The sequence below is a fragment of the Microcoleus sp. T2B6 genome, from assembly GCF_036700475.1.
Classification (GTDB): domain Bacteria; phylum Cyanobacteriota; class Cyanobacteriia; order Cyanobacteriales; family Microcoleaceae; genus Microcoleus.
Genome location: NZ_JAUBOZ010000019.1, coordinates 1 through 57,671 on the forward strand (window position 1 = coordinate 1; position 57,671 = coordinate 57,671).

The 57,671-nt window shown below is 46.0% G+C and carries 47 protein-coding genes, 1 tRNA gene and 3 pseudogenes (1 of these 51 running past the window's edge); 35 read left to right on the forward strand and 16 right to left on the reverse strand.

All coding sequences use genetic code 11. From position 1 onward, the window contains the following. The first annotated feature begins 768 nt into the window (after window positions 1–768). The 13 genes from QUA00_RS11030 (at window position 769) to QUA00_RS36810 (ending at window position 16,518) form a co-directional block, all read left to right on the forward strand. Complete coding sequence (locus QUA00_RS11030) at window positions 769–4,488, forward strand: response regulator (protein WP_333409623.1); 3,720 nt, start codon at window positions 769–771, stop codon at window positions 4,486–4,488. After that, the gene (locus tag QUA00_RS11035; RefSeq protein WP_333143834.1) at window positions 4,481–4,855 is read left to right on the forward strand and encodes a response regulator; all 375 of its coding nucleotides are present in this window, start codon (window positions 4,481–4,483) and stop codon (window positions 4,853–4,855) included. Before QUA00_RS11030 ends, QUA00_RS11035 begins: the two co-directional genes overlap by 8 nt. Then, window positions 4,852–5,910: an adenylate/guanylate cyclase domain-containing protein gene (locus QUA00_RS11040; RefSeq protein WP_333409624.1), complete on the forward strand. Its 1,059-nt coding sequence runs from the start codon at window positions 4,852–4,854 to the stop codon at window positions 5,908–5,910. Before QUA00_RS11035 ends, QUA00_RS11040 begins: the two co-directional genes overlap by 4 nt. An 84-nt stretch (window positions 5,911–5,994) precedes the next feature. Beyond that, window positions 5,995–6,513 carry a Ycf51 family protein gene (locus QUA00_RS11045; protein WP_333143832.1) on the forward strand — a complete coding sequence of 173 codons (519 nt, stop codon included), beginning with the start codon at window positions 5,995–5,997 and terminating at the stop codon, window positions 6,511–6,513. Between the two features lie 104 nt (window positions 6,514–6,617). After that, window positions 6,618–7,964 carry an ATP-binding protein gene (locus tag QUA00_RS11050; RefSeq protein WP_333409625.1) on the forward strand — a complete coding sequence of 449 codons (1,347 nt, stop codon included), beginning with the start codon at window positions 6,618–6,620 and terminating at the stop codon, window positions 7,962–7,964. Further along, window positions 7,961–9,676, forward strand: coding sequence for a tetratricopeptide repeat protein (locus QUA00_RS11055; protein WP_333143830.1), 1,716 nt, complete (start codon window positions 7,961–7,963; stop codon window positions 9,674–9,676). The genes QUA00_RS11050 and QUA00_RS11055 overlap by 4 nt, the downstream gene beginning before the upstream one ends. Then, window positions 9,655–9,768 (forward strand): TPR end-of-group domain-containing protein, encoded by a 114-nt coding sequence (locus QUA00_RS36795; protein WP_445252040.1) that lies wholly within the window; start codon window positions 9,655–9,657, stop codon window positions 9,766–9,768. Before QUA00_RS11055 ends, QUA00_RS36795 begins: the two co-directional genes overlap by 22 nt. Before the next feature lie 207 nt (window positions 9,769–9,975). Then, a complete protein-coding gene (locus tag QUA00_RS11060; RefSeq protein ID WP_333409626.1) occupies window positions 9,976–10,740 on the forward strand; it encodes a Uma2 family endonuclease in 765 nt (254 codons plus the stop codon). A gap of 422 nt (window positions 10,741–11,162) precedes the next feature. Next, the gene (locus QUA00_RS11065) at window positions 11,163–12,365 is read left to right on the forward strand and encodes a tetratricopeptide repeat protein (protein WP_333409627.1); all 1,203 of its coding nucleotides are present in this window, start codon (window positions 11,163–11,165) and stop codon (window positions 12,363–12,365) included. A gap of 79 nt (window positions 12,366–12,444) precedes the next feature. After that, the gene (locus QUA00_RS11070; protein ID WP_333143827.1) at window positions 12,445–13,968 is read left to right on the forward strand and encodes a carboxypeptidase M32; all 1,524 of its coding nucleotides are present in this window, start codon (window positions 12,445–12,447) and stop codon (window positions 13,966–13,968) included. Between the two features lie 128 nt (window positions 13,969–14,096). Then, a complete protein-coding gene (locus tag QUA00_RS36800; protein WP_445305734.1) occupies window positions 14,097–14,414 on the forward strand; it encodes a hypothetical protein in 318 nt (105 codons plus the stop codon). Window positions 14,415–14,423: 9 nt separating this feature from the next. Next, window positions 14,424–15,839, forward strand: coding sequence for a hypothetical protein (locus QUA00_RS36805; protein ID WP_445305737.1), 1,416 nt, complete (start codon window positions 14,424–14,426; stop codon window positions 15,837–15,839). Next, on the forward strand, window positions 15,817–16,518 hold the full coding sequence (locus tag QUA00_RS36810; RefSeq protein WP_445305735.1) for a glycosyltransferase: 702 nt from the start codon (window positions 15,817–15,819) through the stop codon (window positions 16,516–16,518). Before QUA00_RS36805 ends, QUA00_RS36810 begins: the two co-directional genes overlap by 23 nt. A 47-nt stretch (window positions 16,519–16,565) precedes the next feature. Here the strand turns inward: QUA00_RS36810 and QUA00_RS11080 are convergent, their stop codons facing one another. Next, window positions 16,566–16,706: a hypothetical protein gene (locus QUA00_RS11080; protein ID WP_333409628.1), complete on the reverse strand. Its 141-nt coding sequence runs from the start codon at window positions 16,704–16,706 to the stop codon at window positions 16,566–16,568. 626 nt (window positions 16,707–17,332) lie between these two features. Here QUA00_RS11080 and QUA00_RS11085 point away from each other — a divergent pair. From QUA00_RS11085 to QUA00_RS11100, 4 genes are all read left to right on the forward strand, one after another. Then, the gene (locus tag QUA00_RS11085) at window positions 17,333–18,043 is read left to right on the forward strand and encodes a peptidoglycan-binding protein (protein WP_333409629.1); all 711 of its coding nucleotides are present in this window, start codon (window positions 17,333–17,335) and stop codon (window positions 18,041–18,043) included. A 308-nt stretch (window positions 18,044–18,351) separates the two neighbouring features. Next, window positions 18,352–18,433: transfer RNA gene (locus tag QUA00_RS11090), tRNA-Leu, on the forward strand. A 224-nt stretch (window positions 18,434–18,657) separates the two neighbouring features. After that, window positions 18,658–19,020, forward strand: coding sequence for a DUF433 domain-containing protein (locus QUA00_RS11095; RefSeq protein WP_445305736.1), 363 nt, complete (start codon window positions 18,658–18,660; stop codon window positions 19,018–19,020). A gap of 3 nt (window positions 19,021–19,023) precedes the next feature. Next, window positions 19,024–19,386, forward strand: coding sequence for a DUF5615 family PIN-like protein (locus QUA00_RS11100; protein WP_333409630.1), 363 nt, complete (start codon window positions 19,024–19,026; stop codon window positions 19,384–19,386). Window positions 19,387–19,667: 281 nt separating this feature from the next. Here QUA00_RS11100 and QUA00_RS11105 read toward each other — a convergent pair whose 3' ends face one another. The 3 genes from QUA00_RS11105 to hetZ form a co-directional block, all read right to left on the reverse strand. After that, window positions 19,668–22,031, reverse strand: a complete 2,364-nt coding sequence (locus QUA00_RS11105; protein ID WP_333409631.1) for a transglutaminaseTgpA domain-containing protein — start codon at window positions 22,029–22,031, stop codon at window positions 19,668–19,670. 342 nt (window positions 22,032–22,373) lie between these two features. Then, complete coding sequence (locus QUA00_RS11110; protein WP_333143823.1) at window positions 22,374–23,444, reverse strand: hypothetical protein; 1,071 nt, start codon at window positions 23,442–23,444, stop codon at window positions 22,374–22,376. Beyond that, entirely contained in the window at window positions 23,437–24,618 is a 1,182-nt protein-coding gene (gene hetZ / locus QUA00_RS11115; RefSeq protein WP_333143822.1) for a heterocyst differentiation protein HetZ, read from the reverse strand. The genes QUA00_RS11110 and hetZ overlap by 8 nt, the downstream gene beginning before the upstream one ends. A 757-nt stretch (window positions 24,619–25,375) precedes the next feature. Between hetZ and QUA00_RS11120 the strand changes: the two genes are divergently transcribed. Then, window positions 25,376–25,915 (forward strand): Dps family protein, encoded by a 540-nt coding sequence (locus tag QUA00_RS11120; RefSeq protein WP_333108980.1) that lies wholly within the window; start codon window positions 25,376–25,378, stop codon window positions 25,913–25,915. 289 nt (window positions 25,916–26,204) lie between these two features. Here the strand turns inward: QUA00_RS11120 and QUA00_RS11125 are convergent. Then, window positions 26,205–27,125, reverse strand: a pseudogene (locus QUA00_RS11125) (glycosyltransferase family 2 protein); the annotation flags it as partial. A gap of 722 nt (window positions 27,126–27,847) precedes the next feature. Here QUA00_RS11125 and QUA00_RS11130 point away from each other — a divergent pair. Continuing rightward, complete coding sequence (locus tag QUA00_RS11130) at window positions 27,848–28,879, forward strand: glycosyltransferase family A protein (RefSeq protein ID WP_333143821.1); 1,032 nt, start codon at window positions 27,848–27,850, stop codon at window positions 28,877–28,879. Between the two features lie 105 nt (window positions 28,880–28,984). On the opposite strand, the gene QUA00_RS11135 is transcribed toward QUA00_RS11130, so the two are convergent. Further along, window positions 28,985–29,134, reverse strand: coding sequence for a CopG family transcriptional regulator (locus QUA00_RS11135; protein WP_333143820.1), 150 nt, complete (start codon window positions 29,132–29,134; stop codon window positions 28,985–28,987). A gap of 29 nt (window positions 29,135–29,163) precedes the next feature. On the opposite strand from QUA00_RS11135, the gene QUA00_RS11140 reads away from it, so the two are divergent. From QUA00_RS11140 to QUA00_RS11160, 5 genes are all read left to right on the forward strand, one after another. Beyond that, the gene (locus tag QUA00_RS11140) at window positions 29,164–30,408 is read left to right on the forward strand and encodes an RNA-guided endonuclease TnpB family protein (protein ID WP_333409632.1); all 1,245 of its coding nucleotides are present in this window, start codon (window positions 29,164–29,166) and stop codon (window positions 30,406–30,408) included. A 59-nt stretch (window positions 30,409–30,467) separates the two neighbouring features. Further along, window positions 30,468–31,919 (forward strand): NAD(P)/FAD-dependent oxidoreductase, encoded by a 1,452-nt coding sequence (locus QUA00_RS11145; RefSeq protein WP_333409633.1) that lies wholly within the window; start codon window positions 30,468–30,470, stop codon window positions 31,917–31,919. 24 nt (window positions 31,920–31,943) lie between these two features. After that, window positions 31,944–32,615: a nicotinamide riboside transporter PnuC gene (gene pnuC / locus QUA00_RS11150; RefSeq protein WP_333143817.1), complete on the forward strand. Its 672-nt coding sequence runs from the start codon at window positions 31,944–31,946 to the stop codon at window positions 32,613–32,615. Then, a complete protein-coding gene (locus QUA00_RS11155) occupies window positions 32,612–33,601 on the forward strand; it encodes an AAA family ATPase (protein ID WP_333143816.1) in 990 nt (329 codons plus the stop codon). Before pnuC ends, QUA00_RS11155 begins: the two co-directional genes overlap by 4 nt. Window positions 33,602–33,730: 129 nt before the next feature. Continuing rightward, window positions 33,731–34,219 carry a hypothetical protein gene (locus tag QUA00_RS11160; RefSeq protein ID WP_333306031.1) on the forward strand — a complete coding sequence of 163 codons (489 nt, stop codon included), beginning with the start codon at window positions 33,731–33,733 and terminating at the stop codon, window positions 34,217–34,219. A gap of 142 nt (window positions 34,220–34,361) precedes the next feature. On the opposite strand, the gene QUA00_RS11165 is transcribed toward QUA00_RS11160, so the two are convergent. From QUA00_RS11165 to QUA00_RS11180, 4 genes are read right to left on the reverse strand one after another with little or no spacing between them, the layout of a single operon-like run. After that, window positions 34,362–34,718: a HepT-like ribonuclease domain-containing protein gene (locus QUA00_RS11165; RefSeq protein ID WP_333306033.1), complete on the reverse strand. Its 357-nt coding sequence runs from the start codon at window positions 34,716–34,718 to the stop codon at window positions 34,362–34,364. Beyond that, window positions 34,696–35,043: a nucleotidyltransferase domain-containing protein gene (locus QUA00_RS11170; RefSeq protein WP_333306036.1), complete on the reverse strand. Its 348-nt coding sequence runs from the start codon at window positions 35,041–35,043 to the stop codon at window positions 34,696–34,698. The genes QUA00_RS11165 and QUA00_RS11170 overlap by 23 nt, the downstream gene beginning before the upstream one ends. 39 nt (window positions 35,044–35,082) lie before the next feature. Then, a complete protein-coding gene (locus tag QUA00_RS11175) occupies window positions 35,083–35,595 on the reverse strand; it encodes a GNAT family N-acetyltransferase (protein WP_333409634.1) in 513 nt (170 codons plus the stop codon). Then, on the reverse strand, window positions 35,586–35,882 hold the full coding sequence (locus QUA00_RS11180; RefSeq protein WP_333409635.1) for a DUF1778 domain-containing protein: 297 nt from the start codon (window positions 35,880–35,882) through the stop codon (window positions 35,586–35,588). The genes QUA00_RS11175 and QUA00_RS11180 overlap by 10 nt, the downstream gene beginning before the upstream one ends. A gap of 295 nt (window positions 35,883–36,177) precedes the next feature. Between QUA00_RS11180 and QUA00_RS11185 the strand changes: the two genes are divergently transcribed. The 3 genes and pseudogenes from QUA00_RS11185 to QUA00_RS11195 form a co-directional block, all read left to right on the forward strand. Then, window positions 36,178–37,572: a branched-chain amino acid ABC transporter substrate-binding protein gene (locus QUA00_RS11185; RefSeq protein ID WP_333409636.1), complete on the forward strand. Its 1,395-nt coding sequence runs from the start codon at window positions 36,178–36,180 to the stop codon at window positions 37,570–37,572. A 259-nt stretch (window positions 37,573–37,831) separates the two neighbouring features. Next, window positions 37,832–38,908, forward strand: coding sequence for a branched-chain amino acid ABC transporter permease (locus tag QUA00_RS11190; protein ID WP_333409637.1), 1,077 nt, complete (start codon window positions 37,832–37,834; stop codon window positions 38,906–38,908). A gap of 310 nt (window positions 38,909–39,218) precedes the next feature. Further along, window positions 39,219–39,365: pseudogene (locus QUA00_RS11195) on the forward strand (IS701 family transposase); the annotation flags it as partial. A 327-nt stretch (window positions 39,366–39,692) separates the two neighbouring features. Here QUA00_RS11195 and QUA00_RS11200 read toward each other — a convergent pair. Then, window positions 39,693–41,315 carry a glycosyltransferase family 39 protein gene (locus QUA00_RS11200; protein ID WP_333409638.1) on the reverse strand — a complete coding sequence of 541 codons (1,623 nt, stop codon included), beginning with the start codon at window positions 41,313–41,315 and terminating at the stop codon, window positions 39,693–39,695. Window positions 41,316–42,109: 794 nt separating this feature from the next. Beyond that, complete coding sequence (locus QUA00_RS11205) at window positions 42,110–42,682, reverse strand: Uma2 family endonuclease (protein ID WP_333409639.1); 573 nt, start codon at window positions 42,680–42,682, stop codon at window positions 42,110–42,112. A 251-nt stretch (window positions 42,683–42,933) separates the two neighbouring features. Here QUA00_RS11205 and QUA00_RS11210 point away from each other — a divergent pair, with 251 nt between their 5' ends. From QUA00_RS11210 to QUA00_RS11240, 7 genes and pseudogenes are all read left to right on the forward strand, one after another. Then, on the forward strand, window positions 42,934–44,499 hold the full coding sequence (locus QUA00_RS11210; protein WP_333409640.1) for an ABC transporter permease subunit: 1,566 nt from the start codon (window positions 42,934–42,936) through the stop codon (window positions 44,497–44,499). A 272-nt stretch (window positions 44,500–44,771) separates the two neighbouring features. Beyond that, window positions 44,772–45,608 carry a class I SAM-dependent methyltransferase gene (locus tag QUA00_RS11215; RefSeq protein ID WP_333409641.1) on the forward strand — a complete coding sequence of 279 codons (837 nt, stop codon included), beginning with the start codon at window positions 44,772–44,774 and terminating at the stop codon, window positions 45,606–45,608. Window positions 45,609–45,808: 200 nt separating this feature from the next. After that, window positions 45,809–46,576, forward strand: a complete 768-nt coding sequence (locus QUA00_RS11220; protein ID WP_333409642.1) for a hypothetical protein — start codon at window positions 45,809–45,811, stop codon at window positions 46,574–46,576. An 11-nt stretch (window positions 46,577–46,587) separates the two neighbouring features. After that, entirely contained in the window at window positions 46,588–47,148 is a 561-nt protein-coding gene (locus QUA00_RS11225; protein ID WP_333409643.1) for a hypothetical protein, read from the forward strand. A gap of 96 nt (window positions 47,149–47,244) precedes the next feature. Next, window positions 47,245–48,024, forward strand: coding sequence for an ABC transporter ATP-binding protein (locus tag QUA00_RS11230; protein WP_333409644.1), 780 nt, complete (start codon window positions 47,245–47,247; stop codon window positions 48,022–48,024). A gap of 61 nt (window positions 48,025–48,085) precedes the next feature. Beyond that, entirely contained in the window at window positions 48,086–48,793 is a 708-nt protein-coding gene (locus QUA00_RS11235) for an ABC transporter ATP-binding protein (protein WP_006631855.1), read from the forward strand. 363 nt (window positions 48,794–49,156) lie between these two features. Then, window positions 49,157–50,338: pseudogene (locus QUA00_RS11240) on the forward strand (RNA-guided endonuclease InsQ/TnpB family protein). A 48-nt stretch (window positions 50,339–50,386) separates the two neighbouring features. Here QUA00_RS11240 and QUA00_RS11245 read toward each other — a convergent pair. From QUA00_RS11245 to QUA00_RS11260, 4 genes are all read right to left on the reverse strand, one after another. Further along, complete coding sequence (locus QUA00_RS11245; protein WP_333409645.1) at window positions 50,387–55,882, reverse strand: response regulator; 5,496 nt, start codon at window positions 55,880–55,882, stop codon at window positions 50,387–50,389. After that, a complete protein-coding gene (locus tag QUA00_RS11250) occupies window positions 55,882–56,136 on the reverse strand; it encodes a hypothetical protein (protein ID WP_333144999.1) in 255 nt (84 codons plus the stop codon). Before QUA00_RS11250 ends, QUA00_RS11245 begins: the two co-directional genes overlap by 1 nt. Window positions 56,137–56,430: 294 nt before the next feature. Then, window positions 56,431–57,315 carry a hypothetical protein gene (locus QUA00_RS11255; RefSeq protein ID WP_333145000.1) on the reverse strand — a complete coding sequence of 295 codons (885 nt, stop codon included), beginning with the start codon at window positions 57,313–57,315 and terminating at the stop codon, window positions 56,431–56,433. Between the two features lie 3 nt (window positions 57,316–57,318). Next, on the reverse strand, window positions 57,319–57,531 hold the full coding sequence (locus QUA00_RS11260) for a hypothetical protein (protein WP_333145001.1): 213 nt from the start codon (window positions 57,529–57,531) through the stop codon (window positions 57,319–57,321). A 126-nt stretch (window positions 57,532–57,657) separates the two neighbouring features. On the opposite strand from QUA00_RS11260, the gene QUA00_RS11265 reads away from it, so the two are divergent. Beyond that, a protein-coding gene (locus tag QUA00_RS11265; protein ID WP_333145002.1) for a hypothetical protein crosses the window boundary here: on the forward strand, window positions 57,658–57,671 show its 5' end (the start). 265 nt of this gene lie beyond the right edge of the window; the window shows 14 of its 279 coding nt (coding positions 1–14); the start codon lies at window positions 57,658–57,660; its stop codon lies beyond the right edge, outside the window.

Below are 57,671 nucleotides of genomic sequence, written 5' to 3' on the forward strand. Positions count from 1 at the left end.
CCTTCTGCCTCCTGCCTTCTGCCTCCTGCCTCAAAACTCCTATTTCTAGCGGAGGGCTGCAAAGGTGAGATGCTCCCTATTTTTTTTACCCCACCCCAACCCTCCCCGAACCCGCTCGATCGGGAGTAATAAATTCACAAATGATGTAGGATTGCTATAGAGGTAGAAGATTAGGGCGGGTTAGATAACCCTAATTAATTTATGAGTAAATACGAAAAGTCCTGAAATCGTTTCGGCTGGCATGGGAATAATAATTTTTCCTGTCCAGTACCCGCGTCCGCGATCGTTTTTTGGATCCCACCTAGTTTTTGAGGGTAAGTTCACTTGATTAATACTCCGAACAGTTTTTCTCTGGCCCAATGGCTGATTCTCGCTTGACTTTGCTCGACTGTGGATAATTAAATCAATGTCGGCTCCACGCCGGGATTGCATTTAATTCGACTTTTTTCTGCTCCTTGCCCCGCGTAAGCTTATAGTATCGTTACCCAAACTTTCCTGAGTATTGACTCGATCAGATGATATTATTATTTTTGAGCCGGCTGCCGACATTCAGAAGATTGGTTTGTACACAACCCTTAAAAGTTATGAAAATTAATATAATTAGCCGAGTTGGAAAGATTTTGGAGAGCCGAGATGATCCCTCGGCTTCTCAATAAAACCTGTTAGAGATTTCGATCGCGTACTTGTCCCCTAACCGTATACCTACGTATATATATTATTAATTAAAAAGATATACTGTAGAAAGTTGCCTACAAAGCGCCAGAAAATATGCACCCCCACCTCCAGCGCCAACTCGAACAGCTTGGTTTAGTCGGCGAGTCTCCCCCTCCCACTGCTGAGCAGTGGCAGCTTTTATTAGAGCAGGTAAGTTGTAGCTATGACGGAACTCTGAGTCAGCAAGAACTTCAGCAGCAGGATTGCTTGAACTCAGAGACTGTGCCGTTAAAGGATTTAACTGACTCGCCCCAGTCCCCTCAAGACTCTCCAACAGCTTCAGAATTCGATCGACTGCGGGCGAGTGTCAACAGTTTGGGGGCGGGATTGTGTATCCTTGACGCGAAGGGCTGTGTAATCTCGGTGAATCCAGAGGCCGAACGCTTGCTGGGGTGGCGAGAGTCGGAACTTGCAGGCGTTTCTCTGCTAGAGCGCATCGGGAAGCAAAAGGAAGGCCACAAATCCCAAGTTTTGACGGAGCCGAAACAGTCGCCCAGCAAGAGTGAAGATAGGCCGATCGCACCTACACTAGATTTACAACAGGCGATCGCTTCCCGTCAACCTTGCAACAACTGGGACGACGAGTTTTTGTGTCGCGACGGCAAGATTTTACCAGTTTCCTATTTTTTCCATCCCGCATTTGAGGGCAGCGAAATATCAGTCTTGGTGTTTTTTGACCTTTTTGACATTAGAGAACACAAGCAATCGCTCTCGATACTGCAAGCAGTTCTAAAATCTACAGATGCAGGAATTCTGGCCGTTGACATCAACGGCAATGTATGCAATTATAATCAGAAATTTCTAGAGCTGTGGGGTTTGTCCGCCAGCCAAGGAAAGTTGAGCCGATCGACCTTCGGCCCAGTCAAAAACACGATCGAAACAGGATTCCCATTCGACAGGGAACAATTAAAAGACCCGCAAGGATTTCTCCAAAACGTGCTCAAAGTGTCGGCAGATTCAGATACTCAAATCAGCGAATTATTAGAATTTAAAGACGGAAAAATTATTGAATTAAATTCGTTGCCATCAAAAGTAGGAGCGAAAACAGTCGGTAGAGTCTGGATCTTTCGAGACGTTACCGAACTCAAAAAAGTAGAACAATCTTTGCAGTATCGAATAGAATTCGCTCAGTTGATTGCCCGTTTGTCAACCGATTTCATCAGCCAGCCCTTATCAGAAATAGACAAAGGCATCGATCGAACCCTGGAAGCGATCGCCACATTGAGCGGGTTTAACCGCAGTTACATCTACCTGTTATCATTCGACAAAACCCGCGCCGACAAAACCTACGAGTGGTGCGGCGAAGGCATTCCGGCAGTCAAAAACAGCACCGACAAACCAATAGACACCGCACAAATCCCTTGGATTGCAGAAAAGCTCGATCGCGCCGAATGCCTTTATATTCCAGAAATCGGCGAACTCCCGCCCTCAGCAATCGCCGAAATTGCCTATTTTCTCGGTCAAAATCCAGCCCAATTCCAGACAGAATCCCCATCCCAAACAGTCAATCAAACAGCAACCGCCTCAATACCTTCGATTGGGACTTCCCTCAATAATTTAGAATCCCAAAAACCGCTAAAAAATAGCCACTCACTGATAATTATCCCCCTAATTTCGAGGAAAAACCTAGTAGGAATTCTCGGATTCGATGGCTTAAAGCAAACAGCAGGTCGAGCAACCGAAATATCCACACAGCTAAACATGGTAGGAGAAATGCTCGCCAATGCCCTAGAGCGCAAGCGAGCAGAAGCAGCCTTGAGACAATCCGAAACAAAATACCGCAGCATCTTTGAAAACGCAGTCGAAGGCATATTCCAGACCACCCCAGACGGGCGCTACCTCAGTGGCAATAGCGCACTAGCCCGAATTTACGGCTACGAATCCTGTACCCAAATGCTCGCCGAACTCACCGAGATCAACCGCCAACTTTACGTAGACCCCAATCGGCGCGCCGAGTTTATGGCCCTATTGGGCGCGCGCCGCCAAGTGTCAAAATTTGAATCCCAAATATACCGCCGAGACGGTAGCACGATCTGGATTTCTGAAAACGCGCGCAGCATCTGCGACGAAAACGGCAGGATTTTGTACTACGAAGGCACAGTCCAAGACATCACCGATCGCAAACAGGCAGAATCCGCCTTGCAGTCGGCCCTAGAAGCAGCAGAATCAGCCAACAGGGCAAAAAGCACATTTCTCGCCAACATGAGCCACGAACTTCGCACACCCCTCAATGCCATCATCGGCTACAGCGAAATGCTCCAAGAAGAAGCCGAAGAATTGGGCGATGAAGCTTTCGTCCCTGACCTCGAAAAAATCTGCAGCGCCGGCAAACACCTGCTGTCGATGATCGACGACATCCTAGATATCTCTAAAATTGAAGCAGGTCGAATGGATCTCTACTTAGAAACCTTCGACATCCATACCTTAATTGAAAGTGCAGTTGCCACGGCCAGGCCGCTGGTCGAGAAAAACGGTAATACCCTAGAAGTGTACTGTCCAGACAACCTCGACACCATGCACGCGGACATGACCAAAGTGCGGCAAGTGCTGCTTAACTTGCTCAGCAACGCTGCCAAGTTCACACAAAACGGGAGAATTTCGATCGGAGTGGAAAGAATTAAAAATGAACAATTAAAAATGAAAAATCAAGAGGAATCTTCCCAAATTTTAATTTCCAACTCCGAATTTTTAAGTTTCCGCGTCGCCGACACCGGCATCGGCATGACACAAGAGCAATTGGAGCGAGTTTTCCAACCTTTCACCCAAGCTGATGCCTCGACTACCCGCGAGTACGGTGGCACCGGTTTGGGACTAGCAATCAGCCAGCGCTTCTGTCAGATGATGGGCGGCAGCATTGAGGTCAGCAGCACCTCGGGCTCCGGCACTACTTTCACCGTGATCTTGCCCAGCGCCATCAAACAGCCGGAAATCCCCAACAACGTCCACGACAGCACTAGCCCTCCCGACGCCCCCGCTGTCGGCACGGTGCTGGTAGTGGACGACGACCCCATCTCGCGGGATTTAATCCAGCGCACCCTCAGTCGCCAAGGACTGCACGTAGAAGTCGCAGGCGGCGGCGAGCAAGCTCTCCGGCTCGCTAAGCAACTACGGCCAGACGCCATTACCCTGGATGTGATCATGCCAGGAATGGACGGCTGGGCGGTACTCTCAGCGCTGAAGGCAGATCCTGACCTTGCCGAAATTCCCGTAATCCTGCTATCCTTTGTGGGCAACAAAAGCCTCGGCTTTGCATTGGGTGCCTCGGACTACCTCACCAAACCAGTGGACGGCAAACGGCTGGCTGCCTTGTTGAACAAGTACCGACGCGACCAAGACGGCGTTGCAAGTAACAATTTGACCTGTGAAATTCTAATTGTGGAAGACGACGTTGCCACGCGCGAAATACTGCGATGCGTACTAGAAACACAAGGCTGGGCAGTAACGGAAGCTGACAGCGGACGCGCTGCTCTCGATCGGCTAAAAGTTGCTCGCCCGCACCTGATATTACTGGATTTGATGTTGCCAGAAATGGATGGTTTTGAGTTAATCGGGGAAATTCGCAAATCCCATTCGGGAGATCCTATACCGATTGTTGTGCTCACGGGGAAAAACTTGACACCGGCCGAAAGCCAGCAGCTAAACGGCTACGTCGAGCGGGTGCTACAAAAGGGAGTCTACAGTTGCGATACTTTGTTGCACGATGTTCGCTCTATAGTCAATGACAGGTTCGATCGCAGGTACGACTCGAAAGGCAAGGAGAACACCAATGGCTAAAATCCTGTTGGTCGAAGATAACGAAATGAACAGAGATATGCTTTCCCGGCGTCTGGCCCGGAAGGGACACGAGGTCTTTATTGCTGTTGACGGTGCTGAGGGGGTGTCGATGGCGCTCGCGAAAGTACCGGATTTGATTCTGATGGATATGAGTCTGCCAGTGCTCGACGGGTGGCAAGCAACGCAGCAAATTAAGGCGGCTTCTGAAACTAGCACGATTCCGGTGATTGCGCTGACGGCTCACGCAATGGCGGGCGATCGTGAAAAGTGTATTGCCGCCGGCTGCGACGACTACGACACCAAACCGGTCGAGTTTCCTCGACTTTTGGGTAAGATTGAACTGCTTCTAAAAAAGGCTATGACATGAAAGGTGACGAGGGCAGCGTGCTGGTTGTTGACGACAATGAGGTAAACCGCGATTTGCTGGCCCGCCGACTTCAGCGTCAAGGCCACGTGGTGACTGTTGCTGAAGATGGTCTCCAAGCTCTGGAAATGTTGCGAAGAGATCCTTTTGATTTAGTTCTCCTCGACATTATGATGCCGCAAATGAACGGCTATCAGGTGCTGGAAAATCTGAAGGCGGACGAGAAGTTGCGCCATATCCCGGTGATTATGATTTCGGCGGTGGACGATATCGACAGTATCGTCCGGTGTATAGAGTTGGGGGCGGAGGATTATCTTTCTAAACCGTTCAATCCGGTATTGCTCAAGGCTCGGATTAGCGCTTGTCTGGAAAAGAAGCGGCTGCGGGATAAGGAACAGGCCTATTTACATGAGTTGGCTCAGGAAAAGGAAAAGTCCGAGCGTTTGCTGTTAAATATTTTACCGAGGGCGATCGCACAGCGCCTCAAACACGGGGAAATTACGATCGCAGACAGTTTCGCTGAGGTAACAGTGATGTTTGCCGATTTGGTCGGTTTTACTAAGCTTTCGGCTCATTTATCGCCGGCCCAGTTGGTGGAGTTGCTCAACGAAATTTTTTCGGCTTTTGACGAGTTGGCCGAGCGCTACGGACTTGAGAAAATTAAGACGATCGGCGATGCTTATATGGTAGTTGGCGGTTTGCCGACGCCCAGCGACGACCACGCCGAGTCGATCGCCGAAATGGCGCTGGAAATTCAAGCAGCGATGACTAAGATACATACCAAGGGAGGTCAGCCGCTCAGCATTCGCATCGGCATCCACACAGGCCCGGTAGAAGCTGGGGTAATCGGTACTAAAAAATTTACTTACGATTTGTGGGGAGATACGGTAAATACAGCTTCCCGGATGGAATCTCAAGGCGTCCCCGGCAGCATTCAGGTGACAGTTGCTACCTACGAGCGCTTGCGGGGTAAGTACGTTTTTGAGGAGCGCGGCATCATTCCAGTGAAGGGGAAAGGCGATATGATGACTTATCTGCTTGTGGCCCGAAACGCTTAATTAATCATTGGGCATTGGGCATCGGGTATCGGTAACTAATATCCACAGTCAACAGTCAACAGTCAACAGTCAACAAATCATCAAATGAGCGTAAATTCTAATCTCTTAATGTACGCCCAATGGGCGGGAATTCTGACAGTAGCTTTGGCTATTTTAACAGTTATAGCATTTATCTTCAAATGGGGTTTTCGCTTCCGATTGGTAGGAGTGACAAGCTTTATGGGCGTGATTGCTGCGAGTATATTCGGTCTCGGTTTGGGACTGTTTTCCCGTACAGAAATTCCGGGTGCGGTGCGCTATTCTTTAGTTTACGATACTGGCGGCGCTCAAACAGTAGTTACTGTGCCACCTACGATCACGGAATCAGAATTAGAAGCAACGATGCAGCAAGCGGCTGCGGATTTGTACTCTCCAGGGCGCTCTGGGCGCGGTAGAGACTACATGACAATCCGGGTTCGTACAGTGGTACATCCTGAACCGGGGCTGTCGCAGCCGCTGTTTTTGGGCGAAGTGAGGCGATCGCTCGCGACTCGTTATGATGAGAAAATGGCGATCGAAATTTTCCCCGAAAAAGTTGCTATTCTGAAAAAATATCAAGCCTGATAAATCCTGTAGGGGCGGGTTTTACAAACAAAAATTGCCTCAAACCGACAATCTCAAAAACCCGCCCCCACCAACGACAAATCTACTATAAACAATATAAAATTATGACTCAAGAATCCGAAAAATTAATAACGAACCTCTACAATGCCTTTGACCCATTCTATCCTTTGCCCGCAAATGATCCGCAGTATGTTGACTGTCAGGAAGCGCGAGGAGATGGGAATATTATAGAAGATTTGGGCATAAAGATTCAGCGGCGATCGGAACGGATGACTTGTCAGTTATATACTGGACATCGCGGTGCGGGAAAATCAACAGAATTGCTGCGACTTCAACAATATTTACAAACAAAAGGCTGTTTTGTAGTCTATTTCGCCGCCGAAGAAGAAGATATCGATCCAGAAGATACTGAATATACCGATATTCTCCTCGCTTGTACCAAACATTTATTGAAAAAACTTAGCTCAAACTCTAAATCTCAAGCTTTATTAAATTGGGTAAAAAGTCGAGGAAATGAATTAAAAGATTTGGCCCAAATGGAAGTAAACCTTGATTCTATCAGTCTAGAATCTCAAATTACTTTGTTTACCAAACTCACGGCAAATATTAAAGCTGTACCAAGTTTGCGCCAAGAAATTCGCCGCAAAATAAACCCTCACACAACAACTTTAATTACTGCGCTAAATGAATACATTGCTGGCGCTAAACAAAATCTGCCTCAAGGCTATACTCAACTAGCAGTTATTGTGGATAATTTAGACAGAATCGTGATATTGAATGGCTCTGAAGGCAGCAACAATCATGATGACATTTTTATCAACCGCTGCGAACAACTTAAAGGATTAGATTGTCACGTTATCTATACTTTGCCAATTTCCATGATGTATTCCGATCGTGCCAATGAGTTAGCCTCCAATTACGATAACAATGAAATTTTGCCGATGATTATGGTGCGAACTCGTGATGGCAATATCTACGAACCAGGATTGAATAAAATGAAAGAGTTGATTTGTAAACGAGTCAGCCCTTTTTCTCCTAACTTGTCTCTGGAAACTGGACTGTTTGAAAACCTAGAAATACTCAATCAAATTTGCTTGATGAGTGGCGGTCATGTCCGAAATATGTTACAGTTAATGGAAGAAGCTATTCAGCGTACTGAAGAATTGCCGATTTCTCCAAAAGCCGTGCAAAGAGCTATTACAAAAGCACGAGATCCTTTTCGCAGAAATGTAAACGATGGAGAATGGAAAATTTTAGCTGAGGTTTCACGCTCAAAAGAAATCAAAAATGAGGATGAATGCCGCAAGTTATTGTTTAACCGCTGTATTTTGGAATACCGTTACTTTGATGAAGCAGGTGAAATCCAGTATTGGCATGACGTTCACCCGCTGATTAAAGGAATTAAGCAATTTCAAGATAGTCTTGCACAACTTCCAGAAATTGAGCCATGACTCCAGAAATAATTGATTGGGATGCCGATTTACCGCCAGCAACAGCAGAGGAAGAATATGAGTCTCTGCTACGCACTCTCAAACGGACGAATGGTTTCCGGTTGTTGTTTGTTGAGTGTGTGCCGGCGGAGGGGGAACGATTGATTACGCAAGTTCGAGAAGATTTATCCCAGAAAAAGATTCAGGTGTTACCGCTGGATAAGTCTGTTTATAATTTTTATAAGATAATTGAAGATTTGCCAAAGCGAGATGAAATTAATATTTTGTTTGTGACAGGCTTAGAATATTCACTTTATGAGTATGAACAAGAAAAAAGAGAACTGGGATGGAAAAGTGAGGAAATTTATTCCTATAGTTGGCGGGGTGTGCCACCTGTTTTGATCAATCTCAACCAGCAGCGGGAAAGATTTAGAGATAATTTTAATATTTGTTTTGTGTTTATCTTACCTCGTTTTGCAGTTAATTATTTGATTGAACGAGCACCGGATTTCTTTGATTGGCGATCGAGCTTATTTAAGTTGTCGATGGATAAAGAAAGCTTGCAAGCCGAATCAATGCAAGCTTGTTCGGAGAGACGGAAGCTAGAAGAATATCTAGCTTTGACTCCTGAAGCACGGAAACGCGAATTGGTCAGGCTTCAAGGTTTAATTGATGAGGATGGGCAAACACCTGAACAAAAAGCTGAATTGTTTGGTGAACAGGCTTTATTGTATCTCTCTGCTGAAGATTACGCAAAGGCGATTGCCTTTTACGACAAAGCCTTAGAATTCAAACCTGATAAACACGACGCCTGGTACAATCGGGGATCTGGACTGGATGATTTAGGCAGACTAGAAGAAGCGATCGCCTTCTACGACAAAGTCTTAGAATTCAAACCAAATTCACACGAAACCTGGTACCATCGTGGCTCTACACTGGTTAATTTAGGCAGGCTAGAAGAAGCGATCGCCTCCTATGACAAAGCCTTAGAAATCAAACCTGATAAACACGAAGCCTGGTACAATCGGGGCATTGCACTGGGTAACTTAGGAAGATTAGAAGAAGAGATCGCCTCCTATGACAAAGCCTTAGAAATTCAACCAGATGACCACGAAGCCTGGTACAATCGGGGCATTGCACTGGATAATTTAGGCAGATGGGAAGAAGCGATCGCCTCCTATGACAAAGCCTTAGAAATTCAACCAGATGACCACGCAGCCTGGTACAATCGGGGCATTGCACTGGATAATTTAGGCAGATGGGAAGAAGCGATCGCCTCCTACGACAAAGCCTTAGAATTTAAACCTGATAAACACGAAGTCTGGAATAATCGGGGTAATGCACTGGATGATTTAGGCAGGCTAGAAGAAGCGATATCCTCCTACGACAAAGCCTTAGAATTTAAACCAGATGACCACGCAGTCTGGTACAATCGGGGGATTACAATGGGTAAGTTAGGCAGGCTAGAAGAAGCGATCGCCTCCTACGACAAAGCCTTAGAATTCAAACCTGATAAACAGGACGCCTGGTACAATCGGGGCTATGCACTGGGTAATTTGGGCAGGCTAGAAGAAACCATCGCCTCCTTCGACAAAGCCTTAGAATTCAAACCTGATAAAGATAAAGCCTGGTACAATATCAAACATCTCAGATTTATCATCTGGCTTGCTTTCATGCGTTGCACAGTCAGATCGATCGAGCGATTCAAAATTTGCAGCAAGCCATCAATCTGAATCCTGACACATACCGAAAACTGGCAAAAACTGACTCAGTTTTTGACAGCTTTCGATCGCATACTCGGTTTCAAGCCTTGATTCAAGAATAGGGATTTGCCCTTGGGCGGGGCGGGTTTATGAGATTGTCGGTTTTAGGCAATTATTGTTGGTAAAACCCGCCCCTACAGCATCAAAAACACTCTTATTATTTCTTAGTCCGCGCAGGCGGACTTGGTTTGTATAGACGCGGTTTAAACCGCCGAATTATCTGAATAAATAGTACAATTAAACCTAGATACTTCTCGGAGACAACGACTATGCAAGTCACAACCCAAGAAATCATTTATCCTTCCAGCGACGGTCAACCAATGGCAGAAAGCACAATTCAATATGAATTAATTGTCAAAATCAAAGAAGGTTGCGAATCGCTGTTTAAAGATGACCCAAACGTTTTTGTAGCTGCCGATTTACTGTGGTATCCCGTTGAGGGGAAACCTGAAATTTCTCAAGCACCTGATACGATGGTGATATTTGGAAGGCCAAAGGGCGATCGCCCTTCCTACATACAACATCGAGAGGATAATATTGGCCCTCAAGTCGTTTTTGAGATTCGCTCCCACAACGACAGCAATACTAAAATGAATAAAAAACTTTCATTTTACCAGCGTCATGGGGTTGAGGAGTATTACCTTTACGATCCACAAATAAATGAACTGGAAGGTTGGCAAAGAATTGAGGGAAATTTAGAAGTTATTGAGCCGATGGAGGGATGGATTAGTCCGAGATTAGGTGTGCGATTTGAGTTGGGAGAAGATGGGTTAGAAATTTATCGACCTAATGGAGAAAAGTTTCTTTCCTATGCGGAATTAGAAGAAGAGAGATTATTAGATAGTCAGCGCCTACAACAAGAGTCTCAAAGAGCCGAACAAGCCAATCAAAGAGCTGAACAAGCCAATCAAAGAGCTGAACAAGCCAATCAAAGAGCAGAACAAGCAGATCAAAGGGCCGAAGAAGCAAATCAAATTGCTCAACGTTTAGCAGCTAAACTGCGCGAATTGAACATCGATCCAGATAGCATTTAACCCCGAATAAATGCTCAGAAGGCCGGTTTGTTTGAAAAATGTGGTTTGTGGCGATCGCGCTTATTTGTGCTTTTAACGTAATCCTGTCAGCCCGATCGCCCTTTCCTCTTTTCTACCCAGTCAATCGATTGCGCGATTTTAGATTTTAGATTTTAGATTTTAGAATTGAAGCATTGACCCCACGGATAAATTCGGGGGCTTGCATCCTGGATGGTTTCGGTCAGCTCAAAAAAATAGTATTAATCTATACCTACCAATCCCAGCTCTAGAAGTATAATAAAAAAAATTGAAAAAGTCCCAAAATTCCTGTAAAATTGCCATAAATAACCAAATAGGATCGATCAAAAGCACTCAAAGGCGAAAAAGATCGCATATAAAAAAGAAAAGAATCAATTAGACAGAAAATAATGAGGTGAAACCCCTTGCAAAAATTAGCCAGCATAGAAAAGCCGATCGACTCAGGGGAAAAATCCATAGCAGTCAATACCCAAAAGGCTCAAACCTTGTACGAACGCGGCAACGCCCTAGAAGCAATGGGACGATTCCAAGCTGCGATCGAATCTTGGGAAGAAGCGATCGAACTTGAACCAAAATTTTATGAAGCGTGGTACAACCAAGGCGTAGCCCTCAAAAAATTGGGCCAGCTAGAAGAAGCGATCGCAGCCTACAACAAATCCCTACAAATCAAACCAAACAATCCCGAAGCGTGGTATAATCGGGCCAACGTTTTGCGGAAGCTCAACAGACTCTCAGAAGCGATCGCATCCTACGAAAAGGCGATCCAACTCAATCCCAGCTACCCCGAAGCTTGGACGAACCGCGGCAACACCCTCGTCAGCTTAGAAAAATTATCAGAAGCGATCTCCTCCTACGAGAAAGCTATAGCCATCAAACCAGACTACTGCGAAGCTTGGTACAACAAAGCATTTGCCCTGAGAAAATCCGACCAAAATACAGCCGCGATCACTTCCTTCGACAAAGCGATCGAACTCAAACCAGACTTGCATCAAGCCTGGTACAACCGCGGCTTAGCCCTAGCCGATGAAAAACTATACCCGGAAGCCGTCGCCTCCTACGACAAAACCCTGCAACTGCGCCCGAATTCCGCCGAAGCCTGGAACAAACGCGGCAGGGCGATCGCACAAATGGGACAATTTGAAGAAGCGATCGCATCTTGGGACAAAGCCCTCGCACTCAAGCCCAACGACAGCGAAACCTTTTACAACCGCGGCTTAGCCTTCGCCAACTTACAACGCTTTGAAGAAGCAATAGCCTCTTGGGACAAAACCGTAGAGTTGCAGCCAGACAACACCGAAGCCTGGTACAACCGCGCCGTCGCCCTCAAAAAAATCCAACGATTTACAGAAGCGATCGCCTCCTACGATAAAATGATCGCACTCAAACCCGACGATCCCAACCTGTACTATCAAAAAGCTTGCCTTTACGCCCTGGAAAAAGAAGCAGGCGAGCTCACAAACAGCCCCGAACTTGTAGCTACCAGCATCCGGCTGGCGATCGAAAACTTGTCCAGGGCGATCGAACTCAATCCGCATAAATACCGGAAATTATGCAAAAATGACTCTAAATTGCGTACAATACGGGAAGAAGTGCGGTTTTTAGCTTGATTTCAGGGTAGCTATGATTGATGGATACGGATGCCGCACTGCAACCTTTGTAGGCAAAACAGCACCATAAACCCCAATCATGCAAACCCTAGATAAAACTCAAGCAAAATTCGCTCAACTGGCAGCCCACCTCAGAGAAGTTACGGACATCGAATCAGCCTCGTCGTTGCTGCATTGGGATCAATCAACTTATATGCCCGCCAAAGGTGCAACTGCCAGAGGCCGCCAGTTGGCTACTCTCAAACAAATATCCCACGAAAAATTTACAGATCCAAAAATAGGTGAACTCCTAGAAGACTTGCGTTTCTACGAACAAACCCTCCCCTACGACTCCACCGCAGCCAGCCTGATCCGCGTAGCCCGCAGAGACTACGATCGCGCCGCCAGAGTCCCCGCAACCTTCATGTCCGCACTCTGCCGCCACCAAGCCGACTGCTACGAAGCTTGGGCCGCGGCCAGGGCAGCCAACAACTTCGCAGCCGTCGAGCCGTATCTAGAAAAAACCCTAGAATTAAGCAGGCAATACGCCGACTTTTTCCCCGGCTACGAACACATCGCCGATCCGTTGATCGATCGTAGCGACTACGGCATGAAAGTATCCCTGCTGCGCCCGCTTTTCGCCCAACTGCGTCAAGAATTAGTGCCGATAGTCGAAGCCATCACCTCGCAACCTCCCGCCGACGACTCCTGCTTGCACCAAGACTTCCCCGAATTCCAACAACTAGAATTCACTCGCAAAGTTGTAGAACGCATGGGGTTCGACTTCCAACGGGGACGGCAAGACACCACCCTGCACCCGTTCATGACCAACTTCTCCATAGACGACGTGCGAATTACCACCCGCGTCTATGAAGACCACTTGGATCAAGCACTCTTCAGCAGCATCCACGAAGCCGGACACGCCCTCTATGAACTAGGAAATTCCCCGGAATTTGAGGGCACGCTTCTGGCTGGTGGCATTTCCTCCGGCGTGCACGAAAGTCAATCGCGACTTTGGGAAAATTTGGTCGGGCGCAGCCGCGGTTTTTGGGAATGTTTCTACCCGCAACTCCAAGGCGTATTTTTGCGACAGTTGGGACACGTATCCACTGACGCATTTTACCGGGCAATTAACAAAGTCTCGCGATCGCTCATCCGAACCGACGCCGACGAAGTAACCTACAACCTCCACGTCGCCATCCGCTTTGACCTAGAATTGGCAATGGTAGAGGGAAAACTAGCAGTGCGAGACCTCCCCGAAGCCTGGAACGAACGCTATAGAACCGACCTCGGCGTTGTCCCCGCTACCGACAGCGAAGGCGCGATGCAAGATGTTCAGTGGTATGTTGGTATGATCGGCGGAATGTTCCAAGGTTACACCCTCGGCAACTTGATGAGCGCCCAATTCTACGAAACAGCAGTAAAAATCAATCCTGAAATTCCCGTAGAAATAGAACGGGGCAATTTTAGCGTACTCCACAACTGGCTCAAACAAAATATCTACCAGCACGGCCGCAAATACACTGCTGTCGAATTGATCGATCGCGTTACAGGTTCACCTTTAACTATCGATCCCTTTATCCGTTACATTCGCCACAAATACGGGGAGTTTTATGTCATTTGAGGGATAGCAAGTTCAGATTGCAGACTTTAAAATTACAAAAAAAGTAGCCGCTTAAAAAACGGGCGATACTGTTTGAGTATCGCCTAATTTCACAGCGGAAATCAAAAGTCTTACATAAGGGAGTATGTATGTCTGAACTCTTTCAGGCTGTTATCGCCAGCGACGAAAAAACCGAGTTGCGTCAGTTTGTCAGCGATTTACGCGCTTTAGGAAACAAATATTTACTGCGAAACGACATAGTTAACGCTTTTGCCACCTACTGCACCAAATACGAAAAGCCCGAACAGTTTCATCAATCTTCTCTTTTAAGCAAACTGATTTACTACGTTCAGGAAATTCTTCTCGAAGATGGCAGTCTTTGCGTCCTGCTGCGACCAAAAATTGCTACAATGGAAATAGTGCGAGTTGCAGACGACTTGACTGTTGAGCAGATGACAGTGCAATAATTGCTCGATGTGCGCGATCGCTTCGTCAACCACTTTCACCCCCAAGAAGGCGATATTCTCGAACTAGATTTCGGCCCTTTTTACGATTATTCCCCCACAATTCGCGACCCCAAAAACATCGGCAAAGGAGTGCAATTCCTCAACCGATACCTGTCCAGCAAACTGTTCCAAGATGCCAGACAGTGGCAGGAAAGTCTATTTAATTTCTTGCGGATTCACCGCTACAACGGCGTACAATTACTAATTAACGATCGCATAAAATCCCAAGAACAACTTTCACAACAAATCAAAAAAGCCCTCACCTTTGTCGGCGATCTTTCTGAAGAAGAACCCTACGAGAGATTTCGACTGGTTTTGCAAATGATGGGTTTTGAGGCAGGTTGGGGAAATACCGCCGCCCGCGTGCATGAAACCCTAGGAATTCTTGACGAATTAATTGATTCCCCCGATCCGCAAACCCTAGAAGCATTTATTTCTCGCATCCCGATGATTTTCAAAATCGTCCTAGTTTCTCCTCACGGCTGGTTCGGCCAAGAAGGAGTTTTGGGGCGACCGGATACGGGAGGTCAGGTAGTTTATGTCCTCGATCAAGCCAAGAGTTTAGAGAAACAACTGCAAGAAGACATTCATCTTGCCGGTCTCGATAGTTTAGGAGTCAAACCTAAAGTAATTATTCTCACCCGGTTAATTCCTAACAGCGATGGCACGCGCTGCAACCAACGTTTGGAAAAAGTTCACGCCACAGAAAATGCTTGGATTTTGCGGGTTCCCTTCCGGGAGTTCAATCCCAAACTGACTCAAAATTGGATTTCGAGATTTGAGATTTGGCCTTATTTGGAAACTTACGCGATCGATGCAGAAAAAGAACTGCTGGCTGAGTTTCAGGGCAAACCCGATTTAATTGTCGGCAACTATTCCGACGGCAACTTGGTAGCGTTTTTGCTGTCTCGCAAACTCAAAACTACTCAGTGCAATATTGCCCATGCGCTGGAAAAATCTAAATATTTGTTCAGCAATCTTTACTGGCAAGAATCAGAGGACAAGTACCATTTTTCGCTGCAATTTACTGCCGATATAATTGCTATGAATGCAGCTAGTTGTATTGTCAGCAGCACCTATCAAGAGATTGTGGGACAACCCGATAGTGTCGGTCAGTACGAATCTTACCATTGTTTTACCATGCCGGATTTGTACCACGTTGTGAACGGGATTGAACTGTTCAGCCCTAAATTCAACGTCGTGCCGCCGGGAGTCAACGAAAGTGTGTACTTTCCCTACACGCGCATCGAAGACCGGGTGCAAGGCGATCGCGATCGGCCAGGGCGAACTGCTGTTTACTCTAGAAGACCCCGAACAGGTCTTTGGCAAACTCGACGATCCGCAAAAGCGCCCTTTATTTTCGATGGCCAGGCTCGATCGCATTAAAAACCTGACAGGCTTAGCAGAATTGTTTGGAAAAAGCCAGGAACTGCAAGAAAAATGCAACTTAATTCTAGTAGCTGGCAAACTGCGGGTCGAAGAAACCGAAGACTACGAAGAAGCAGAAGAAATTAAAAAACTCTACGCAATTATCGACCAATACAACCTTCACGGTAAAATTCGCTGGCTGGGAGTGAGGCTTTCCAAAAGCCTGTCCGGCGAAATCTACCGGGTAATCGCTGACGCCCAAGGTATATTTGTTCAACCAGCCTTATTTGAAGCTTTCGGCTTGACAATTCTCGAAGCAATGATTACCGGGATTCCCACTTTCGGGACGCAGTTTGGCGGCCCGCTGGAAATCATTCAAGATGGGGTAAATGGGTTTTATATCAATCCGACTAACCACCAGGAGACTGCCCAAAGAATTCTCGATTTTTTATCGAAATGCGAACACAATCCCAACTATTGGTATGAAATTTCAACGCGAGGGATTGACCGAGTTTACAGCACGTATACCTGGAACATTCACACTACCAAGCTGCTGACACTGGCGCGGACTTACGGTTTCTGGAACTACTCGTCCAAGGAAAACCGCGAAGATATGCTCCGTTACATAGAATCGCTGTTTTATCTGATTTACAAGCCAAGAGCCAAGGCTTTATTGGCAGAACACGCAAATCGATAACTGCCGAGTTTTGCTTTTTCTCTCAACTCCATTGGTATCGGAATTATTCATCTCTTTCTTCCCTTTCTCTGTATCCTCTGCGTCAAGATGGGTTTAATAATTCCGATACAACTGAGATGTTGCACTATTCTCAAGAACAGGCAAGATGCCTGTTCCACAAAGAGTGAATTTTCTTGTGGAACAGGCATCTTGCCTGTTCCTAAACGGCCCATTCCACAAGAGATGAATTTTCTTGTGGAACAGGCATCTTGCCTGTTCCTAAACAAGTAAGTGAGAATGGTGCAACATCTCAGATACAACCGAAATTGATCTTACGGGGGGATTCAAGGAAAAAACTTCGCCTCTGATGGATCAACTTTGTACCAAACCTGCCCGTAAATATTTGTGAATGACGGCAGGTTTTGTACAATAGGACTGAGGCTAAGAAACCCGGTTTCTACGAAAATATGGGCTTTGGTAACGAAACATCTCGGAATCAACCGGGTTTATTAGGAATAGTGCGAACCGGCCCCTACTTCTAACAGGTAACTTCCAACTCGCAAATTCTGAGTGCTGGTTTCCCCATTGCCGAAATTCTAGAGACCGGGGCAGATATAGCAACCGCGCCAGACGCTTAGAACTTTCTTAATGGCCTAAACCAATGCGGTCTATTACCCCTTCCCTCGGACTTCTTGTTACCCGATCGCGAAGTCGAAAGTCATTCTTCCTTCTTGCTTCTGCTATATGTCTCAGAAAGCTGTCCGGGTAATACAATTAGATTTAGAAACATGAAAACAGGGAAACCTTGTCAAACCTTACCAACAGGATGAAATTTATGCGTGTGACTACTGTTACGATTTTCAGCTTGATCGCTCTGCTCGCTCCCGGCTTAACCCGAAAGGCAACTGCTGCTTTCGACTCCGAACCCTTGGTGCAGGAAGAGTACCGCCGAGACTTTACGGCTCCCGCCGATCCGGGTGCGTCAGCATCGCCGGAGGGAAAGTCCAAAGCAGATATGTTTAACAAGCCTTTTTACGCGGGCGAGCAGACGCCAGTGAAAAAGGAAAAAACTATCTCGGCGGGTGCTGACGGGCCAGAAGTTGCAGCCATACAGCAGCGCTTGCAGGTGCACAGTTTCAAGGTGGGGACGATCGACGGTACCTATGGCTCTCGCACTACATCGGCGGTTCGTGCTTTTCAGCAGTCTAAGGGTTTGAACGCAGATGGCATTGTGGATAAAGAAACTTGGACAGCTTTAGCAGCAGATCCAGCGTCGGCTCCTGAAACTGTGCAGAGCAATGCTCCAATTCTGAGCAATGCTGCTGTTCCGGGTAATCCTCCAACTCTTCTGAATAAAGGGGCTGTCGGTTCCAAGGTGAAAACGCTACAGGTGCGTTTGGAAATGCAGGGTTACGATCCGGGCCCGATCGACGGCATTTTTGGCGCTCGCACTGCTACGGCTGTCAAGAACTTTCAGCAGTATAAGGGCTTGATGGCTAGTGGCATGGTGGACGACACAACCTGGAAGGCGCTGGGCCAAAAGTAAGCGACGAGTGAAAAATACGGAAAATTGCTGTGGCGATAACTCATGATTGAACCCGGTGTCCCAAAATGACCGGGTTTCTCGATGTTGAGCGATCGAGCAATTTGGTCATCAGCCTGCGGATTTATCAGTGGGGCGCTGTCTTCAATCTAAAATCTAAAATCTAAAATCTAAAATCGATTGGGCTATGTGGTCATCAGCCTGCGGATTTATCAGTGGGTCGCTTCCTTCAATCTAAAATCTAAAATCTAAAATCTAAAATCGCTTGACCGATCGCTCTGTTGTGTGCTATAGTATTGAAATGTCAAAATGCGGATATGGCGGAATTGGCAGACGCGCCAGATTTAGGTTCTGGTTCCGAGAGGAGTGAAGGTTCAAGTCCTTTTATCCGCATACTATCTAATACTTTATAAATCAAGGGTTGGAGGTTAATTGAACCAAGAATCCCGTTTTTTGCTCATGTTTCGCTGACTCTTGCGAGTAAGGCGGTCGATCAAAACACTCTGTGCGATCATCGCAATGTTCGAGCATTTGCATACCCTTGACTGTGATGTTTTAACTTCTGATGATGCCGATCGGGCGAATCAAGGGATTCCTGATAACGAGTAGAATAGTAGATGGCTAAAACAGGAAGTTTAGATATGGGACTTAATGAGTATTTTGATTTCTTAGCACCGGATGATATTCGTATTAAAGGACATCGCATCGGGATTGAGACGGTACTGTATGAGTATATTTATCGGGAACGCACCGCAGAAGAAATTCACCAACTCTATCCTTCTCTCAGTTTAGCAGAAGTTTATACGACTATTTTGTATTATTTAAAAAATCAAGAATCAGTAAGTAGATATTTGCAAGATTGGTTGGAGTGGTCGCATCAGCAGCGAAAAATGCAAGCAGCAAATCCCCATCCTGCAGCAGAAAGATTGCGAAAATTGAAAGCGGAACGGGAAAGGCAAACCGCGATCCAGGGTGCTTGAAGAATGGCACTTAAATATTTGATGGATGAGAATGTTACGCCCATTTATGCTACACAGCTTCGCCGGAAACGCCCCGATTTAGTAGTTTGGGCCGTGGGTGAAATTGGTACACCCCCAAAAAGCACCCTCGATCCGGAGATTTTGGTGTGGTGTGAGGATCATAGCTTTATTTTGGTGACAAATAATCGCAAGTCAATGCCCGTGCATTTGGTAGATCATCTGGCTAAAGGTTGTCATATTCCAGGGATTTTCGTTTTGAATCAAGATTTAAGTATTGGGCAAAATATTGAGGAATTGATTTTGATTGTTGATGGTTCGTTTGATAACGAATACCAAGACCGAATCATTCATCTCCCCTTAACATAAATCCACACTCCGATCGCGATCTAGAGAATGCTTGGCGTTATTACGATCGCCACCACCAAGAAATCGATCGCCTCATTGTTGCTCATCAAACGGATGATTGAAAGGGTGAGGCTGTATTAAGAGTGAAAATTTTGCGATCGCCATCAGATTATGCGCGGGTGACCAGAAACCGGGTTTTTGCCCAGAAGACGCCATGCAGCCGTAGAAACCGGAAAAACCCGGTTTCTTGGGTTTTTCTCCGTAACTCCTATTTGTGTAGAAGCAATTTCCCTCGCCGATTTTTATCTTAACTTTTTCAGTTTCTTCAAGTGCGATCGCCTCAAATTTTCCACCAACCGCCGCAACTGGTTCAAATTACCCGATTCCCCGCCATACTTCCAGCGCACGTAAGCTTGCGAAACTTCATCAATCACCTCAGCTTCATCAGTTGCATGATTCCCGCGCATTGCCTCAGCATACTCCAAAGGGGTTTGAGCTTTCTGCTTGGCAAAACCCCTACTCGCCAAATCCTTCAGCATTTCCTGATAAACCCCCTCCACCGGCGGCAACTTCGCCAGCCAGCGGCGGTGGCGCCACTTGCGCCACACTTGCCAAATTAACCAGCCAATAAAGCCAAAGCCGATCGCAGCAATCAAACCAGTAAATAACCCCACCCAGCCCTTAGCAAACTGTCCCAGAAACCAGCCTACAATCAAAGTTATCCAGCCAATTACAAAACCTATGACTGAATCGAGCCCGCTTCTGAGAGGAGTCGGTAGCCAACCCGCGATCCACTTCCAAAACGATTCCAGCGCACTAAAAGTCTGGTTGTCTTCCACCGAAGCCGGAATCAGCGGATAACCGGGAATCGGATTAAAAGCAAACCAGCCGTGATTGGGAAAATATACCTCCGTCATCAAGAAAGCGTCGGTATTTTTCACAATATACAAACCCGTAAACGGGTTAAATTCCCCCGTATCGAAACCGCCCACCATTCGGGCCGGAATCCCGATCGACCTCAGCATAATTGTCAGTACCGTCGAAAAGTGGTCTGGATATCCACCTGTAACTTTTTTGCCACCCTGAGTGTTTTTGTAGCCAAACAGAAAACCCTCGACTAAATCTTCACCTTCTTCTAAGTAAGGCAAAGCTTTTTCTATTTTGTAATTCGGATTTTGCTTTAAATATTGAGCCAAATACAAAGCTTTTTCGTAGGGAGAGTCGATCGATCTATCAGACTTAGCTACTCTCGTCCTTGCTAGCAATATTTCCTCAGTTTTTGCCCGCACCTTTTCAGCAATTTTCGGCGGCACATCCAAATAGAACTTGCGAATATTTTTCGGGTAATTAGTACCAGTTTTTCCCAACAAAGCTCGATCGCGAAAAGGCACATTAGAAATCACCGTATAAGTCACACCCTCTCCCAATTCCGCAGGCGCTCGCAAACCCCCCTCCGCATCAATCGCCACCTCTGGGCTCGGAAAATAAAGCTCCTTCGGCTTGTTTAAAGCCGGAATCAAATTCGGCATTGGAGCAACAATAGTATAACTTTGAATCACCTCTTGATTCCGAGGCGCATTGGGAAACGGATTCAGATAAAATTGATAAGACCACCTAGGCCGAGTAAGCTTTTGAGCTTGTTCGTTGCGAGAAATTTCCCAACCCTGACCGGTGTATTTGTCAAAGCCTAATACTCGCCAAAAACCCGCCGCCTGCGATCGCACCCGCATCACCACTTGGGGTTTCATCTCCCCCCGCAAATTTTGATTAATGCGCTGGTTGAAACCGTAATAAAAAGTAGTGTCTACCTCTCCTGGCCCTTTTTCTGGGTTTCTCCCCCTTCCTCCGCCAGTCCCTTTTTCATTTCCCCCTCTAACATACCCTGGATTCAGAATGCTGCGCGAGTCAAACTCCCCCTGATATTCAATAGGAGCACTCACCGGAAAAGTCCGCAACTGATAGCCAGGGAGGCGCGGCAAAAACGCAAAAATAGTCAGCCCCAACCCGACAGTTATCAGCAGCAGCCAACCAAAATACTTTGGGGATAAAGTAGCAGCAAATAGCGACAGGCTTTCATTTTTCCCTTTACCTTGTGCTTTTTCGCCAATGGCTTCTGGCTTCAAAAATCCCAAGCGCGATCGATAATCCAAAACCAAAGTTGGAAGCGCTAAAGCCAAAAACACCAACAACAGCGGCCCAAAAGTCAAGGTTTGGCTGAGAGTCGCTGCTACCCCTAACAAAATTAGCCCGATTACCATCGAATAGCCTAAATCCTTGCGGCGAGGCAAATCGAAACTGTGCAGCACTTGAAGTTGGATTAACAGTTGCGCCAAAACTAACCGCGTATCATTCAATTCTCCCACCAAGCGGCTAAAAAAAGCGAACAGCGCCACCAGCATTCCAATAGCTATGCAGAACTTAGCAGCTACATTGCGATCGCGGCGGCGGTACCAACTCCAAGTTGCTCCCACAATACTAACAGGCACAGCCCACAGGTTCAGGGCTTCTTCGGCAGCAACGTCAGTAGCTACAATTCCCACAATTACCAACAACTGAACTAGGATTCGCAGCAGTAAAGAATCCTCAATCACCGGCGGAGGCATGGCCTCAATCTGCTCCCACAGCTTACCCAACACAGGTATATTTCGCAGGTTATCAGTTGTCATGTGCACCCATCCAACTATTTTAGATTTTAGATTTTAGATTTTAGATTGAATCCACAGATAAATCTGGGTTTTAACTAATATCTAAATCTTATTTCCCTGTCAAACGATTTTAGATTTTAGATTTTAGATTGAATCCACAGATAAATCTGGATTTTAACTAATATCTAAATCTTATTTCTCTGTCATTAGATTTTAGATTGAATCCACAGATGAATCTGGGGGCTTGAACTAATATCTAATTTTTTTGGCTTTCCACGACAGAAGTCGAGGGATTGCATCTGTTTTTGTGTGAGGTCAAACCAGAGAGTAAACACCTACCTTATTTACTCTAATTAGGCCTTTCTAGTTGCTATCTTGTCCTGCCAAAATTGGACGAATAGCAAACATCAAAGGTCGGGTCTCGAAGTTTTGGAATCGAACTTCTAGGGCATAAGTCTTGTTAGGTTGCGGGTCAAACAACTCCACACTTAAATGCCCCGAATTCGGACGATGTGCAGTTGCTTCGGCATCTCCTCCCTTGAGTTCCAAACTTCCTGCCCCCGGAAATTGGCACTCAACTCTTAAACACGGCATTGGCTGTTCTCTGTTGGGGTTCGACAGGTATTGAGCCTCCAGAGTCAGCGAACCCAAAGCAGTAAGCCACTCGCGCGAAATCGGCGGCTGATTCACATGACAATCGAGAGTTAGAGACTCAATGATTTCCTTGGCGGCCAACAGCGACAGCACCATTTGTTGATCGGTACTCGCCACTTCGTAATTCGGGAAATCTTCTAAATCTAGAAGTCCCCGTAAAGCACCTCGGAGCACTAAACCAGCTAATTCGTTGAGTTCGTGAGAATGGCCCGGAAATAAGCCATCTACAGCGCGAACTAACTTCGATCCTTGCCGCAGCGACGACATTACCAGTTCCTGACAAGGTTCTAGCAGTTGAGCAAAAACCCCTTGGGCGATCGGAATTGGCAGGCGGCCCCACCTGATATTTTGTAGTTGGGGAGTCCAGATGTGTAGGGGGGGAACCCATTGCGGGGCTACCTCGTCTGGGTAATCGTGGTCGTAGCTTTTGAATTCTGTTTCCCAGGGGAACAGCGGCGGGTTAGATTCAATTTCGGCTCTAAGCCTTTGTTTTAACAAGGTCTGAAAACGGTCTTGCACGGTCGGTATTTCTCCAATTGTCAGCGGTTGTGCGGGTGCATTGCTGTGCGCCCCCACTTGATAGTCCAGCGGGTCTGGTTCGTCCCATTCCCAGTATTCCACCCCGGAATTCTCTTCTGTATCGCCCCACTCTTGTGAGCGAGGGGATGGATTGAGGTTTTCCTCATCTTCGCTAGAGGCATTCGCGATCGGCGCCTGCAATATCCAGTCTAAAAAATGGCGATCGAAAGCCTCTGCATCCCTGTTCGTTTCGTTATTCATCACTAGATGCCCCTTCTCCGGAATCTGAACGATTTCGCAATTCCCACGCAAGTTCCAGCAATTTAAACCACCGCTTCTGTACCTGGGCTACCGTGCTACCCAGGGTTTGGGCGATCGCTGACTCTGACAGACCCTGTTGTTTCAACTTTAGCAAACGCTGTCCCTCTGGACCAATTTGCTCGCCAAAAGCCTGCCACTGAGAAGGTAGCAAACCCAGATTTTGATCGAGGTCTGCTTCCAGCCACTGGTGAACGAGTTCCCAGCGGTGCGACATGGCGAACCTGAGCAAATGGTACTTGAAGCGCTGCTGCAAATAGTCTCTTTGGCGGGGAGTTATGCCCAGAAGCGACTCTATTTCATTAGTCGGCAAGTCTTGCAAGCGCAGCACGAAGTAATCGGCACATTCTTGTTGGTTGCGCTCTTTCAAGTAGGCGACTAATTCGTCAATCACCTTTTGCCGCAGAGATTCTGACTCGTCGCCTTGGGGACGAATTGCCGCCGAACCCTGTCCGGCCATCGCTTCCCGCACCGAGTGCACCGAGGTGTCGTTCCAAGTTTGGTCGGAATCTGAAGCGCCTCCGTCGGCGGCTTGTTCCATATCTACGGAGGTTTCTTTGGGCTGCTGCTGGGAAAAGGTTTGGGCCCGTAAAATAATTAGTTGCTGGCTGCGGTTCCGAGGTAAAGGAATGCGCCGCTTGCCAAAGCGCTCTACAAAGGCCATGTACTCTGCTAGTTCTAAGCGAGTGCGGGGACTGTAGGTGGGTGGCAGTTGGGTTTCGCGCCGGAATGCCTTTAAAGCTTCCAGATAAAATCCTTGCAAAAAATCTTTGATCAGTTCTACTCGCGCCTGATAGCTAGACTGCACCTGCGGAGGGGTGATGTAGCGATAGACGATCGCGCTGAGGGTACTGTGTAATTCTACTCTACCGGGCCCAGAGCCTAAATTGTAATAGTGGAGGCATTGTTGCAAGCGGTGCTGAGCGAGGCTCTGGGCTGAACCTTCTATATCTCCAGAGGCTTGAATCCGCTGGCTTTCAGTGCATATCCTGTTGACTTCTGCTGCGAGTCGCCCTGCTACATCTTGGCAGTTCTGCTCAGACGCGCGAGTGGACTTTTTAAGTTCGTCTAACAGCAGTTGAAATATGGTTTCCACGCTCTGGCAGATTTCCCGCATGATGGTTTACAGCTAACAATGAAAGTACCACAGTTAGTAAAAGTATGGATAAATCTTTCCTACTGCTACTTTACCGCGTATTCCCCAGATAGGACAAACTGCAACGTCCTCTATCTCCTCCTTCGCGCAAACACAGAGGACTGCTTTTTTTAATCTGTCCTGGAGGCGCCATCCGTTAAGAAACAGGTTTAAACAGTTGCCATAACGATGGTTCATCAGAGTGTCGGGTTTGACAAAGCCTTCATGGGGGCCCAAAACGCTACACTGTCGTTGATACCTTCGGCAAGCGTGCTGTGGTTGTCACAGCAGCGCAAGTCTTCCTGAAGGTGAAGCGAGCAAACAGGTTCTCTCATTCGGTCTACTAGATGGGGTCAAGGGTTAGAAACGGTTATATTTAATTCCCAGTCCCCTAGCCCGTCATTTAAAGCAGCCCACACACTTAATTGTGTGGGATGTTGGTTAACTGGGACATAAATTCCTTGATTTTTACTAACAATCATAGTGCAGCCTTTTTGTATAGCCCGATTGAGCGGGGACTCATCGGTTGCCCCATCCCTGTGTTTGCCAAACAAAGGCACTCCAGAACAATAAGTTTCATGGCATCTATCTAAGGGTATCTATATTGCGATTAATTTAACCTGAAATGCAGATATTTTACGAAAGTGCGATCGTCTTCGATCGTCCTCTGGGTTGATGTAAGTTGCTGGCGTAATTTGTTCTAATAAATGTAAAGTTAGATTTGAAGGAACAATTTTCAATGCGTAAGTTAAACATAGGTCTATCTGACGAGCAACGTGCAGGCGTTATCGAACTATTGAATCACGACCTGGCAGATGCTTATCTGCTGTTAATCAAAACCAAAAAGTATCACTGGGATGTAGTGGGCCCGCAGTTTCGATCGCTCCACCAGTTGTGGGAAGAACACTATCAAGCCTTAACACTAAATATCGATGCTATGGCCGAACGGGTCAGAACTTTAGGTGGCTATCCAATTGGTACTGCTGAGGGTTTTCTGAAGTATGGCTCGATTAAAGAACATATCGGCGATTTGCCTTTGGCTACGGAAATGGTATCGCGTTTAGTTGACGACCACGAATTGATTATTCGCAATCTCCGCCAACACGTCGAACAGTGCGGTGAAGAGTTTAAGGATGACGGAACCGCAGACTTTTTGACTGGTTTGATGGAACAGCACGAACAAATGGCTTGGATGTTGCGATCGTTTATTGAGGGGGAATCCCTTGCGCCAGACGGCCAGCACCCACAAGCTAAAACTCCTACAGCTTCTCACGCTTAGAAAGATTAAGTAGAAGGAAGAAGGAAGTTCGGTAACGGATTCTCTAACGGATGTAACGGATGTCAGTTCGATGGAAGTCGGAAGAAGGAAGAATGGAAAATTAAAATTCTTTTATTTAACCCTTTTTCCTGGTTCTTGACAGACCAACCAGGCAGAATTAAACGCCCTCTAGCTTCCTCAAAAACCCGGTTTATTCAAAAAACCGGGTTTTTCAATGTTGGGTTTATGTAGATTTTCGATTTCCTAAACTATTGAATCGCATTCTTTCGTCTACGTTCGACGGCAACATTCAGTGAACTTTCCTTCGCGTCTCAATCCTAGCAAGTGTCGTCCCTTCACTCGATTCTGATGCTTGTTTTAACTCTAACCCAGACTTAGTTGGCGGTGGAAATATTATTTTTACTATACTTTCTATTGACAGCACATACAAATTATGGCGTAAAAGAGTCATCAATGAATCTTCTGGAAAAACTCGATATAGCCAGAATAATGTACTGCGATGCTTGCCGTTACGGTTGCTTTTAACGGCTAAATTGTATATATAAAAACTGCTGTTAGACCAGCGATAAATATTGGCAGGAATTTCGGGATGTTGCTGCCGGACATCTGCCATAATTAGAGAGTGAGATTTTGCCATTGCTGCATAGTTGCTAGACATACTGCTGGCAATCTGCCGATAGCCAACTAAAAATTCTGGCACTACTTTAAATTGATAATGCTCAGCGATGCGGAGAAAAAGTTCCAAGTCTTCGCAGCCTTGGGCGTTTTCGGCTTTCAATTGGCAATTGTAACCGCCGACTCTCTCGAAACAAATGCGGCGGATCAGAGATGAGCTAGCATTACCCATAAAATATTTATAAACTAAAGCTTTGTATACTTCTCCTTCGATGGTGGAGTTGTAAAATCCACCTGTGAGTAAGTCTTTTTCGTTGATATCAAGTGACCATGAATAGACAACTCCTACAGATTGTTCTGATTTAATTAAGCATTCGACTTGTTTTTCTAGGTTTTGCGGATACCAAATATCGTCGGCATCGAGGGGAGCAATATATTCGCCTTTGGATTTTTCTATTGCTAGGTTGCGAGCGGCGGCGACGCCGGCATTTGACTGGTGGAATAAGCTGACTCTGCTATCTTTTTGAGCAAAAGATTGGACGATTTCGGCAGTTGTATCTGTAGAGCCGTCGTCAACTACTAAAACTTCTATGTTTTGATAAGTTTGATATCAGACAGACTCTAAGGTTTTAGCCATAAAATTTTTAGCGTTGAAAGCTGGTATGATGACTGAAACTAATGGCTGATTTAAAGTATTTTGGGAGGTGTTCATGTAATATAAAAAATGGTTTAGGTAAAAGTTTTAGTTCAAAGGGAGCTAGCTAAGGGTATGTTAGCAAATTACTAAAGCTCGATCGTACAGCGGGGGAAATTTTAAGGCGTATATTTAAAATATATTGCCAAAAGTCATAAAGTGTGCGTTGAGTCCCCAGTCGCGATCGATACTTTGTGCAGGAGTCACTCACGGATGAGGTCTGTAAAAGAAATTGTACGGCGCCAGTCCTGAGAGTTCGCGGGTATCCGTATAAACGATGTTTGATTTTATACGGTGTGCCTACTTATAAAATCAAAGTCTTGTGCATTCCAACAGAGCCGCACCCAAATGCTGCTGGGGCTTTTTCCCAACTTTACACAAACAATGATATATTTAAAGATTTTGTAAAGCTGTTGTCTACATCAGGTCAGTCTCAGCAAGATATGGCGTAAAATAGAGGTAAGAATGGGGAAAATCAAATCGAGAATACCAGCAAAAAATCTAGTTGAAGACAAACAGAAATCGAGTTATAAATAAAAAAGTAGAGCTGATTTACCCTTCGTAAAGTAGCACCAATAAAATTCCAGCAAATTTTAGCCCCTGCAATTTAAACACTTTAGGTAATGATTTCTACCGCCGACCCCACTGTATCCGTTATTATCCCAGTCCACAACGGGGGCTCTTACTTCCGCACCTGTTTGTCAAAACTGGCTCAAACTGTGCCCAGGCCGATCGAGATTATTGTAGTAGCAGATGGCGAAAGCGACGGTTCCTGGCGTCTAGCCAAGGAATTCGGCGCCAAAGTCATCAGGATTCCCGAATGCGGGGGGCCAGCGCGGGCAAGGAATTTGGGTGCCCAAGCTGCAAAGGGAGATATTCTGTTTTTTGTGGATGCTGATGTCGCTGTTTGTCCAGAAGCTGTGGGCTATGCGATATCGGTGTTCAAAAATAATCCCTACTTAGCTGCTTTCATTGGCTCTTACGACGATGCTCCCGGAGATCCTGATTTTCTATCGCAGTACAGGAACTTGCTGCACCACTACGTGCACCAAACAGGTAACGAAGAAGCTTCGACTTTTTGGGGCGCTTGCGGAGTGATTCGCCGGGAAATTTTTTTGCAGATGGGCGGCTTTAATGAGAGTTACCGCCAAGCTTCGATCGAAGATATTGAGTTCGGCTACCGTTTGAAACAAGCAGGTTATAACATTCGGCTGTGCAAAACATTGCAGGTGAAGCATTTAAAGCGGTGGAAACCTATGGGGATGGTGAAAGCTGACTTTTTCTACCGAGCGCTGCCTTGGACAGAACTGATTTGGCGCGATCGCCAATTGAATAACGACCTCAACTTGCAAGTTTCAAACCGCATCAGCGTGATTTTAACTTATGCAGTGGTGCTGGCAATTTTGGGGACGTGCTGGTCCCTGAGCTTTCTGCTACTGGCTGGTTTGCTCGCAATACCGCTGGTAGCAATTAATGCACCGCTTTACCGATTTTTTTACCGTAAACACGGTATCCTATTTGCCCTGAAAACAATTCCGTGGCACTGGCTTTTCTACTTTTACAGCGGACTGGCATTCGCGATCGGCACGGGTCGCTACTTATACCAAAAAAAGCCTGTGACTGGCAAAGTTAGTTTGCCGGTGTCCGCTCAATAAATCAAGGCCAATTGTGCTTAAACATCAGGTCGATCGATCGTTTCTCAGGGTATTCACGGGTGAATCTATCACTGTTACCGGAAATAATGGGATACAAGCCTCGCACTAAGCGGGCGACTTTTCTTTTGGTTTGAGTTTTTGGATATATTGTCTCACTACTTCAGCGGTAGTTATTTGTTTGCTCTCGGCATAAGCTTGGAGCCAGCCTAGTTCCTCATCTGTAAGCCTTACTTTAAAAGTGTTTTGTCTTGCCATTCGCGTCCGTAATAGGATACAATACTATTATGAAAGCACGTTATCGTTTTCGCGTCTACCCCACACCCTCGCAGCAGTTGGCACTCGCTAAACTGTTCGGGTGTGTGCGTGTGGTTTGGAATGATGGACTGGCTCACTGCAATGCTGAATATCGGGCAGGAGGTAAGAAACCGAGCAATGCTGCATTACAGAAGCAATTTATAACCCAAGCCAAAAAGGTAGCAGAAAGAGAATGGTTAACGGAGGTTTCTAACGTACCTCTGCAACAATCGCTCAATGATTTAGAACAGGCGTACCAAAACTTCTTTAAATCATGTAAGGGAGAGCGTAAGGGAAAAGCTGTTAAGCCACCACGGTTTAAGAAGCGTCGGGCTGCACAGTCTGCACGGTTTACTACCTTTGGTTTCAAGCTGCAAAATGATTCTCTCTATCTTGCCAAGATAGGCAAATTAGATGTAGTCTGGTCGCGTCCTCTCCCGTCTGAGCCTAGCTCGGTCACAGTGATTAGAGACGCAGCCCACCGCTATTTTGTCAGCTTCGTCGTGGAGATTGGGCCAGAAACTTTACCACCTACTGAAAACAGCGTGGGGGTTGACCTGGGCATAGCCACCTTTGCCACATTAAGCACTGGTGAAAAAGTAGATGCACTCCTGCCACTGAAAAAGCGTATTCAGCGTGTGAGGCGATTAGATAAAAACCTAGCCAGAAAGCAGCGAGGCTCTAAGCGGTACGAGAAGGCACAGCGACGGAGAGCCAGACTGTACGCCAAGCTTAAGGATACAAGAACAGACTTTCTGCATAAGTTATCAACCAGATTAATCCGCGAAAACCAAGCGGTAATTCTGGAAGATTTAAATGTCGCAGGCATGGTCAAGAACCGTAAGTTATCCCGCGCAATCAGCGATTTAGGGTGGCGACAGTTCAGAACATTTCTAGAAGGAAAAGCCCAAAAGTATGGGCGTGAATTTCGCATCATTAGTAGATGGGAACCTACCAGCCAGCGTTGCTCGTGTTGTAACGAGATTGGTGGCAAGAAGGAGCTATCTATTCGTGAGTGGAATTGTCTATTCTGTGGAGCAAGCCACGACCGCGATATCAATGCAGCGGTAAATATTAAAGTCGCCGGAGGGCATTCGGAGACTCAAAACGGATTGCAGAGGAAGCGTAAGACTAGCGCCAAGTTAGCCGCATCCGTTGAAGCGTCAACCCGCCCGGAGTTCATTCAACTCAGTTTGTTTGACCTGTCGGGAATCACCGCACCTGATAGTCGGTGAGGATGTCAAAAGTTATAAATAACTGTATAGTTTGGATAAAAAAGCTGGAGGTAGGCTGAGTGAAACATTATCCTGTTGCGATCGTCGGTGCAGGCCCTGCGGGCTTGACGGCAGCTTACGAGCTAGTCAAGCAAGGCATCATCCCTGTTGTACTAGAAAAAGGTGATAAAGTTGGGGGAATAGCTCGCACAGAAACCTACAAAGGCTATCGTTTCGACATTGGCGGCCACCGCTTTTATACTAAAGTTGAAGCCGTGCAGCAGTTGTGGCAAGAGGTACTGGGAAATGAGTTTATTAAAGTGCCACGATTGTCGCGAATTTTTTATCGAGGTAAATTTTTTAACTATCCAATCAGTGCCTTCAATACTCTCTTTAATTTGGGGATAATTGAGAGTACGCTCATTATTTTGAGCTATCTGAAAGTGAGAATTTGGCCACTTACGGAAGAAAAAACTTTTGAACAATGGGTGATCAATCGTTTTGGGGAACGCTTGTACAAAACATTTTTTAAGACTTACACTGAAAAAGTTTGGGGAATTCCCTGTTCAGAAATTCAAGCAGATTGGGCGGCGCAGCGGATTAAAGGATTGTCGCTGACAACAGCAATTATTAATGCTTTGTTTGGTAGCAACGACACTAAAACATTAATCAAAGAGTTTGATTATCCAGCTTTGGGGCCGGGGATGATGTGGGAAAAGTTCGCGGAAGCTGTGGAGAATAAAGACGGCAAAGTTTATCTCGATACTAAAGTGATTAGCTTTGAGCGAGAAGGTAATAAGATTAAAAGTATTACTGCGGAGCAAAACGGAGAATTAGTTCAATATTCTGCTGATAATTTCATTACGAGTATGCCGATATCGGCGCTGGTAGCAAGAATGAAACCGCAGCCCCCCGAAGAGGTATTGCACGCCGCGCGATCGCTCAAATATCGAGATTTTTTGATTGTATCGCTGATTGTCGATCGCAAGGATTTGTTTCCTGACAACTGGATTTACATTCACTCCCCCGAAGTCAAAGTTGGACGCATTCAAAACTTTAAGAATTGGAGCGCCGCTTTAGTTCCAGACGCCAGCAAAAGTTGTTTAGGAATGGAATATTTCTGTAGCGTAGGCGACGAGATTTGGGAAACGTCGGACGCGGAACTTATCGAATTAGCAACTCGCGAGTTGGTGGGTTTGGGGTTAGCAACAACTGCTGAGGTGCAAGATGGAGTTGTCATACGGCAACTTAAAGCTTATCCCGTTTATGATGGGGAATATCGAGGACACTTGCAGGTACTTGAAGGTTTTTTGAAGGGATTTGAGAATTTGCAGACGATCGGGCGAAACGGTATGCACCGATACAACAACCAAGACCATTCCATGCTGACGGGGATGCTGGCTGTGAGAAATATTCTCGGCGAAAAGCACGATTTGTGGGATGTGAATACTGAGCGATCGTACTATGAAGATTTTAGTGTCGATCGCTCAAAAGAAAAAAGTGATTCGGATTTGATTTCGCAGTCAATATAGCCAGCCGACGGGATAGGGATGGCCATGAAAAAAGCGAATCTGCCAAACTTAATCGGCTTCGCAGCAAGCATCTTCGTGCTCCTGCTTTCAGTGCAGTGGTTTGTCCCTATCCAACTCGACTTAATCGAAGCGATAGCCGCGATCGCTTCTGCTTGGAGCGTTTGGCTGCTTGCTAAAAACAATCCCCTAGGCTGGTGGATCGGCTTAATCGGAGTTATCGCCTACGCTGCGGTGTTTTATCAAGTTAAACTGTACGGCGAAGTTGCGCTTCAATCCTTCTATTTGATCACGAGCTTCCAAGCAATTTATATTTGGCTGCGGGGTGGCGAAAACAGCACAGAAAAACCTGTATCTCGCATAAACCAACGCTGGCTCATCCTCACCGCAGTCTTCGTTACAGTTGGTGTATTTGGCTTGCGAACAGTATTAGTATATTTGGGCGGTGCAGCACCATTTTGGGACGCCCTGACCACCATCTTAAGCGCGATCGCCCAGTTGTATCTGATGGAACGCTATCTCGAAAGCTGGTATTTGTGGATTGTTGCAGACACGATTTACGTTCCCTTGTATGCCTCGCGCGGGCTATATCTGACGAGTATTTTGTACGCGATATTTTGCTTAATGGCAATTTTCGGACTGCAAAATTTTCAGCGGATTTACTCGGAACAAAAGTTAAAACAGCAGCAATCTTTATGATACTCGGTGTTACTGTAGGCAAATTTTACCCCTTCCACAAAGGACACGACTACTTAATTCGAGAAGCTAAAAAAAAGGTTGACCGTTTAATCGTTCTCGCCTGTTATAAAACAAATCAAGCAGTTGCAGGAAGCGTTAGAGCCGACTGGATTCGGTTTTTGCATCCCGATGCAGAAGTTATCGAAGTGCTCGACGATTTGCCGGAAGCCCCCGAACCTTGGGCTCAGAGGACTCTTGAGGTGCTTTCTGGGCGAAAACCCGATATCGCTTTTTCTTCAGAAGATTACGGCGAACCTTGGGCAAAACTGATGGGATCTCAACACTGTGCAGTCGATCGCGAACGGCTCAAATTCCCGATTTCGGGAACGCAATTGCGATCGCACTTAGCCGAACACTGGCAAATGCTGACTCCCCCAGCCAAAGCCTACTTTGCCAAACGAGTCTGCGTGCTGGGTGTAGAATCGAGCGGCACGACTACCCTGGCACGATCGCTCGCACAGCACTACCAAACTGTTTGGGTTCCCGAATACGGCAGGTGTTACTGGGAAGGCAGGCAATATTCGCCCGATCCGGAAATTTGGGACAGCTATGAATTTGTAGAAATTGCCAAGAAACAAGCTGCTATAGAAGACGATATTGCTACTCGCGCTAACAAAGTCGTTATCTGCGATACAGATTCTTTAGCTACTTGTATTTGGCACAAACGTTACCTTGGTTCCGAACACCCGATGGTCGAGCAAATTGCAGACAGCCGCCGCTACGATTTGTATATTTTGACTCAGCCGGATTTCGGGTTTGTTCAGGATGGAACGCGAGAAAGCGAACATTTACGGATGACTATGCACCAGTGGTTTGTTGAGGTTCTTCAGAAGAAAGGAAAGCGGTATATTACTGTGGGAGGAACGCACGAGTTGCGAATGTCGGATGCAATTGGGGCGATCGATTCACTGTTGGTGTTTGAAGCGTTAAAGGAGCTAGAGAATTAGGAATAAGTGGAGTGCGATCGCGCACCTTTTATTGGCGGGCGATCGCTCTTTTGAAATATCTCTTGCTTCTCTAGATATCTATTAGAATAGTCGAACTAGGCGATTAAAAGGATTGCAGGGAAACGATTCATGAAACTCACGGATTTGCCCCAAGATGTTCTCGATGATTTATGTCAGGATCGACAGTGGCGATTAGATATCGATCCAGGATTTGACAGCAAACACGAATTTTGGATGGCGTGGCATCATTTTCTCAAGTTACCGCAGGAATCCTACTTTGAGATATCCGAAGATAGTCTGGCAGATTTTCTCACAGTCCAAGAGTATAACCTGCTGCTGCCAGTGCCGCGATCGCACCATGCCTGCATCCATCCCATTCGATTGATTCCGAGTGCTGACCAACAGACACTCACCCTGTTTCTTCAGGACTCTTACCATCGTGATTGGTTCACAAAGCCCAGCGATGCCCGTTATGGATTTCTGGCGATATGCGATCGCTATCAGAAGTTTGGTTGCGATTTCTATCTTGCCAGCTATTATCATTTCGCTTACCTCCTCGGAAAGGATTACGAAGTGGCTGTAGCGATTCTTACTCAAAAATTAGGTGAGCTACCGTAGTTGATGTCCGATTGAATGATATCGATTAAGATTAGTTTGTAGTGAGGACTAAAGTCCTTCGATCCTGCGGACTAAAGTCCTCACTACAAACCGGATCGATCGCCCTCAAGCGCTAAGCGGAGGAATTTGACCGGGCATGATATCAAGTATCATCAGCTAACGGTGGCAGTAATGCCTCTAATTGCACGAGTAAACCAGGCAAAACACTTGTAACAATATTCCAAATAACTTCTGGTCTCACTTGGTCATAACGGTGAACTAAAATATTGCGTAAGTTAATCGCATTTCGCCAATCAATTTCGGGATGAAACTGCTGAAACTCGATCGAAACTCTGCGAGCTGCTTCGCCCAAAATCCCCAACTGCCGCTCTACGGCACTTTGCATAAAAACACTTTCCAGGTAAGTGTCGCAAGAAGCATCCGCCGTAAACTCTTGAATCCGACGGATTGCCTGCGCCATGTTCCAAAGTGAAACACTATCCCGATCGTTGGCTTGCATAAATCACTCGATAGGTTTTCAAAATGTTCGATCGCAGATAGGGATTTTCTAACAGCTTTTTTTCCACCAAATCTACAGAACGGTGAAATAAATCCTCTATCTCTTCCTGCATACTCAATAAATGAGACAGCGTGAGGCGGTGGGATGGCTCGTAAGTAACTAATACATCCACATCGCTATCAGGGCGAAAATCATCCCGCAGCACCGAGCCAAACAGGGCAAACTCGATAATGTTCCAGCGCTGGCAAAATTGTGCGATCGCATCTAAAGAAACTTTTAGGCGATCGCTCACTACATATTCTAAATCCGATTGCAACTCAATCATGCGCGAGGAAACCTCCAACGAGAGCAACTAACGTCTGAGTTAAAGTGAAGCAATGGCATCGCTAACTTTCACCATGAGAGTCATCGGATCGATCGGCGAAACAGTAAACCCGCACTTCTGATAAAACTGCTTCGCATCTTCGGAGATAGCGTGTACGAGAATTGCCCGTATCCCTGCAATCTCAGCAGCTTGCAAAGTGCGAAGAATTGCATCCCGCAGCAAAGCACGTCCGATGCCGAGGCCTTGCCAATCCCGATCGCAGGCAAGCCGTCCAATCACCATAACAGGAATCGGATCGGGCATATTGCGCCGGACTTTACCCGTTGCAGTAGTTTGTGCTATTGCTCCATTTGCAAGACAATAGTACGCAATGACTGCTTGGCGATCGCACAAAACATAAGTCCGTGAAGCCCCCTCTGACTCATTTTTCAGAGCGCGGCGCTTGAGCCATTCATCTAATTGACTGTTGCCTGAATTAAAGGTCTCAATTTGATGTAACAAGTTCAGTTTTTCAGGCGGGCCGAGTTTGTCTAAATCTCGATCTAATCCCACGGAGATTTTGTTTTTAGTAATGCGTTTAGCTTCTGATTTGGCCTCGGCGGTGCATCCAGCAGGGCCAAAAATTGCTTAAATTTAAGTTCATCTAACCCAAAAAAACAGCGGTCTAGAATCACATCTTGAGCTTTTTGGTAAGCTGATTCAAGCATGAACTCCGATCGGCTCTTTCCCTGTAATTGGGCCGCGCGATCGATGAGAGCGCGTTGATTCGGCTTAGCTCGAATGTTGATTGTCACATCGCGGGTCTGGCTGACTGATTCTTCAGATGCTGGCGGGTGCATAACAGTTACCTCTGGCTAGACACAGTAGTAATTTGAGCTAGTAGCCCTAGCATATTTATATTATGATTTTTTGTATACACAATGTCAACACATATACTGAAATCTGCGATCGCGGATCTAGTTAACCGCGAGGGAATCGTGAACTCACGCATTGTACGGGCAGCCCCCGCCGCCGCTGATACAGGATCGCTCGGCCTAAGTCCTGATGTTGCCTTTCTAGGTCTGTTTTTGATAGTTGACACAAATTTTTTAAACTTGTGCTAACCCTTGACTACATACTTAAAACAGTGAAAATATGCTAAGACGCAAGCAACAAACAAACCAACCTATGAACTTTTCCCAGAAGTCAGGGGGCAAAAGTGCCACATCCCCAAAAATCAACTCAACACACAATCTCGGCGTCGGAGGATTGCGGAAATTACTTTTTGCCGCCGGAATAGCCTCTCTGTGCGCTAGCTGTCAAAATCCTCAAGCACCCACCGCCACAACTCCCGGAGGCAGCCCCGGAACCAGTCCCGCAGCCACTCCCGTCGCAGTCAGCAGCCCCGGAGACCCAAATACTGTCAAAATTGTCTCCATGCTGCCGATGACAGGCAGCGCCTTGGGTCAAGCTCAAACAATGGTCAACGGCATCCAACAAGCCCTCGCCGAAACCAACTCCAAAGCTTGCGACGGCAAAATCCAAATCCAATACGAAGTTTACGATGACGCCACCGCCGCGGCCGGCAAATGGGACCCCGCCCAAGTAACCTCGAACTCCAACAAAGCCGTCGCTGACGCTTCGGTAGTTGCCGTCATCGGTCACTATAACTCCGGTGCCGCCAAACTTTCCATTCCCGTGCTCAACCAAGCTAACATCGTCATGATCAGTCCGGCCAACACTTATCCGGGACTGACTAAACCAGGAAAAGGCGAAGCCAAAGAACCCAACGTTTATTATCCCGCTGGCACTCGTAATTTCACCCGCGTTGTCCCCGCTGACGACCTTCAAGGGGCTGTAGCTGGCAACTGGGCGAAATCTTTAGGCGTACAAAAAGTCTACATTCTCGACGACCAAGAACTCTACGGCAAAGGCATCGCTGATGTTTTTGAAGCAACTTCTAAAAAGTTGGGAATTCAAGTCCTCGGAAGAGAGGGAATTGATATTAAAGCTAGCGACTATAAGGCGTTAATGAATAAGATCAAAGCTTTAAATCCCGACATGATTTACTTCGGTGGCACTACTCAGAGCAACGCCGGACAAATAATTAAAGACATGAGAAATGTTGGGATGGCGGCTGATGCAGTTAAGTTCATGGGGCCCGACGGCATTAAAGAGCAAGCTTTAATTGACGCGGCGGGCAAAGATGCCGAAGGAATTTACGCTACTTTTGGTGGCTTGCCTCCTCAAGAATTGACTGGTGCGGGCGCGAAGTGGTACGAAAGTTACAAGGCAAAATATAATGCTGAACCGGAAGCTTATGCAGCTTATGCCTATGAAGCTGCTAAAGTTGCGATCGGCGCAATTAATAAAGTTTGCAAAAATGACCGCGCTGCTATCCGCGAAGCTGTCTTGGCAACTAAAGACTTTAACGGGGTACTCGGCACTTGGAGTTTTGACACCAACGGCGACACGAGCTTGACTACAATGTCAGGAAATGTGGTTAAAGGTGGCAAGTGGGAGTTCGTGAATGCGCTCAAGACGGAATAATTAGTCAGTTGTCAGTTGACTGTTGTCAGTTGACTGTTGACTGTTGTCAGTTGACTGTTGGCTGTTGACTGTTGTCAGTAGTGATTTTAACTGGTTCCTAAGCAGAGCCTAGGAACCAATGTCACTCTTGGCCGGCTGGGCTTTCCGATCCGAAAAATTGGAGGTAGAGCCTCCGAATCCGCGTTTCTAATATCTGCCTAGAAACGAGTAGAATGAATGTTCCTAATGCCCAATTTCCAATTCCCAATTACGAATAATTATGAAAAACTGGAAAAGTATTCTCTTATATCTAGGTGTAGTTTATATAGTTTTGCTATTAGGCCCGATCGCCGGATTTGATTTGCCAAAAATCGTTGGAGAAATAGCCAGCAATCCTGAAGTTTTTATCCAACAATTATTAGTCGGTCTTGTCAACGGCGCGCTAATTGCAATTATTGCTTTGGGTTACACTATGGTTTATGGCATTATTGAGTTAATCAATTTTGCTCACGGCGATTTATATATGTTGGGGGCTTTTGCTTCCCTAACTGTGTTCGGGGCTTTTGGGATGCAAGATGGCGCACCTTTGGCTATTGCTATACCGGTGATGTTAGTTGCTTTAATTGTATGTTCGGTGTTTTGTGCTGGGCTGAATATTGTTGTGGAAAAGTATGCTTATCGACCTTTGCGAAATGCTCCCCGTTTGGCTCCTTTAATTTCGGCAATTGGAGTTTCTTTTATTTTTCAAAATATGGGGCTGTTTTGGGGAGGATTGAAAGCTTTTATTCCGGTGATGGGTTCTAATTCTGCTGCGCCGAAAAGTTTTCCCGATTTGTTGCCGCGAGTTGATATTTTCAAAGCTTTGGGAATTCAAACGAGTATTGTATTTACTACAAAAGATTTAATTGTGTTGGTGGTGGCGGTTGTATTGATGGTTTTGCTTCATGTGTTTGTGCAGTACACTCGTCTGGGAAAGGCGATGCGGGCAACTGCTCAAAGCCGCGATGCTGCTAAAATTATGGGAATTAATGTGGATCAGATTATTGCTCTGACTTTTTTGATTGGGGGAGCTTTGGCGGGTTCGGCGGGTATTCTGGTTGGTCTGTACAACAATACTATTGTTTTTACGATGGGGTTTACGGCGGGTTTGAGGGCTTTTACGGCAGCAGTTTTGGGGGGAATTGGCAATATTGTCGGGGCGATGTTAGGAGGGGTTTTGATTGGGTTGCTGTCGTCTTTGAGCGATCAGTATTTGTCGAGCCGCTGGACTAATGCTTGGGTGTTTGGGGTTTTGGTGGTGATTTTGGCTTTTCGGCCAGGGGGCTTGTTGGGCGAGAATGTTCAGGAGAAGGTTTGAAGTTGCACGGGTGAAATAATGGCAAGAGATACTTATCGGGGCTTAAACAAAAAATACGAGCTAAATGAGTTCTAATGCTTGAAGAGCAAGCATATAACGTTAAAGAATGAGCAATGAAAGAGACGACCCCCGCCGCGATGCCCCCCTGCTTTGATAAATGGTGTCAAAGATTTGACGATACAGCGTATTCCCGGTTTATGAAGTACACCGCGCTCTCACGGGGTTTCTTTAGAGTTCTAGCATCATTACTGATTCTGTTGCTCGAAACCCGGTTTCTCGCGATCTACATCTACATGGAATATGCTGTATCTTTGATCGTAAAGCCCAAAAACGGGAGTTTAGGAACTATTTAGGCGGATTATTGGGATATCGGGAGCGAAAAAACCTCTCGCAGATGGTGGCAAACGCCGTCGGAGTAACTTACCACAAATTACACCATTTTTTAACGGCCGCGCCCTGACGGGGTTGTCAACCGATCAGCAATTTGATATTATTGATAGCCATTGCTTAAAGTTGTGCTGTGATTCAAGGTCAAAAAATCAAGACAATGGGAATTGAAAAATAGGTGGGTAGGTTAACTGAATACGGGCTATCCATACGTCGCCATAGTAGTTTTTGAATTGGATTATATGGTCAATGTTGGGCCGAGCGTTGCGGAGGGAGTTGGCATGGAATGCAAGTCATTCGATTTTAGATTTTAGATTTTAGATTTTGGATTGACCCACTCACTCATGCCATCTCAACAATCTACTCCCGACAAATAAGACCCCAAAGTCTAATGGTTCTAGCGCTTGGTTGTTTTAATTTTGGGAGGAATTCGATAAATGACCCAGTTGGGTGTTTCCTGATAGAGTTCCAATGTTTTTTGAATGTATGCAACCAATTTTGGGTTATCTTTTGCTATTTGATTATTGTCATATTTAACAATTCCCATCCAATCGGCTCCCTGGATAATCAGGTCTTTCAAGAGTACAATTAAAGTATCATCTTTTATTTTATCTTCCCAACCAACCCTATTTTTTCCAATGCTGCCTTGATACCTCTGAGGAGGAAAAACCCAGCCACGTCGTTGACTATAATAGATAGCGACGGGATCGCCACCTCCACGATTAGCTATGGTAATAACAAGGTCACTTGGTTGAGTTATTTGCTGCAAAGCTATCCCTAGTTCGTAGCCATTTTTTGCCCAAGGATAATAGCACGATGTCTTTAACTGTTTATAACTAATTCCAGAAATGATTAGTAGTATTGCCGTTATGAGTGCTACTGCAGAAGATGAACCTCCGACTCGCTTGGCGAATGAAGCAAGTGCTATCAAACCATTTCCGGCTAGAGCGGCGGCGGCGGGGTTGACAATATTTAAGTTAGAGGGATTTGAGACGAGCTGTTGAGCACCAATGAAGTAATAAATGGCAAAAGCAAGTATCCACCAATGAAACATCCCTGGTACTGGTACAGCGACATTACTTGACTGCTCCTCAGATTCCTGAGTAGGAAGTTTATAATGAGGAGGAAGGAACAAACCAATAGCAACAAGGAGCATGATGGGATATGTCCAAAGCCAGTTATAAATATGATTATATAGTTTAGGAAAGAAATATTTTTGTTGCCACCATTCACGTAACTGACTATCCCAAAGCCAGTTCCCGCTGCCAGCAAAGTGGTAAGGTGGATAGGTGAGAGAAAGATGTCTCGCCCACAAATAATAGGCAATTACTGGCAGGAGGATGGAAATAGCAGCTACTCCAATTACTATCAGCTTTTTCGGGCGCAGTAATCCTCGATGACCCAGGACAACCAATATTGTATAGAGCATCGGAATGCCAATGATTAAACCTGGTAGTTTGGTTAAAAAGCCCCAAATTGCAAAGAGGGTGGCAAGTAATAAATAGTACCAGCGGTCAGTTTGTAGGTAAGCAATCAGCATCCAGAAACTTGTGATAACCAATGCAACCATTGCCGGGTCGGGAAGGAAAGACCGATCCAGATATATATTTCCTGGAAAAATTGCGAGAATTGCGGCACTCATAAGAGCGCGATCCCGATCCCAAATACGCGAAACTAACTGATAGAAGGCAAATATTCCCCACAAGCTAAACAGGACAACGACGCTGCGTCCCACCCAATCATGCTGTCCCAATAAAGTATAGAGAAGGGCTGTAATATAAGTAACTGTTTGAAATTCCCGTCCATTATAGCTAGGCCCAGGCCCATCCCAGCTAACTTCAGGGTAGAAGATATTCCAATTTCTGCGATAGAAATTTTCTGCCATCATGGCTGTGCTTGACTGCCGCCAACTAAAGCTATCAATAAATGGCTGATTGATATTAATCAATCGCAAAATAGCTGCCACTACAAGAATTGATATCAGGAGATAAGTGGTGTTCCTATAAATTGGAATTTTCATTTGATATCTGATGATATAAAAAAATATCTGACCTGTAAAGCTACGCAGTAAGCTAGTGGAACCTAGACAAGGGCAGCGCTAGCTAACTAACTTTACACCTTGGAAGATATCTTGGTCAAGTGGAGTACGCTAACCAGCAAAGAGGGGGAGCCTTCACAGCCTGTTCCCCCAAAAGGTTGCAGGTTCTCTCCTGCCTAATTCTTGTTTTAATTGTCTGATATGGAGTTGTGCTTGAAAATTCGGCGTTGCTGATTTACGGTATGAAAGACTAAATATGCAAATCATAGAAACCTGTATCCACAAAGCTTAGGGATTTTCAACTTATTTTTTTCATACCCTGATTAACAATAGTCCGGACAGTTTTTATATATAGCAATCCTCGCATCAGTTTCAATAACTGGTTAACTTCCAAGCTTTGCCTGGGAACCGATGTAAGCGAGGCTCGGCCTCGGCTGCGCCAATGGAGGCAGAGCCTCCGGATATGCCTTACCAGGCTCTTCCTGGTAACGAGTATAATCATTTAGGATTGCTATAGCCCAATGGCTTATGCTCGGTTGACTTCGCAGCCCCTGTGGATAATTAAATCAATGTCACATCCACCCCGCTCGTTGCATTTAATTGGACTTTATTTATGATCCTTGCGCCGCGTAAGCTTGTAGTCTCGTTCCAAAAACAGTCCGGAGTATTGGATTAAGCAACGCCAAAAATACTTAATGGGGCGATCGCCCACATTGATTTTTTATTTCCAAGTATAAGATAGCGCTTCTCAATTGAGTGGAATACTGTACGCCCAATTAAATATTCCCTGGTTTGAGCCAGCCAAAAACTTCGCCTAAAGTCAACTGCATTTCCGGCATAAAATTGGGCATCGGGAGTATATCTGTTGGTTCTTGCAAGGAAATCGGCTGCTGCCTTGCGGGATAGGCTAAAATGTTTTTTTCATCGGGATCGAGCAACCAACCCATCTGGCAACCGGCATTCAAACAGTGCAAAATATTGTTTGTGACTTTGGTTTGGCTTTGGGCTGGGGACAAAATTTCTATTGTCCAGTCTGGGTGAGCATTAAATGTATTGGCAATTTCGCCGTCAGCGTCTAGGGGAATGCGATTCCAAACAAAAATCGCGACATCGGGGACAATAGAACGTCCGCCAAAGGTGCAGCGAAGTTCTGGAAATGCCCAAGCAATCCGCTGAGGTTTGCCCGCTGCATTAACCCTCGTGATAAGTTCTCCCTGAATTGTGCTGTGTTTTCCTTGTGGCATAGGTTTTTGTAAAATCGCACCTTTGATGTATTCGCTAGCGGGTTTGGTTTCTGCGAGTTGCAAAAACTCGTCGAGGGTGATAGTTTTTTGAGGTGCTTGTACCATATAGCGATCGCCCGTTTGAAGTGTGTTGGGGTAACAGTTCCAGTATATTTGAAGTTTCGTCACTTTTGGTGCAATAATCGAACTCAAAAGACTCTAAACTGTAGCTAGCCCGATCGCCAGTTTCTAAAACCAACAGTCGATGCGAGAAGAATATGATTTTTTTCTTCCTTCTTCCTTCTGACGAATACCTCACGCCTGATAATTAATCCGTGTATCCGTGTCAAAATCCGTGTCGTGCCTTCATTCTTCCTATGTCAAAAAAAATAATTAATGCGATCAAATCGACTGGTATTTTAGGGGCGATCGCCTCTTTGACGGTTTTGTTATTCGGCGGTTGGAGCGGCACCGTGATCGGCTGGCTGATGGGTACTGCTGCGGGCTTTATGAGCTGTCGGGATCAGAAGGTTTACAGCCCGAAAATGGGTGCTGCGATCGGCAGTTTAGCGGGATTGGGATTGGGAATTTGGCTGTTAGTTGCGAGTGTGGTAGAAGGGGTTTTGATTAGACCTTTGTCTGGTCAACCTGCTGTTGCTTTGCCGACGACGCTGCTGTACGGGATTTGCAGTTTGACGATCGCAATTTTGACAGCTACGTTAATGGGTGCTTTGCAGGGTTTGCAGGGGGAACGCCAGCGACTGGCAACTCTGGTGACATTAGCTTTTATTCTAATTCTGTTTCCGTTTATCGACATTCAGGCTCAGACTGGCTGGATTGCTACTGTAGTACAGATTCAAATCTTTATTATGTTGGCGCTGGGTTTGAATATTACTGTGGGTTTTGCGGGTTTGTTGGATTTGGGATATGCGGCGTTTTTTGCGATCGGCGCTTACACGACAGCTTTGCTATCTTCGGGACAGTTAAATATTGCTTGGAACTTTTGGGTGGTATTGCCGATCGCGGCCGGTGTAGCTGCGATCGCGGGCGTAATCCTGGGTATTCCGACACTGCGGCTCAAGGGCGATTATTTGGCGATTGTTACCCTCGGTTTTGGCGAAATTATCCCGGTTGTCTTTAGGAATTTAACCGCGATTCGGATCGACGAACCAGTCTCGAAGATTGTTGCGGCTGTGTTGGGTAAACCCGAGTTGGTGCTGTGTCTGGTTGGGTGCGATCGACCTTTTAACCTCACCGGCGGCGAAGCGGGAATAAACCCGATCGGGCGACCATCTCTCCCCATCGTCGGCACTTTCAGCACCGGCAACTACTTTCCCTGGTACTACCTAATTTTACTGTTAGTTGTCTTCGCTTACTTCATGATTTCGCGGCTGCGAGATTCCCGCTTGGGGAGGGCGTGGAATGCCATGCGCGAAGATGAATTAGCGGCGAGTGCGATGGGGATTAACCTGGTCAAAACCAAACTTTCGGCTTTTGCGATGGGAGCGACGTTTTCGGGCTTTGCAGGCGCGTTTTACGCCGCCTATATCAGCGCAATTTTTCCCAGCGTTTTCGATTTCTCGGTGTCGGTAATCATCCTGTGTATGGTGATTTTAGGCGGTTTGGGCAACATGACCGGGGTGATTTTGGGGGCTATCATTATCATGTCTGCCGATCGGCTTTATCTGCCACAATTAGCGCAAGTCCTCAAGGGTTTTCTGAATACTTTTGTACTCCCCAGGATTGCAATTCCCCAGTTGCGAGACTTTCTGGCAACCAGTTTAGACCCGATTCAAATGCGCTTATTTCTATTCGGCCTAACTCTTGTTGTCATGATGCTCGTGCGGCCGGAGGGACTGATTCCTGATAAAATACACCAAGCTGAACTTCATTCGGATGCTGAAGCGAGCAATGAGTCTTTAGCCGATGCGAGAAGTCAATAAGTAGGTAAGGGCAAAAACCATAGTATTTTGTAGGCTGGTTTAGCTAAGAATCTAGGATGCAACTCACATTTTGCACCATTCTCAAGAACAGGCAAAATGCCTGTTCCACAATAAAATTCACTCTTTGTGGAACAGGCATCTTGCCTGTTCATAAAAATCTTATTTAGAATGGTGCAACATCTCCGATACAAGGGAGTTTAGGGGTGTAAAAACCCCGTACCCATCTAATGTTTATTTGTAACCAACTACTTAGTAAGGGTGAAAGATTAGCCATGAAAAATGTAACTGGTACTGCTTTTATCGTTGCGGAATTTAGAGCAGAAGAGAACGAAGAGGCAATTCCTCTGTATACTGATCATGTAGTAAAAATATGGCTGAATGAGGAAACAAAAAAAGTAGCTAGCCACATAGCTCAAAGCTCTCCCGCCGCTAAAGAAATGGTTAAGTTGCGGACTAAATATTTTGATGATGTTTTGTCAAATCAAATTTTAGGAGGTTGTAAGCAAGTAGTTATTTTAGGTTCAGGCTTGGATACTCGCGCTGCTAGAATTAATGGAGAAGGAGTGATTTATTTTGAAATAGACGATCGCGCGACACTGCAATTAAAAGCAGAAACTCTCAAAGCCAACAAAATTAGTGCCAATGTTCGCTACATCCCCGGCGATTACATAAAAGACGGTTTAATATCCTTGCTGAAACAGAGTGAATTTGATTTCGCTCGATCGACATATTTTTTGTGGGAAGGAAACACTACCTTGCTTGACAAAAAAGATGTAATATTTGTGTTAGAACAAATTCGCGACAATGTTCATAATTTCCGATTGTCCTTTGATTATATGTCGGAAAAGGTGATTTTGAGAACGACGGGCTACCAAGATATCAATGATTACATAGATAAATACGAAAGTATGTATGCACCGTGGATTACTGGGTTTGAAAAGATTGCAACTTTGGCTGACGAACTCCATTTCAAACTTATTGAAAACTTTTCGACGGCCGATTTACACGCACAATATCGCCCTGGCCGTTCGCTAGAATCTAATCTTTTAAAGTTCTACTTTGTTTGTACGCTAGAAAATGCAGTAGGGTACGTCAGTCCAGAGATTTGACTCAACTGACACAATTGGCTGCTGGCGCACCGCAGAGCGCAGGCGATCGCACTTTGCTGTACCCGAATGCCTCCAAAAGTATTTGCCAATGTCTCAGGTAGGCTAAACTAGGAATTAACCAGCTTGACCGTCACGGCAGCAGGATTAGCCCTCCTCTGTATCGTCTGGCCAAGGTCGAATCACTCCAATTATTTAAAGCTATGACTTTAGCGACCAAACAAATCATTGAAAAAAGCAATGACACCGAAGAAATTAAGGGAGTTGGAGAACAATTTGCAGCGATACAACAATCCTTAGAAAAAGCATTCCCATCTCAAGATGCTCTGGCATCAGAGGAGGGTCTTAGAGAGCTGCTGTCAATCTACGAGCTTTATCTCCATATTGAATCAGAAAGCAATCCTTCTGAGAGACATAAAAGCTTAGAAGAACTTGAACGTAGCGTCGAAGCATTTAAGACAAAGTACAAAGACTTTGCCCCGAAGGAAGCTGTTGATGGCATAGAAAATGTACAACTTTGGGCTAAAATATCTAGAACAATGATGTCTGCCAAATTTTATACGCTTGCTGCATCTGTTGAAGACAACGAAGTAAAGCAACTAGGATTGTTTTACGCAGGACTCATCAATTTATTAGATATTGCAGAAAATCATCTAAGCTTCTTTACCAAAAGAGGTCGCGAATTAGGCAAAGGTCTAGCTCAGACACTAATCAGCTATAAAACATTTGAAGATTATGCCAAGAAAAGACCAGCAGATGAAATCACCAGCCAAGCTATAGCCATAAGAAATGCAGCCAAAGCAATTTTGTGGGAAATTGATAGGCACGACCGCAAAAAATTTTCGTATAAATCACTCTATGAAGAAGCCAACAATGCACTAAAAACAGATGATAAAGAAGAACTCCTTAAAACTCTGCGTTCCTGGCGTGAAGAGTACATTAATGAGCTTGAAAAGCTATCAGACAACTAGCAACCTAATTCATGAGTACGTTAATTTTTTTAGATACGGGTGTCGTCGGAAAACTCATACATCCCGATGTTGAGCAAAGCAAAACTAGGTTGGCTCAAAATGCTAAAAGCGAAGTTAAAGAATCGATTCTAGAAGCAATTGAATGCAATAAATGGTTAGAGACGCTAATAAATAAAGAATATTCTATAGCTATATCCGAAATCGTAAACTATGAAGCAAGGCGCGAGCATATCAGACGAATCCGCGATCGCAAATCTGGACTCGAAGAGAAACAAAAAGCTCTTAAAGCTATTGAAAGGCTAGATGCGCTAATCACAAAAAAAGGAGTTGCATATTTTCCAGTTACTTGCGAAGAGGGCAACGTAATGCAAGAAGCGGCTGAGTTATGGGCTTTTGCACACAATAATTCTTATGTAGCCTACGATGCAGACTTAATCATAGCCGCTCAAGCCGTCATTATTAAGAGAATAGGAATAGACGTAATCATTGCAACAACTGATACCGAAGACTTTAACCGATTGCTACAACAGCACCACATTGAAGCTAGACGCTGGAGAGATATTAAACCTTAGCTGAACTGTCTCTCATTTAATTTTCCACTGTTTTTGTCCTAAAACTCAAAGGGCAACTCTTTAACAACTTAACTAATATCAGGAAATACAACCCAAATGTCATTATTACAAGCACAGCAACTTACAATGCGATTCGGCGGTTTGACTGCGGTCAATCAGGTTAGTTTAACATTGGAAAAAGGCTCGATCGCCAGTTTGATCGGCCCCAACGGTGCGGGCAAAACTACTTTTTTTAATATGCTGACCGGTATCTACAAACCGAGTGGCGGTCAGTTGCTCCTAGAACAGAAGAATATAACGGGTTTACCGCCCGATCGCCTGACAACTTTCGGCATTGCTAGAACTTTTCAAAATATCCGCTTGTTTAACAACATGACTGTCCTGGATAATGTTTTAGTAGGTAGACACTGCCGATTAAAAACAGGTTTGTTGGGTGCAATCCTCCGCCCTCCCGCTGCGAATCTGGAGGAGCGGGAAGCTAAAATAAAAGCGCTCGCTATGCTTGATTTTGTCGGTTTAGGTGTTGCTAAAGCGCCGGAGTTGGCAAAAAACCTTTCCTACGGCGATCAGCGTAGATTGGAAATTGCGCGGGCTTTGGCTTCCGATCCGAAAGTGTTGCTTTTGGACGAACCAACTGCCGGGATGAACCCGAACGAAACGGCTGATTTAACTCGCTTTATTTACCGAATTCGCGATGAGTTGAATTTGAGTATTTTGCTGATTGAACATGATATGAAAGTGGTGATGGGAATTAGTGATCGCGTGAGTGTTATGGAGTACGGTACTAAAATTGCTGAGGGAACTCCGGCAGAAGTTCGCGCCGATCCCCGCGTGATTGAGGCATATTTGGGAAAAGAAGAAGATGGACATGGTTAATGGGTAAATATCTCCATATTTTGATTAAGATTTAGGTAAAGATAGCCCACAAAGAGCAATTATGTTGGAAATCAAAGACATTCACACCTACTACGGAAATATCCACGCTCTCAAAGGAGTATCGCTAACAGTCTCGCAGGGAGAAGTTGTGACATTAATCGGCAGCAACGGGGCGGGGAAAACTACCACTCTCCGCACGATTCAAGGACTGCTACGCCCGCGCCAAGGCACTGTATTATTTGAGGGAAAGCCTTTAGAAGCACTATCTACAGAGGCGATCGTCCGTTTGGGGATTTCTCAAAGTCCCGAAGGGCGGTTGATTTTTCCGCGCATGACGGTGCAAGAAAACCTGGAAATGGGTGCTTATCTCCGCAACGATACTCTCGGTATCAAGTCAGATATGGAAAAAGCATTAAATTTATTTCCTCGTTTGCGAGAAAGAATTAGTCAAAAAGGGGGAACTCTCAGCGGCGGCGAACAGCAAATGTTGGCGATCGCCCGGGCTTTGATGTCGCGCCCCCGCTTGTTATTATTGGACGAGCCGAGTATGGGATTGGCACCGATGTTAGTCAGTCAAATTTTTGCGATCGTCCGTGATATTAATGCTGAAGGAACAACTATTTTACTGGTGGAACAAAACGCCCGCATGGCTTTAAGTGTAGCCCACCGCGGCTATGTCATCCAAACCGGTCAGGTTGTAGTTGCTGGTACGGCTAGCGATTTGCAGTCAAATGAAACTGTTCGCAAAGCGTATTTAGGTGAAAGTTAAATAGGGGCATGGGGCATTGGGCATGGGGCATTGGGCATGGGGCATGGGGCATGGGGCATGGGAATGGGGCATGGGGAATGGGGCATGGGGCATTGGGAATGGGGCATGGGGCATGGGGCATTGGGAATGGGGCATGGGGCATGGGGCATGGGGCATGGGGCACTGGTTATTGGTTATTGAAACTGACAAATAACCAATAACAACCAACAAATAGAAAATAACAAATAACAAATAACCTCTTACCAAGAAACTGGGTCTAAAGCCCCGTCCTTATAGGACGGCTTTAATTATAAGTAATATGAAGAATTATTAAATATACAGACTTGTAAGTAAAAGTTATAGCAAAAGTGAGAGACTATTCCAATGATAGTTTTAGAGTTTAAGTTGAAGGGCAAAGCGGAACAATATCGAATCATAGACGACATGATTCGGACGGCTCAATTTGTCCGAAATAAAACTCTTAGACATTGGGTAGACAATCAAGGGATTAAGCTAGTAGACCTGTACAAACAATGCGCGGTTATGGCAAAAGAGTTTGAATGGGCGGGCAAGCTTAATTCGACGGCACGTCAAGCTTCAGCGGAACGTGCCATTTTTGCTATCCAACGTTTCTTTGCTAATTGCAAAAGGAAAAAACCCGGAAAAAAGGGATATCCACAGTACAAGAAACATACTCGTTCCGTTGAGTACAAGCAATCCGGTTGGGCGCTTTCTACCGACAAAAGAAGTCTAACATTTAAGGACGGTTTTGCTGCTGGGAGATTTAAGTTAATCGGCAGTCGGGATTTGCATTTCTATGCGCCCGATGAGATTAAACGAATCAGGGTTGTGCGTCGTGCCGACGGATACTACGCCCAATTCTGCATCAACGTTGAACGAAAAGAGGAACCCGTTTCTACTGGTAAATTTATTGGCATAGATGTCGGGTTAAACCACTTCTATACTGACAGCGACGGTGAAACAGTTCCTAATCCTCGGTATCTCAGAAAAAGTGAAAAAGCTTTGAAGAGATTGCATCAGCGAGTTTCTCGGAAAAAGAAAGGTTCCAGAAACCGGAAAAAAGCGCTCAACAAGTTAGGAAGAAAGCACCTAAAGGTTAGTCGGCAGCGTAAAGACTTCGCCATAAAGACGGCATTGTGCGCGGTGAAATCTAACGATTTCGTAGCCTAGGTCGAACTTCAGGTGCGGAACATGGTTAAAAACCACAAGCTCGCTAAATCAATTAGCGATGTGGCGTGGTCATTGTTTGCTCAATGGTTGGAATATTTTGGAAAAGTGTACAGCAAAACAGTAATTGCTGTTCCACCTCAGTACACTTCCCAGGATTGTTCAAATTGTGGAAACCTAGTCAAGAAAACTCTGTCAACTCGAACCCATATTTGTAGTTGTGGTGCGGTGTTAGATCGTGATCACAATGCCGGAAAAAACATTTTGGTAAAGGGTTTGAAGCAGGCAGGAATCAATTTAAATACGGTGGGGCACACCGGAATTCACGCTGGGGGACAGACCGATCTCTACTCGCTGGTGGTGACAAAACAGAGATAAGTTCGACTGGATGATCCAAGAATCCCTGCGCCTTCATGTCAGGGAGTGTCAACCTATTTGCGATCGCAACTTCCCCGTTTCCAATTCCGTCTCAAAAGCCGCCCGCACCTTTTCCCACTCCGCTTGGGCTTGCAACAGGCGATCGCGCGCCGTACTCACATCAAAAACCTGTTCCCCTCCAGACTCAACCGCCGCGCGACCCATATACTCCAACTCCTTGCAAACAGCAGAAAAAGACACGGCTCCTAAATTGGCGCTGCTCGACTTCAGCGTGTGAGAAGCCAGCTTCAAACTATCAGCATCGCCCAGAAAAATAGCCTCCTTAATAGTTTCTAAATGTTGCGGTGCGTCAACCAAATATATCTTAATCAGCTCCCCCAAAAAATCGGGGTCTTCATCATCATCTAGCTCGCGGAGATTTTGCAAAATATGAAAATCAATCGGCGAATCGGCTCCCGGTTGAACGCTCGAAGATGCCGCAGTATCACTGTCAATGTCATCAGAAATATCTTGATTGTTTTCCTCTGTTACCGCATCCAATTCATCCCGAATCAGAGGTGAACACTTGCTCAAGGCGATCGCCAACTCTTCTCGGCGTACCGGCTTAGTAATATAATCGTCCATACCTGCTTCCAGACACTTTTCGCGATCGCCCTGCATCGCATTAGCAGTCATCGCAATAATTCTCGGCTTCTTGTTAGCCGGCCATTCCTGACAAATGCGGCGCGTCGCTTCCAACCCATCCATATTCGGCATCTGCACATCCATCAGCACAACATCGTAAGATTGCCGCTTCAGGGCCTCCAAAACCTCCAACCCATTAGCCGCAATATCAGCCCGATATCCTATCCTGTCGAGTAAATGCGTAGCGACTTTTTGATTTACCACATTGTCCTCAGCCAGCAAAATCCGAATCTGACTAGAATTAGTTCCATCCTGTCCGGCAGAATTCGCCGCCACCTGCCTCAAAACAGCAGGCGTCCGCTGCACGCGGTGTTGTTCTTGAGAATTTTCAAAATACTTCAATCCCGAAGTCAAAGTCACCACATTTGAAGCTTCTCCCCTGCCGCTTCTGCCAGTAACATATCCAAAAACTTGCAGCAACACATTATAAAACTGGGACTGTTTTAAAGGCTTAGTTAAAAAAGCCGAAAAATGTACTTCTGTAGTTTCAAGTTTTTTCCAAACTTCCGCCTTACTTAAATAAGTAAACAGCACCAAAGGTAGTGCTATTTTGCGAGGGTTTTGAACTTTGATGACATTCGGATTTAGACCCTCGTCGCCGGACAAATTGCTCAGCTCAAATTTCCGAATCTCCACAGCCAAAGCCACACCGTCCATATCTGGTAGATTCATCGCCAAAATAGCTAAATCGAGCGGCGAGTTTCCTTTGATGATTTCCAAAGCCTCAGCACCGGAAGTTACAGCCACGGGTATCATTCCCCAAGACTCTGCCTGACGGATCAAAACTTGCCGATTAATGGCATGATGCTCAACAATTAACAAGCGCTTACCAGCGGCGAATTCGGGTCTTCTTTCCTCAGCCCGGATGTCATTGGCTTCAGCAGTCACCGTGAAATAAAAAATCGAACCCGAACCCGATATCGACGGCGAAGTAAATTCTGCAGGCGACCTTCCAGCGATACTTTGTCCGATCGCAGAAACTCCCGGTTGAGACTTAGAACTTCCCGGACTTACCTGGCTGACAACCCACATTGTACCGCCCATCATATCGCTCAAACGCTGGCTAATAGCCAGTCCCAAACCCGTCCCGCCGTAATGTCGCGTTGTCGAAGCATCCACCTGCGAAAAAGCTTTAAACAGGCGATCCATCCGGTCTGGCGGAATGCCAATTCCCGTATCTTGGACAGCAAATTGAATCTCGTATTGTTTGCTACGTGCCAACTCTCCCTGGTTAATTACTAGCAGTTGTGGCGCTAGAATATTAATTTTATCGGGCGAACTGTTAGCAGCTACCGGTTCAATTTCCCTAGCCGTACAGCACACCACAATTTCTCCCGATTCTGTAAACTTAACTGCATTGCCCAGCAGATTTACCAAAATTTGGCGCAGCCTCGTGACATCTCCTAAAATGTTTTTCGGAACAGAATCATCAATAAAGTAAGCCAGCTCTAAACCTTTTTCTGAGGCTCTCGGAGCCAGTAATTCCAGAGATTCTTCTATACAGTTTTGCAGCTCGAAGGGGCTGCGTTCCAAATCCAATTTTCCCGATTCAATCTTGGAGAAGTCGAGAATATCGTTAATAATAGTCAGCAAAGCATCGCCGCTGGTACGAATTGTCTCCACAAAATCCCGCTGTTCAGGAGTTAGTTCCATATCCAGCAGCAAGCCAGTCATCCCGATGACCGCATTCATCGGAGTGCGGATTTCGTGACTCATAGTCGCTAAAAATTCGCTCTTAGCTCTGTTAGCAACTTCCGCCGCTTGTCGCGCTTGCTCCAAAGCTTCATTTTGCTCGGCTAACTGTCGCTGTCGCTGAACTTCCGTTTCTAAAAGTTGTGCTTGAGCTAAGGTAATTCCGACTTGCGCGGCAACATCTTCTAACAGTTCAATTTCGTCGGGAGTCCACTGGCGAGTTGCATCGCACTGGTGCAAAGTAATAATTCCATTCGGTTCTCCTTGATAGGAAGTGCGAACAGACAACATAGATTTTAATCCGATGCGGCGGCACATCGGCCCCGAAGATTCCAGCAAAGGATCGGCAAACACATCGGGAGATGCCAGGGCTATATCTTCAGCGAGGAGTTTTTCTGTGTAGGGGTTATAAGTGACAGAAAGTTCTAAATCTAAAGCCGATTCGTGACCGGGTTCTAAGTATTCCGCGACGCAAGGAAGATGGGGATAAGGTTCGGAAAGATAGGTGTGAATTGTACAGCGATTGACACCAAATACGCGGCCGATTTGGGTGGCGGTAGTTTGAAAAATTTCTTGAGTGTCTAAGGTCGATCGCACTTTTTGAGTAATTTGTTTGAGTAGTAAAACGCGCTGGTACTGACGTTGCAAAGTTCGCTCTCGCTCTTCGCGGGCAATTTCTGCGCCGATGTAATTGCCCATCAACTTTAAAATTTCAAAATTCAGCGGTTTAAAAGGAGATTTAGTGGTGCGGGAAGTAAAGCTCAAAGTACCATAAACTCGCCCTTGCACTATTACCCTCGTCCCCACAAAAGCCTCCAACTTGCGGACGCTGTAGGCGGGGTGGTTGCGCCACTGAGTAGTGCCGGCTGATTCGACAGAAATAGGTTCGCTCGATCGCAAAACCTCTCGCTCAAAGGTTCTGCTCAAAGCAAAACCGTCTCCTTTAGCAAATCCAAAGGGAAAATCTTCCGGTACATAAGCCGAAATCACTTCGTAGCGATCGCCCAAAACCCTGCCCACCAGCCCGATATCCATCCCAAACTGACTACAGCCCATTGCCAGCAACCGCATCGTTCGCTCGTCAAAAGAGCCTTCCGAGCTCACCATTACCTCGTAGAGCGATCGAATTGCCCGCTCGCTTTCCCGCAGTTCCTCAACTCCTTCGAGGCGGTTGTAGACATCGTGCAAAGTCCCGAAAATTCCCGCTATTTCGCCTTGGGAATTGCGGCGGACTTGGGCAAATAGTTCCACGGAAACAAAGCCGGAATTACTGTGAATTCCCAAGGAGTTTTTCTCCGAAACCGACTTGGACTTAAATCGCAGTTCTCGCCGTTCAAATTCCGACTTCCCGGACAGCAAAGACTCCAATAAATTTGCACATTGCTCGCGCTCATCTGGATGCACCCACTCTAAAAAATTAGTTTGCAAACTTTCGGAAACCGCATAATTCGTAATTTCCGTCCAAGCGCGGTTGAGGAATTTCCAAACCCCCGCCGCATCTATGTGAAAAATTACTGTTGCTTTCAAAGAGTCAAATAGATGGAATTGTTCTCGATCCTGCTCCCGGTTTTTGACTTCAAACTGCTTGTTTAGAGTAATATCTGTATGAGTTCCTACTACCCGCAGCGGTTTGCCAGTAACGCTGCGTAAAACTTGACCTCGGTTCAGCACCCAGACAGTGCTGCCGTCTTTACAGTACATCCGATATTCTGCTGCAAAATCCGGTGTCTTTTGGGCGAAGTGTTCTTCTAAAGCTGCCTTTACCGAGTCAATATCATCTCGGTGGATGCGACTCCACCATTCCGATCGGCGATTCGAGATTTCCCCTTCTTGGTAGCCCAGCATTTCTTGCCAGCGCGCCGAATAAAAAAACTCATCTGTTTCGAGATTCCAGTCCCAAATCCCCTGATTGTTGACGGCAGGGGGGAGATTTGGCCGCTCTACGAAACTGTGGTGAGAAATTTCAGCCATCTCGTGGCTATTTGCTGCTGTCCGGTGTATTTCTGCTGAGAGTTTTTTGTATTGAGCGTTGCTAGATTCTAGCTGGCGCTGCAAAGCGATTAAGCCAGAATGCAGAGATTTTGAATCCAGCGCTTGTAAAAGGATAGTTTTAGGATTGATAATCCCGATCGGGTGATTTGTTTCGTTGATGACTAATAAAGGCAACTGGCAGTAGTGTTTTTGCAGCAGCGCGACGGCTGCTTCGAGGCTAGAGTGCGATCGCACCAGCGGCGGCGAACTGCTGCAAATTGCTCCCGCTCTAATTTTGTTAGAGTCTCTTCCCAGCGCCTGCAACTGCACGATATCCCGCGAACTTACCACCCCAACCAGTTTGTGAATGTTGGGATTTGTAAATTTGGAATTGTGAGCCCCACCAGTCGAGTGTTGATCGGGGGTTTCAGTGATTAATACATAACTAACATTGTGTCTAAACATCAGTTGCGCCAAATAGCGAACCGAAGAATTAGCAGGAGCGTGAATTATTCGTGAGCCTGCTATTTGAGGGATTTGATAAAGTTTAATTAAACTTGCGGGTAGCTCTACTTTCTGATGCACAATTGGCAGCGGCGGAGGGAACGCGAAAGCCGCAGGTGGCGAAGCGCTGCTAATTGCTTTTGGTGTCGATCCCCCAATTCCCTGCAACAAAAGCACCAAGCTTTGAGAGCTAATTAAACCGACAAGTTCTTCAGCCTCGCTGACGACGGGCAAATGGCTGATCTGATTTTTATCCAGCAGATTTGCTAAGGCAAAAAAGTCGGGAATTTCCGATTCTCGGGCTACAGTTACGGTTCTGATCATGATTTGCTCGATCGCAAATCCGCTCAAAGCAGCGCCGATCGAATTTAGCTGTACGACATCTCGCGTTGTAAAAATCCCCAGCACTGTCTGGCCGCCCGCATAGGGAGCTTTTGAGCCGTTGAGAGGCCGCCCGTTGCCTCCTGCGTGTACCGCACGCGGTATGCCGTTGTAGAAACCCGACTGTTCCCGCAATTGTGGGGAAGTCCCGTTCGTGAGATTTCCGAATTGAGAATTCCCGCGCGGTTCTACCACGAGGACGTAACTGGCTCCTGTGCTACTCATCAGCTCGATCGCCTTTTCTATGGGCGTCTCAGGGGTGACGGTGAGGGGATTGCGGTTGATGACCTGACTGAGGGAGGGAATAAACATCAGGGGGCATAAAAGTGATATTTGTTGGAAAAACCCGATCGCGAGCAGCAGGTTGATTGAGAGGCTTTACCCGCGAGATTTCCCAGCGCCCTCAAAGTTTCTGTACGATGAGACTCACCCATACTTCCAGCATCTTGGCATTTAAAATTAATTCCGTGCCATATCCTGATAATTGACGGCTTCTGACTTTCAGAACCAATGCTATCTGCCAGAGGGCGGACATGAAGGCTGGCGGGCAATTCCTCGCTTAGCATAACTGCTGCGGGTTTACGAGCAAGAATTTCTGCGATTGTCTAGACTGCACCCTACTTTCTCGCCCTCAACCGAATTCTCGCTCGCATTCTGTTTGAGGCAAGATACCTGCACGCTACCAATTTACCAGCGACAGGAGGGGAATCACAACATGACATTTAGGTATTGCAACTGTGCAATTAGGGGTTCGAGGGTTCAAGGGTTCCAGGGCTCCAGGGCCAAACAGGCAGAAAATAAATAATTCTGAGCATAACTAATTCTATCTTATCCCAATTATGACCCAGAGGATTTGAGCTTCAATTCTGGCGATCGAACTTGATGAGAATAGCGCTGTTCCCCGCCAGTGCAAAACTCGCATTGCCGCCCTTGAGCCTTAAACTACCAACAACCTCATCCATTGTTTTAGAACTGAACTCCCGCACCGTGCCATTACCAGTTTTTATCAGCTCCGAAATATCAGCCTTAACAGTGTAAGATGTTGCTCGATCGTTGACAACCAGCAAGTAAACATTCTTGCTAGCATCAAGAGTTGCAACTGCCATTAAATCCGAACTATTAGTGATAGGAAAAAAGGTAGCTTTCCCGCCCTGCAAAGCCCTAATTCCCATCCGCAAAGCATAGTAGCCTGCGCGCCGTTTTCCCCCGTCCCCTAGCAAACCTTCCGCCCCTGCAGGCTTGCCCCAGTCGTACAAACAGAATATGTGACTGCCGTCAATATAATTATCCCCCGGTTGAGAACCTCGAATCAAATTCTTAATCAAATTTAAAGCTAAAGATAAATCGCCGTAGCTCATGTTGTAAGTTCCCCATTCTCCTACCCAAAGCTGCGAGTTAGCGCGGACAGTACCGTTCATCCAGCCGCGAACTTTGCGGGTGTAGTTAGAAATATCTGCATCGTAGTTGTGGACATTGACTGTATCGAAATAATTCGGTATTTCTTGCAAAGCACTAGCCGGCCAATTGCTGCCGCCTATGGTTTTCGGGCCGTGGATGCGGTAAGTGCGATCGGGCAAATAAGTTTTATAAACAAAGTCGATCGCATCTTTTGCCACCTTAACCAATTCAAAATAGTCAGCCCTAGTCCCGCCCCAACCCCGATCGCGATTGTCCGGTTCGTTGTGAATTTCCCAATCATCAACGCGGTAATCATTGCGAACATTCAGCCAATAAACTTTAGCCAAAACCTATTCCCACCACTCGTTCCAATCTTCTTTTGTGCGTGGCGGATTCAGTTGCAGCGCCCAACTCGGATTCCAGCTATTATCAACATTCCGAATACTCACAACCGAGCCAATATTTGCTTGTTTGAGACTATTAAAAATAGTTTTGGCATTGCGCCCAACTTTACCAGGTTTTCCCGACCACCAATAATCGCTACCCTGGGGCGGATGAGTCATAATCTGATCCCAATGCGCCCAATTAATTATATTTGGATTTGTCTTAAGCTGTCACGCATTTAAATTGCATATTCAGGGCGGGCTTTCTGGCCCAACCCCTACTCCCCACAAAGCTTAGATTATTTTTTGACATTCAATTT

Excerpts from the sequence above, each read along its gene's own strand:
- QUA00_RS11100 (WP_333409630.1), top strand. The coding sequence starts at position 19,024 with ATGGCACTTAAATATTTGATGGATGAGAATGTTACGCCCATTTATGCT.
- QUA00_RS11250 (WP_333144999.1), bottom strand. The coding sequence starts at position 56,136 with ATGCTAAGCGAGGAATTGCCCGCCAGCCTTCATGTCCGCCCTCTGGCA.
- QUA00_RS11105 (WP_333409631.1), bottom strand. The coding sequence starts at position 22,031 with ATGACAACTGATAACCTGCGAAATATACCTGTGTTGGGTAAGCTGTGG.
- QUA00_RS36810 (WP_445305735.1), top strand. The coding sequence starts at position 15,817 with ATGGCCAGGCTCGATCGCATTAAAAACCTGACAGGCTTAGCAGAATTG.
- QUA00_RS11120 (WP_333108980.1), top strand. The coding sequence starts at position 25,376 with ATGCGTAAGTTAAACATAGGTCTATCTGACGAGCAACGTGCAGGCGTT.
- QUA00_RS36800 (WP_445305734.1), top strand. The coding sequence starts at position 14,097 with ATGTCTGAACTCTTTCAGGCTGTTATCGCCAGCGACGAAAAAACCGAG.
- hetZ (WP_333143822.1), bottom strand. The coding sequence starts at position 24,618 with ATGCGGGAAATCTGCCAGAGCGTGGAAACCATATTTCAACTGCTGTTA.
- QUA00_RS11200 (WP_333409638.1), bottom strand. The coding sequence starts at position 41,315 with ATGAAAATTCCAATTTATAGGAACACCACTTATCTCCTGATATCAATT.
- QUA00_RS11045 (WP_333143832.1), top strand. The coding sequence starts at position 5,995 with ATGAGCGTAAATTCTAATCTCTTAATGTACGCCCAATGGGCGGGAATT.
- QUA00_RS11080 (WP_333409628.1), bottom strand. The coding sequence starts at position 16,706 with ATGCCTGTTCCACAAGAAAATTCACTCTTTGTGGAACAGGCATCTTGC.
- pnuC (WP_333143817.1), top strand. The coding sequence starts at position 31,944 with ATGAAAAAAGCGAATCTGCCAAACTTAATCGGCTTCGCAGCAAGCATC.
- QUA00_RS11110 (WP_333143823.1), bottom strand. The coding sequence starts at position 23,444 with ATGAATAACGAAACGAACAGGGATGCAGAGGCTTTCGATCGCCATTTT.
- QUA00_RS11205 (WP_333409639.1), bottom strand. The coding sequence starts at position 42,682 with ATGGTACAAGCACCTCAAAAAACTATCACCCTCGACGAGTTTTTGCAA.
- QUA00_RS11160 (WP_333306031.1), top strand. The coding sequence starts at position 33,731 with ATGAAACTCACGGATTTGCCCCAAGATGTTCTCGATGATTTATGTCAG.
- QUA00_RS11055 (WP_333143830.1), top strand. The coding sequence starts at position 7,961 with ATGACTCCAGAAATAATTGATTGGGATGCCGATTTACCGCCAGCAACA.
- QUA00_RS11220 (WP_333409642.1), top strand. The coding sequence starts at position 45,809 with ATGACTTTAGCGACCAAACAAATCATTGAAAAAAGCAATGACACCGAA.
- QUA00_RS11130 (WP_333143821.1), top strand. The coding sequence starts at position 27,848 with ATGATTTCTACCGCCGACCCCACTGTATCCGTTATTATCCCAGTCCAC.
- QUA00_RS11245 (WP_333409645.1), bottom strand. The coding sequence starts at position 55,882 with ATGTTTATTCCCTCCCTCAGTCAGGTCATCAACCGCAATCCCCTCACC.
- QUA00_RS11215 (WP_333409641.1), top strand. The coding sequence starts at position 44,772 with ATGAAAAATGTAACTGGTACTGCTTTTATCGTTGCGGAATTTAGAGCA.
- QUA00_RS11230 (WP_333409644.1), top strand. The coding sequence starts at position 47,245 with ATGTCATTATTACAAGCACAGCAACTTACAATGCGATTCGGCGGTTTG.
- QUA00_RS11035 (WP_333143834.1), top strand. The coding sequence starts at position 4,481 with ATGGCTAAAATCCTGTTGGTCGAAGATAACGAAATGAACAGAGATATG.
- QUA00_RS11095 (WP_445305736.1), top strand. The coding sequence starts at position 18,658 with ATGGCTAAAACAGGAAGTTTAGATATGGGACTTAATGAGTATTTTGAT.
- QUA00_RS11170 (WP_333306036.1), bottom strand. The coding sequence starts at position 35,043 with ATGATTGAGTTGCAATCGGATTTAGAATATGTAGTGAGCGATCGCCTA.
- QUA00_RS11050 (WP_333409625.1), top strand. The coding sequence starts at position 6,618 with ATGACTCAAGAATCCGAAAAATTAATAACGAACCTCTACAATGCCTTT.
- QUA00_RS11225 (WP_333409643.1), top strand. The coding sequence starts at position 46,588 with ATGAGTACGTTAATTTTTTTAGATACGGGTGTCGTCGGAAAACTCATA.
- QUA00_RS11235 (WP_006631855.1), top strand. The coding sequence starts at position 48,086 with ATGTTGGAAATCAAAGACATTCACACCTACTACGGAAATATCCACGCT.
- QUA00_RS11135 (WP_333143820.1), bottom strand. The coding sequence starts at position 29,134 with ATGGCAAGACAAAACACTTTTAAAGTAAGGCTTACAGATGAGGAACTA.
- QUA00_RS11085 (WP_333409629.1), top strand. The coding sequence starts at position 17,333 with ATGCGTGTGACTACTGTTACGATTTTCAGCTTGATCGCTCTGCTCGCT.
- QUA00_RS11070 (WP_333143827.1), top strand. The coding sequence starts at position 12,445 with ATGCAAACCCTAGATAAAACTCAAGCAAAATTCGCTCAACTGGCAGCC.
- QUA00_RS11155 (WP_333143816.1), top strand. The coding sequence starts at position 32,612 with ATGATACTCGGTGTTACTGTAGGCAAATTTTACCCCTTCCACAAAGGA.
- QUA00_RS11060 (WP_333409626.1), top strand. The coding sequence starts at position 9,976 with ATGCAAGTCACAACCCAAGAAATCATTTATCCTTCCAGCGACGGTCAA.
- QUA00_RS11260 (WP_333145001.1), bottom strand. The coding sequence starts at position 57,531 with ATGACTCATCCGCCCCAGGGTAGCGATTATTGGTGGTCGGGAAAACCT.
- QUA00_RS11140 (WP_333409632.1), top strand. The coding sequence starts at position 29,164 with ATGAAAGCACGTTATCGTTTTCGCGTCTACCCCACACCCTCGCAGCAG.
- QUA00_RS11165 (WP_333306033.1), bottom strand. The coding sequence starts at position 34,718 with ATGCAAGCCAACGATCGGGATAGTGTTTCACTTTGGAACATGGCGCAG.
- QUA00_RS11185 (WP_333409636.1), top strand. The coding sequence starts at position 36,178 with ATGCTAAGACGCAAGCAACAAACAAACCAACCTATGAACTTTTCCCAG.
- QUA00_RS11190 (WP_333409637.1), top strand. The coding sequence starts at position 37,832 with ATGAAAAACTGGAAAAGTATTCTCTTATATCTAGGTGTAGTTTATATA.
- QUA00_RS11040 (WP_333409624.1), top strand. The coding sequence starts at position 4,852 with ATGAAAGGTGACGAGGGCAGCGTGCTGGTTGTTGACGACAATGAGGTA.
- QUA00_RS11210 (WP_333409640.1), top strand. The coding sequence starts at position 42,934 with ATGTCAAAAAAAATAATTAATGCGATCAAATCGACTGGTATTTTAGGG.
- QUA00_RS11180 (WP_333409635.1), bottom strand. The coding sequence starts at position 35,882 with ATGCACCCGCCAGCATCTGAAGAATCAGTCAGCCAGACCCGCGATGTG.
- QUA00_RS11030 (WP_333409623.1), top strand. The coding sequence starts at position 769 with ATGCACCCCCACCTCCAGCGCCAACTCGAACAGCTTGGTTTAGTCGGC.